Raw genomic sequence first — 55,947 nt, 5'->3', positions numbered from 1 at the left:
AGGCTACCAAATCGGGAATGTCTCTAATTTGCCAACGCCGTTAACCCATTACAGAACTCAGCCACACTCAGATCATTAGGGGGAGCGGGCGTTGCAGCAACAACTGAGCGATAGCTGCCCCTAACGGAGCATGATGCTGCCTCCGATGATGTCGCTCAGGTTTATTTTTGCAATCATGCCTGCTACTACCTTGTTAGTAAAAAACTTAGCCTTATCATCATACGCAACCCCTTATTGCATCCGTAGTTTAGGGTGTTTACTCAGTCGAGTCATATCGATATTCGTCACCCTTCTGACAGCGAATGCTCATGGTGTGGCTCCGGAAGCAGCTTTGTGCCGTGCCACCATGATACCGATTGAAGCCGATGGTGGAAGGACAGAGGGGCGATAATCAGTGCCGGATCAATAAATTAAAACAACTTGGGTGGCAGAAACGACAAGGCCCCGAGGTCGGGGGCCTTGTGATAGGGGCATCACTGGCGAGGCTGAGCAGGGCAATGCCGATCAGGGTAAGTCCAGGGTAAAGCGGGCGCCGCCGAGGGGGGATTCATCGACCCGGATCTGGCCGCCATAGCTGTGGACGATTTCGGTCACCACTGCCAGACCTATGCCCTGACCGGGTGAACTGTCTGCCCGCACGCCGCGCTGGAAGATCTGCTCCGATTTGGCCGGATCGATACCCGGGCCATCATCTTCCACTTCGATACGCAGCCGCTCGAGATGGCGGCGCACCGTCACCTTCACTTCACTGATGGCAAATTTGCAGGCATTGTCGAGCAGGTTACCCATCAGCTCCATCAGGTCGCCCTGTTCGCCGTGGAAGAGGGCGTCATCGTCGAACTTGAAGTGGGTTTGCAGCTTTTTGTGGCGATAGACCTTGGTCAGGCTGGCCAGCAGTTTTTCAATCAGCGGTACCGGCTCGGTGCCCTTGCTGGCAAGGCGCTGGCGGCCGGTCACGGCCCGTCTGAGCTGATACTGGATCATCTGATCCATGGTGAGGATCTGCTCGTTGATGTTGTCGTGGATCTCCCGCCCCAGCTTCACTTCGCGGGTGGTGATCTGGATCAGCGCCAGCCGGGTTTTCAGGCTGTGAGCGAGATCGTTGAGGGCGTGCTGGTAGCGCTGGGTCTGCTGGCGTTCGTTCTCCAGCAGCTGGTTGATGGAGTCGGTCAGCGGGGCCAGCTCTCGCTCAAAATCGCTTGAGAGGTCATCGCGCTTGCCGGCCCGGATATCGTCGATCTGACGGGCGATGGTGCGCAGGGAGCTGAGGCTCCAGAAGGTGGTGAGCAGCAGCAGCCCGGCCAGCAGCATATAGGCGAGCAGTGCCTGTTTGGCGGTCTGGTAGAGGTAGGTGCGGGACTCTTCGTGGTAGCGTTTGGCCGAGTCGATCATCACCACGTAGTAGGCGGTGGTGCCGCTGCCGGGATTGCGGATAAACCGCAGGCTGTAGACGAAGTAGCTCTCGCCGTTCTTGATGGTGTGCTTCTTGAAGAAGTAGTCGAGATCCATCCCCCCCAGATACTTCATCAGATCGCCGCAGATGGTCTGTTTGGCCTTGATCACCTCCGGCATATGGAGGCTCGACCAGACCAGATCGCCATCGGCGCGGCAGATCAGGGTATCGAGGTTGCGATCCCCCGCACCACGGGATATCCGCCCCAGCTCGACGTTCGACCCCTTGTCATCCGGTTCGGTGGAGGAAAACAACTTGGCCAGGTTCTCCTGCATCCGGGCACTGGCCTTCTGGGTCTGCTCCTCGACGTGGCCGAGGTAGAGGGCGTAGACGGCAAACCCCATGATCAGCGCGATGACCAGCAGCGAGCTGAGCAGCAGTTTGATGTGCAGTGAGCTGCGGATCATCTTGATAGGGCGCGGCAGATGAAACTGCATCAGTTACAGGAGAGGTTGAAGATATAACCCTGACGCCGGATGGTGGAGATGGGTTGAATCGTCCCTTCCGGATCCAGCTTCTTGCGCAGGCGGCTCACCATCACTTCGATGGTGTTGGGGTCCCCTTCGCCATCGCCGTAGAGCTGGTCGAGCAGTTGCTGCTTGGAGACTACCTGACGGGCGTTGCGCATCAGGTACTCCAGAATGAGGTATTCAAAGCTGGTGAGCACCGCCACTTCACCGGCGATGGTCAGCTCCTTGCGGGAGAGATCCAGCTCGTAATCACCGGCTTTCACCCTGGGCGAGATAAAACCGGCGCTGCGGCGCACCAGCGCATTGAGTCGGGCCAGCAGCTCATCTTTCTGGAACGGTTTGACCAGATAGTCATCAGCACCCGCTTCCAGTCCTTCGACCTTGTCCTGCCAGTTGCCACGGGCGGTCAGCACAATGATGGGGAAGGGGATCTGCCGTTCGCGCAGTTGCCGGATCAGTTGCAGGCCGTCCATATCGGGCAGACCGAGGTCGATGATGGCCACATCAATGGGATAGTCGGCGGCGTAGTGCAGTGCAATCCCGGCCTGGTCGGTGCTGTAGACCTGATTGTCGGCTTCGGTCAGCAGAGAGGAGAGGTGGTGATTGAGCAGCTTGTCGTCTTCGACCAACAGAATTTTCATGATGTGAGCGGTCATAGGGATCCAGGCTGTCAATTAGAAAGTGTATGTCGCTTCGAGTCAATTCGAATCCTAATGCATCCCGGCTGTATCGGGACTGAATCAGCAGGACTTCAGAGTTCGCGCCAACTGGTCGTTTAACCATGGTCCGGGTTGTCGATGGCATGCTGGTCGGCAGTCATGTTGCGAAAGGTTTGATGTGATGAGAGAGATGGCCGGGAGGCTGCTGGCGCGACTGCAACAGCGTGAGCGCAGCGACCTCCTCTATATTGTCTGGCTCTGCTGGGGGGCAGCCTTGCTGCTCTACGTGCTGGGGTCGCCCTGTTTTCTGTGGCCAGTGGCGCCGATGCCGCTGGTTCTGCTTGTGTGGTTGGTGGAGAGAGTACGGATGTTTGGAAGAAACAAAGGTGGTGCGGCTACTGCGTCGGCGGGGGCCACCGTGATTGCAGCCGGTGCTTGCTTCAAGGGCGAGTTGCAGGTGGAGGGGGATCTGGAGGTGCGAGGTCAGGTCAATGGCACCATCCAGCTCATCGGTGGTGTGCTGCGCATCATGCAGGGCGGTAGCGTTGAGGGGGAGGTGAGTGCGCCCCACGTGATCATCAATGGTCTGCTGGAAGGCACCTGTACCTCCGCCGAGGTGGAGATCCTGGAGAGCGGCAAGATGCAGGGGATCTTCAAGGGGGGCAGTCTCTCCATCTGCAAGGGCGGCAACTTTGTTGGCCAGTCCCAGCCCACCGTGGCCGGCAAGGCCGATCCCGTGTTGCAAGCCTTGTCTGAAAACAGTTCGTCCGGGAGCAAGCAGCCGGAGAACAAGAGCAATGTGAAAAAGCTGCCGCACGAGCCGAAAGGCAAGTCGACCGAGGAGCTGGCCAAGCAGGCGTGATGCCGTTTGCCAGCGGTGCAGATGACGGTTGTTCAGGAAAACAGAGAGGGGGCCACGATGGCCCCCTCTGCGTTTATCTGTCACCCGTTAGCTGCGGCGTGGCGGCAGCATATTGGTGAGGGTGTTGTCTTTGAGAATATGGTGGTGATAGAGGGCCGCCACCGTGTGCAGGCCGATCAGGGCGTAACCGATATTACCCAGCGTCTCGTGCACCTCCTTGATCAGTCCCTTGAGGTCCGGACTGGGGGAGAGCAGGGCAGGCAGCTCAAGCCCGAAGAAGGGGATGGGCTTGCCCGCGGCGCTCAGCAGCAGCCAGCCAAACAGCGGGGTGAGAATCAGAAAACCGTAGAGGGCGAGGTGGGCCAGTTTTGCCAGCTTGTGCATGATCGGGGAGAGCTCGGGCACGATACGGGGTGTCGGGCTCATCCAGCGCAGGGCCAGTCTGACAAAGACCAAGGCGAAGATAAGCAGCCCCAGCATAAAGTGCCACTCCTTCATCAGATCCCGGCCAGGGTCCCCTTTAGGGAAAATATCGCGAAATTCGATCAGGGCGTAGACGGCGATCATGGCCCACAGGGTCAGCCAGTGAAGCCCGATATTCAGGGTGCCATAACGTTGTTCACTGTTCATCAGCATAGGTTTGTTCCTTCGAAGTGTTGTCACATCCGTGTGGCATCCCCGCACTCAAACGTGTCGGAGCGAGGCCAGATCCTTTGGCGGCAACAGCCGGGCTACCATGCTTGCCATACATCGATAGCCTGCTGCTGGCATCAGTCAGAGAGGAGATGCCCTCTGCTGTCTGCATGGTATCACTGGCAACCGGGTGGATAGTCTGATCAATGCCACACAATTTACAGGCTCATTAAGCCCCTTGTGACGTGAAGAAGGCGTGAAATAGCATCAGTGATGTCGGCCCGCCCAGGTTCAGGCGGGCTCGATGGCCAGCACCACGCAATCCGGCTCGCTGATGCAAAAACGGACGTTGCAGTCAAACAGCCGCACCCCGTACTCCTTCTCATCCGGCTTGCCCTTCTTGTAGGCGGGGCGCGGATCTTGCGCCAGCACTTCGCTCACCAGCTGGCGCAGCTCGGGGTGAGCCTTGAGCCAGGGTTGTAGTTGTTGCTCGGCCGCGGCACTGAAGCTCACCGCCAGCGGCGGGGTGGGGGCGTCGGGGGCAAAGCCGCCACGGGCATCCGGCAGGCTGTCGGCATAGGGAATGTAGGGCTTGATATCGACGATGGGGGTGCCATCGAGCAGATCCACCGCCCCCAGCTCCAGCCACAGCTTGCCCCGTTCACGGCCGACCCCGTGCAGCTCGACCACCGAGAGCCCTAGCGGATTTGGGCGGAAGGTGGAGCGAGTGGCAAAGACGCCGACCCGCTCGTTGCCGCCAAGGCGCGGCGGACGCACCGTCGGATGCCAGCCCTGCGCCATGGTCTGGTGAAAGACGAAGCTGAGCCACAGATGGGAGAACTGCTCGATGCCGCGCAGCATATCCGGCTGATCGTAAGGGGGGAGCAGCTCGAGGCGGGCGCGGGCCGATTTGACCAGTCCGGGCTGGCGGGGGATGGCGAACTTCTCCTTGTAGGGAGAGCGGATGATCCCGAGGGTGTCGATTTCGAACTTCATGGCGGATCCTGACTGAAAACCCCGGCAATTTAGCACAGGCGGCCCCAAAACGCAGGTTCGGCCTTATTACGCCCATTTCTGCGGCGCTGCCGTGATCCCTGTCCCATCCCGGCCAGTCGGGGGCTGTGCCCGCACGCCGAGTTGCGTAGGGTGGAGGCATTGGCGTGTCAGGATGAAATATGCGCACATGCGCCGAAGGGGGAGGGAGAGGGATGAAACTGCTGATTATCGGTGGCACCGGCTTTTTGGGGCGCCACCTCACCGCGCTGGCGCTGAATTGGGGCCATGAAGTGACGTTGTTCAACCGTGGCCTGCACCAGCATCCGGACTGGCGCGATCTGGTGCAGCTCACCGGCGACAGGGACAAGAGCCTGATCGCCCTGCAAGGGGCCAGTTTGCAGTGGGATCTCGTCATCGATACCTGCTGCTATCGCCCCGAGCAGGCGGCGAGCCTCTCGGCAGCTTTACTCGGGCGCTGCGCGCGGCTCATCTTTATCTCCACCATCAGCGTCTATCGCGATTTCTCAATGCCCGGGATGGATGAGTCGGCGCCGCTGCATGCTATCCCAGAAGGGGAAATGCCCACTGACTATGGCCCCCTCAAGGTGTTGTGCGAGCAGGAGTATCGCGCCCGCTGGGGCGAGCGGCTCTGCATCCTGCGCCCGGGCGTGCTGTGCGGCCCCCATGATCCTACCGGGCGCATGGCCTGGTGGATTAAGCGGGTGCAGCAGGGCGGGCTCTGGTTGCTGCCGGGCAGTGGCGAGGATCGCTTGCAGTATCTCGATGTGCGCGACTGCGCCGAGTTTGTGTTGCGCGCGGCCGAGCAGCAGTTGGGGGGCACATTCAACTTGCTCAAGCCCGGCATTACCCTCTGCGACTGGCTGGAGCGGCTGAGCGCTCGGTTGCAGCCCGCCCGCCCCATCCAGCCCGAGTGGCTGCCCTGGTCCACCCTGATGGCAGCCGGAATCGAGCCCTGGCAGAGCTATCCCACCCTGCTACCCTGCGCGCAGGCGGAGTTTGCCGGTTACGGCTCTATAAGCGCCGAGGCGGCCATCGTCCACGGGTTGAACTTCCGGCCACTGGAGGAGACCGCCGCCGACCTTGCCCACTGGCTGGCCATCGAGCCTGCCGCAGGGGTAGCGGCGAATGCCATGACTGAGGCACAGGAGACCTCGCTGCGGCAGCAGTTGCTGGAGCCCAGTCTGCAATAAGGGAGGGTGCATCGAGCCGCTGCTGTCGAAAATTGCTGCAATAGCGCGAACATAACGAGAGAGGGCATCCCGCGGGATGCCCTCTCTGTCTATCAAATGCCTGATGACGGCTTAAGATCGGCTGACTCCATTTCCTATCGTAGCGCTGTCGCTCGCCGAGTTAGCGGATGGCGGCCCCCGCGGCTACCAGCAGCTCTTTCAAAATGGTGCGATGGCAGTAGGACTCCTGCTCGCAGTAGCAACCGACCGAGAGGTTGGTGGTGTGGGAGAGGGCAGCCAGCAGCGCCAGATCATGTCTGGCGGCAGGTTGCGCCATCTCGGCCTTGTACTGTTTGCCAAACGCCGCCCACTGGGCGGGTGTCTCGGCTGCCAGCCCCAGCTTCATGGTCTCGCTGCTGGGGGCGAGGTTGGGGAACCAGACATCGTACCAATGCTGGCTGGCAAATTCGCTTTTGGGTATGCCGCGGGGCGGGCGGCGCACCGTGCCGATCCGCAGCCCCTCATCGGGCAGGCGCGGGCTGCCAAGGCGAACGATAGCGAGGGCCATGACAGCGAGTTATTTCTCTTCGGCCACTTTCAGCGCCTGCCCGTAGCAGATCACCTGTTTCAGGCAGCCCGGGGTGTCGCTGAATTCGGCGCATTTGTCGATGGTGACGCCGTTGCCACCCATGTCGGCGGCGCGGCGGCGGGCCAGGGTGCGCGCTTCACCTGCGTTGGGCACCGGCTGGTTGGCGTCGGCCTGGCAGGATTCACCCTCGATGGTGCCGAGGTAGAGGTAGTTGAGGTCAGCCAGCTCACCCTGTTCATAGATGCGCACGCTACCGGGTTTGAAGTATTCGTCGAAGTTCTCTTTATCCAGATTGCTGTTGAAGGCGTAGTTGGCACAGCCGGAGGCAATCAGGGGCATCATCAGGATCAGGCGTTTCATCGTCTCGTATCTTGTGTCGGTGATGAGGACAGTAGAAATGCGCAGGCGCTCCATGTCGGCATCTTGTTGAATAATGAGGGGGACATTATAGGGGCCAGCCGCCTGCGGCGACCAGCCCCGTTTTGCGCCCTGTTGTCGGGGTGTGACCCCCATCAGCCTGATATCAAACCGGAGCCAGTCGCTGATAGAGGCTGCGGTAGTAATCATCCGCCAGCAGCTCGTTGTGAGGGGCGCAGAGGCGGATCTGTCCCTCTTCCATCAGGGCAATCCGGTCCATCTGTTCCATCCCCAGCAGGCGGTGGGAGATAAGCAGCAAGGTGCGATCTGCCCCAAGCTTGAACAGCAGATCCATGATCTCCCGCTCGGTCTGACTGTCGAGCCCTTCGGTCGGCTCATCGAGCAGCCAGAGCGGCGCATCGTGCAGCAGGGCGCGGGCGATGCCGATACGGCGACGCTCACCACCGGAGAGGGGGCGGCCGCCGTCACCGAGCCAGGCGTCGAGGCCCGCCTCATCTTCCAGCAGATTGGCCAGTCCGACCTGGGTCAGCACCTCGACCAGCTGCTCGTCAGTGGCGGTCGGGGCGGCCAGCTTGAGGTTGCCCCGCAGGGTATCGGCAAACAGATGCACCCGCTGGCTCACCACCGAGATGGAGGCGCGCAGCGCCCCTTCGCTGTAGTCGGTCAGCGGCTTGCCACCCAGCAGGATTTTGCCCGCCTGCGGGCTCCACTCCCGGGTCAGCAGCCCCATCAGGGTCGATTTGCCGCAGCCGGTCTGGCCCAGCAGCGCCAGCTTCTCACCGGCGTGCAGCTGCAGGGTGCAGCCACGCAGCACCGGCTGGGGGTTGCCGGGGTAGCCAAAATAGAGGTCATTGATCTGCAGCGCGCCAGCGGTAGCGTGGGTCTGCTCGTCGCCCCACACGGGGGCTTTTGCCTCTTGCAGGATCTCGTTCAGGCGGCGTGCCGAGGTGAGGCTGGTGGAGAGGTGCTGGAAAGCCCCCGCCAGCGGCATCAGAGCCTCGAAGCTTGCCAGGGTGGCAAAGACCATCAGTGCTGTGATGGGGTCGGGCGCCGCACCCGCTACCCCATGACCGGCCAGCCAGAGCATCAGGGTCAGGGTCCAGCCGCTCAGCAGTTGCACCGAGAAGTTGGCCAGCCCGCTCACCTTGGCCATGCGGGCCTGTGCGGCGAGCAGCGCCTGTTCGGCCTGTTGCAGCTCAACCAGCGCCTTGGGAGCCGCGGCAAACATCTGCAGCTCGGCCTGACCATCCAGATAGTCCACCATCCGGGTACGCAGGGTCGATTTTTCGGCAATCAGCGCCTGACCGGGGCGACGGCCGAGGAAGTAGAACACCAGCGGCAGGGCAATCATGCCAAACAGCAGAATGGCACCCAGGGTGAGGGCGAGGCGACTGTCGAAAAACGACAGGAAGAAGACCAGTCCGGCGGTGCTGAGCAGGGCCGCGCCTATGGGGGTGATCAGCCGCAGATAGACGTGGTCCATCGCATCGATGTCGGCCACCAGCCGGTTGAGCAGATCCGCCTGACGGAAACCGGCCAGAGTACCGGTGGAGAGCGGCGAGAGTTTCTGCCAGAACCAGACCCGTAGTCGGGTCAGTACCCTGAAGGTGGCGTCGTGGCTCACTACCCGCTCACCCCAGCGACCGGCTGTGCGGACGATGGAGAAGAAGCGCACCCCGCCCGCGGGGGTCATGTAGTTAAAGGCATGGGTCGTCGCAACTGTCATTCCCGCCACGGCGGCGGCGGAGAGGAACCAGCCGGAGAGGGAGAGCAGCCCCATGCCGGCGGCCAGGGTCACCAGCGCCAGCAGCAAACCAATGGTGAGGCTGAGCCAGTGTTGGCGATAGAGGCGCAGAAACGGCAACAGATCACTCATCGAGAGAACCTCCGGAACGTTGGGAGAGCAGGCGGGCAAAAGGCCCATCCGCCTGACTCAATTGTTGGAAGCTGCCTTGCTCCACCAGCTGGCCGCGGGCCAGCACCATTATCTTGTCCATCTTGGTAAGCTGGTCGAGGCGGTGGGTGATCATCAGCAGGGTCTGGCCAGCCATCGCCTGCTCAAGGGTGGTCATGATGGCGCGTTCGGAGTGGCGATCCAGACTGGCGGTCGGTTCATCGAGCACCATCAGCTGGGTTGATTTGAGCAGGGTGCGCGCCAGGGCGAGGCGCTGGGCCTGACCGACCGAGAGGCCGCCAGCCTGATCGCCGACCGGATAGTCGAGCCCCTTTTCCATGGCAAATTCCCACGCCTGCGCCTGTTTCAGGGCATCTTCCAGCTCGGCATCGCTGGCCGTTGGCTTGGCCAGCAGCAGGTTGTCGCGCAAGGAGGCGTGGAACAGCTGCGGGTTTTGCGAGAGCCAGCCCAGTTGCAGGCGCCATTGGCTCATGTCAAGGGTGGCAAGCTCCTGCCCGTTGACCTTGAGCTCGCCACGATAGGGAGCAAAGCCGAGCAGGGCGTTGACCAGCGAGCTCTTGCCTGCGCCGCTGACGCCGATGAGGGCGGTGCGCGAACCGGCTTCCAAAGTGAAGTCGATGGGGCCGACCAGCACCTTGCCTTCGGCGCTCAGCACTTCAAGGGCTTTGGCTTCTACCTTGACCGGGCTGTCGGCATGGAACGGCGCTGTGCCTGCGGCCGGCTCGCTCACCTCGGCTTCGAGGAATTCAAGCAGCTGCTCGGCAGCGCCGATAGCCTGCGCCTTGGCGTGGTAGTGGGCACCCAGTTCTCGCAGCGGGGCGTAGAACTCGGGGGCGAGAAACAGCACGAACAGGCCGGTAAAGAGGGTGACCTTGACCCCATAGCTACCAAAGTTCAGATGGTCGATATAAGAGAAGCCGAAGTAGACTGCGACCAGCGCTACCGAGATGGCGGCGAAGAACTCCAGCACGGCGGTGCTCAAAAACGCCAGGCGCAGCACTTCCATGGTGCGCTCGCGAAAATCTTCCGAGGCGTCGCGAATGGCGTCACCTTCAGCCTGGGTACGCATAAAGAGTTGCAGGGTGCGCAGCCCCTTCAGCCGATCGAGGAAATGGCCGGAGAGACGGGCCAGCGCCTGAAAGTTGCGGCGGTTGGCATCGGCGGCGCCCACACCCACCAGGATCATAAAGATGGGGATGAGGGGGGCAGTGCCCAGCAGGATCAGGCCCGCCGCCCAGTTGACCGGGAATACAGCCACCAGAATGACCACCGGAATAAAGACGGCGATGGCCATCTGCGGCAGATAGCGGGAGAAGAAATCCTGCATGTTTTCAATCTGTTCCAGCAACAGGCTGGCCCAGCTACCGGCCGGACGGCGCTGGATATAGGCTGGACCGAGGCGACTCAAGCGAGTGAGCACCAGCTGGCGGATGGTCTGGCGCACCGCGCTGCCCGCCTTGAAACTGGCCACTTCGCGGCCATAGGCCAGAGCGGCCTTGCCAAGCGTCACCAGCAGCAGGGTAATAAAGAGCGTGATGGATTGCTCAGGTGTTGAGCCTTCGATGATAAAGCCGTGCAACAGGGTCGCCAGCAGCCAGGCTTGCGCCACCATAAGAATGCCCTGGCCAAGGCCAAAAGCGATGGATATCGTGATCCAGCGGCGACCGTGACTCGATTGCTTGCGCAACCAGCCATAGAGACGTTTTTGCGTTTTTTTATCCATTACCACCATCCTCGCGTCGAGTGGCGCAAGACTATCCTTGCCGTTTGGCCTTGGCAACCTTGTAAATTATCTGTGTTGAAAATGTTTGATTGAAAAAGCAACCGTCTGTTCAATCCTTGTCCGAACAGATTGATTTATTGAAAAAAGTGGCAAAGGCGCCATTGCGCTCGGCGGCAAAATGCATATAGTAGGAGCCCTGACGCGGGTGTAGTTCAATGGTAGAACGGTAGCTTCCCAAGCTGCATACGTGGGTTCGATTCCCATCACCCGCTCCAAATTTCAGATGCCAGGCGGGCATCGTATAATGGCTATTACCTCAGCCTTCCAAGCTGATGATGCGGGTTCGATTCCCGCTGCCCGCTCCAGCTTCAAAACAAAAAGCCCACTCCTGCGAGTGGGCTTTTTGTTTTTCATCTGTCTTGTGCGCCGTTCGACGTCACGCTCACCATTTCTAAGCTTTAAGGCAAGCCGCAGAGACAGAAAAGGCGCCTGAGGCGCCTTTTCAGATCAACAGCATAGCGGGAGCTTATTCCTGCTCCAGCTCACCACAGAAACGGTAGCCTTCGCCGTGGATGGTGGCGATGATCTCCGGAGTATCGTTAACGCTTTCGAAGTGCTTGCGAATGCGACGGATGGTCACATCGACGGTACGGTCGTGGGGCTTGAGCTCACGGCCGGTCATCTTCTTCAGCAGCTCGGCACGGGTCTGGATCTGGCCCGGGTTTTCGCAGAAGTGCAGCATGGCGCGGAACTCGGAGCGCGGCAGCTTGAACATGTCGCCAGTCGGGCTGACCAGTGCGCGGCTGTTGATATCCAGCGCCCAGCCGTTGAACAGGTAGCGCTCAACCAGTTTCTTCTCTTCGCCACCGGCTGCCACGTTCATGGTGCGGCTCAGCAGGTTGCGGGCACGGATGGTCAGTTCGCGCGGGTTGAACGGCTTGGTGATGTAATCATCGGCGCCGATCTCCAGACCCAGGATCTTGTCCACTTCGTTGTCACGACCGGTCAGGAACATCAGAGCGATGTTGTCGTTCTCACGCAGTTCACGGGCCAGCAGCAGGCCGTTCTTGCCCGGCAGGTTGATGTCCATGATCACCAGATTGATGGTGTGGGAAGTGAGGGCTTGATGCATTTCGTCGCCGTTGTTGGCTTCGAGCACGATGTAGCCTTCGGCTTCAAAAATGCTTTTCAGGGTATTGCGTGTGACCAGCTCGTCTTCGACGATCAGAATGTGTGGTGTTTGCATGAGTATTCCCAGATTCTTATCAGTTAATTATCTTAAATTTAACACTCTTTGGCGTTTCAAACCGATTTCCTGACTGATCCTGAAAATTTATTACGTCATCCTGGGTATGAGAGTCAGGTCGGAATATCGCGAATTAGGCATCAGTACCGGCAAGTATCCCTGTGCCACTTATAGGTTCCCGACAAGTCTGGTCGAGCAGAGCCTGGAAAGGTCGTCCATTACGAAAGTGGCCGCATTTTATCAGTTAACAGGAGCATAACAACACTCTTTGCCGTCAGATAGCAACTTTTTAACTCTGATTTGATATAGGTCAAACCCTGGTACAGCTGCATCATACTTGGCCTGAACCGTGTTTTCGCCCCTACAAAATGTAATGGAATGTAACATGTGATTGACATGAATTTGTGGGAAAACTACAAGAAAATTTGCTTTATCGCGCCATTTGAGCCACCAGACAGGTCTGCCTTTGCCATCATCACAGCCTGGAATCCGGCCAGCCAGTGGGTCACAGAACGACGCAATATGCGGCGGGAACGGGCGCTGTGGCGCCATCTGACCGTGGATTTGCACGTGCCCGTGGTGGGGCCATTTTGGGGATCTGACCCGGACGAACGCTGGCAGGAGTCATCGCTGGCGGTGGCGCTATCCCTGCCACAAGCCCGTCAGCTGGCTGCGCGTTTTGGCCAGAACGCCATCTACTGGGTGGAGGATCGCCAGCTCTGGCTGGTGCCAGTATTGACGGATAAATCAGCAGTTTGTCTGGGCAATATTGAATCCTTCTGGATTGCCAGAAACCTTGCCTGATGAAAGAATGAACACCTTCATGTATCTGAAAGGAATCAAATCATGCTGGATCTCCTGCCCGACCTCTGCGATCAACATGGCGACTTGCTGCAAGTGGCCGACCCGGTGTTTCAGGATTTTGGCGGCAAGGCCATCTTCTATGGTCGCGCCGTAACGCTCTCCTGTTATGAAGACAACAGTCTGGTGCGGGATCTGGTGACCCGCCCCGGTCACGGCAAGGTGATGGTGATCGATGGCGGCGGCTCGCTGCGCCGTGCGCTGCTGGGCGATCAACTGGCGGTCAAGGCGGTGGAGCAGGGGTGGGAGGGGATCCTGATCCACGGCGCGGCGCGGGATGTGGGCACTCTGGCGACACTGGCGCTCGGGGTCAAGGCGCTGGCAGCCTGTCCGGTCAAGACCGAGAAGCGAGGATTGGGAGAGCTGGGGGCCGTGGTCAGCTTTGCCGGTGTGACCATCCACGAAGGGGATTACGTCTATGCGGATCGCAACGGCGTGGTGGTGAGTGCCACGCCGCTGATCTGATTCAGAAGTTGAAACCGACCCCCAGACTCAGTGCCTGATCGGCAGTGATGGCGCTGACGCCGTAGTTGGCGGTGAGGGAGAGTCTGGGGGTCAGCAGCAGGCTGGAGTTAAGCTCCAGCAGGGTGCTGGCCTTGTTGAGATCGAGATGCTTGATCTGGCTGCCGATATTGAATGCCGGAGAGAGCTGGTAGCGTACCCCCGAACTCATATTGAAACCGGATGTGCGATTCTGATCCGCCACCGCCGGGCCCGCTTCCATAAAGAGGGTCACATCATCCACCACCGGATATTGATAGCCGCTATTGACCAGCCAGAGATCAAAACTGTCGCTGTGATGGCTATGGCCATTGAGCAGCACACCCGAGTAACTTTTGACATAGAGAGACGGGTTGGATTGCGGCTGAACCACTGCCCAGTCGGCGGCCTGTACAGCCATGCTGGCGCAGGTTGCAAGCAGTGTGATGATGAGCGATTTGACCATTCGTTTCCCCTCCCTGGGTCCGGAACTGAGCCTAAGCATGGCACATGCCAGCTGGTAGTAAAGTGAAGGGAGATCACAATAAAATCCTTTGGCATGGGCGCCAGCCATGATAAACAGGCTGCCGTATTGATGGCTCTAATCATTAAGAGGTGAATCCATGAACAAGAAACTGACTCTGCTGGCCGCGCTGGCACTGGGAGGCTGCGCAATGGCAACAGGTTCCAGCATGGCTCAACTGCAAGCATCCAGCTGGCAGTTGCAAGGCGCTACCGGCGATACCTTTACCCTGCAAGTGGTCGACGGCAAGGTGGCGGGCAAGGGCGGCTGCAACCGCTATTTTGGCGGTATCACCAAACAGGGTGACGGTGTCTTGACGCTGGGCGCCATGGGCTCCACTCGCATGATGTGCATCGGTGACGCCATGAACAAAGAGACCGAGTTCCTGCAAAAGCTGGAGAAGGTGGCAACCTACTCCATCAACGGCAACCAGCTGACTCTGAGCGATGCCAACAAGGCGGCCCTGCTCACCTTTAACGCGGTGCCTGCTGCCAAATAAGGCACGCGTTTGTCTGATTGCCCCGACAGCTCTGACTGTCTGATACACGCCCTCCTTCTGGAGGGCGTCTGTTTATCTGCGATGAACCCTGTGTGGTCATCCGCGATTGTTGTTCACTCGTCGATTCTCCAGTCAGCCCGCTTTGATGCCAGAACCTCGTATCTTTGCTTCGGTACGTATCTTGATCATTTCAATAATTCTTGTATAGTTGAAATGAAAGGTCACACCAAGGGGAATGAAGATGAACAAAGAGATGGCCACCAAGGTCTTTGAATCGCTGGCATCCGGCATCCGGCTCGATGTATGGCGGCTGCTGGTCAAGGGCGGGTTGGAGGGGCGGGTCGCGGGCGAACTGGCCAGCGAACTCGATATTGCCCCCAACACCCTCTCGTTTCACCTCAAGGCGATGCTCAACACCGGTCTGCTGTCGGTGGAGCAGGAGGGGCGCTTTCTGCGCTACCGCGCCAATATTCCCCTGATGCTGGATGTGATCGCCTATCTCACCGAGGAGTGCTGCGCCGGTCATCCCGAAGCGTGCGGCGTGATGCGCGCCGAGTCAGCCTGCTCCCCCCATGTTCTGCCTGCGCAGCCCTGCTGCACCAAGGAGTAATGCCATGTCCTTCATTCAGATTTTTGATCCCGCCCTCTGCTGCTCCAGCGGTGTTTGTGGCACCGAGGTTGATCAGGCACTGGTCACCTTCGCAGCCGACCTAGCCTGGGCCAAGGCGCAGGGGGTGGCCATCGAGCGTTTCAATCTGGCCCAGCAGCCGATGCAGTTTGCCGAGACACCTGCCGTCAGCGCTTTTCTGACCCACGCCGGGGAGGAGGGGTTGCCGCTGGTGCTGGTGGAGGGACAGGTGGTGTTGACCGGCCGTTATCCGAGCCGCAGCGAGTTGGCTCGTTATGCCGGGCTGCCTGCGCCGCAAGCGGCCATCAAGGGGATCGTCAAGGGCGGCTGCTGCTCTGGCAGCGGTTGCTGCTGAGTCGTGACGCACCATTCGGGAGAGGCTATGTACCATTTTCTGACCAATCCACCGCCGTTTCTCTTTTTCACCGGCAAGGGCGGGGTGGGCAAGACCTCGCTGGCTTGCGCCAGTGCGGTAGCGCTGTGTGATATTGGCAAGCGGGTGCTGCTGGTGAGCACAGATCCTGCCTCCAACGTGGGGCAGGTGTTTGCCACCGAGATCGGCAATCGCGTCACCACCATCGCCGCTGTGTCCGGTTTGTCGGCGCTGGAGATAGATCCCCCCGCGGCGGCCAAAGCTTATCGGGAGCGGATCGTCGGGCCGGTGCGCGGCAAGTTGCCCGAGAGCGTGGTACGCAGCATCGAGGAGCAGCTCTCCGGCGCCTGCACCACCGAGATCGCCGCCTTTGACGAATTCACCGCCCTGCTGACTGACCAAACGCTGCTGGCCGAGTATGACCACATCGTCTTTGATACGGCTCCAACCGGTCACACCATCCGGCTGCTGCAACTGCCGGGCGCCTGGAGCGAATTTCTGGAGCAAGGCAAGGGGGATGCCTCCTGCCTGGGCCCGCTGGCGGGGTTGGAGAAACAGCGCAGCCAGTATGCAGAGGCGGTCGCCGCGCTGGCTGATGCTGCTCGCACCCGCTTGGTGCTGGTGGCGCGCGCCCAGCAGTCCACCCTGCGGGAAGTGGCCCGCACCCATGAGGAGCTGGCGGCCATCGGCCTGGCAAACCAGCAGTTGGTGATCAATGGCCTCTTCCCCGAAGGCGCCATTGCCGGAGATCCGCTGGCAATGGCGCTCTGGCAGCGTGAGCAACAGGCTCTTGTACAGATGCCGCAGGGGATAAAGGGGCTGGCGCAGGATCATATCCCGCTGCTGGCCACCAATCTGGTGGGGGTCGACAGTTTGCGGCTGTTGCTGCAATCAGAGGGAACAACCGCCCAATCTCCGACAGTACAGTCTACAGCCAAGCAAGCCCAGCCCGAGTTGAGTTCGCTGGTGGACGAGCTGGCCGCCGACGGTCACGGCCTCATCATGCTGATGGGCAAGGGCGGGGTGGGCAAAACCACGCTGGCGGCCGCCGTGGCGGTGGAGCTGGCGAGCCGCGGCCTGCCGGTGCACCTCACCACCTCGGATCCCGCCGCGCACCTGAGCGAGACGCTGGCAGGTAGCTTGCCCCATCTGGAGGTGAGCCGCATCGACCCCCACGCCGAGACCGAGCGTTACCGCGCCCAGGTGCTGGCCACCAAGGGAGCAGCCCTGGACGAGCAGGGGCGGGCGTTGCTGGAGGAGGACTTGCGCTCCCCCTGTACCGAGGAGATCGCCGTGTTCCAGGCCTTCTCGCGCATCATTCGCGAGGCGGGCAAGCGCTTCGTGGTGATGGATACAGCCCCTACCGGCCACACCCTGCTGCTGCTCGACGCCACCGGCGCCTACCACAGGGAGATCGCTCGCCAGATGGGAAACAAGGGGCTGCACTTCACCACCCCCATGATGCAGTTGCAGGATCCCAAACAGACCAAGGTGTTGATTGTGACCCTACCCGAGCCCACGCCAGTGCAGGAGGCGGCCAATCTGCAATCCGATCTGCGCCGCGCGGGCATCGAGCCCTGGGGCTGGCTCATCAACTACAGCTTGCAGCAAGCCGCGGTCAGCTCGCCGCTGCTGCAACTGCGGGCCGAGTGCCAGTTGCCCCATATTGAGGCGGTCGAGCAGCAACACGCCAGCCGCTACGCCGTGGTGCCGCTGCTCGCCGAGGAGCCGGTGGGGCCCGATGCCCTAGGCCGCCTCTGCCAGCACCATTGAGTCGCCGCCCCGGCCAGCAGCCGGGGCGGCTTGAATATGCCGTTACTTGTTATAAACCCGTGTTTTGAACCAATAGAAGATGCGGAATTGCGCCGCATCGGGAGCTGTGATGTCTGCAACATGTGATGCCAAGGCCGTGCCTGCCATCGGCTTTTTTGAACGTTATCTGACCGCCTGGGTCGCCCTCTGCATTCTGGTGGGGATCGGGCTCGGGCAGGGGTTGCCGGATCTCTTCAAGGCGATCGGCGCCATGGAGGTGGCCAAGGTCAACCTGCCGGTGGGGCTGCTGATCTGGGTGATGATCATTCCCATGCTGCTCAAGATCGACTTTGGCGCCCTGCATCAGGTGAAGGGGCATCTCAAGGGGATTGGGGTCACCCTCTTTATCAACTGGCTGGTCAAACCCTTCTCCATGGCCTTCCTCGGCTGGCTCTTTATCCGCGTGCTGTTTGCCGACTGGCTGCCAGCGGATCAACTCGACAGTTACGTCGCGGGGCTGATCCTGCTGGCGGCGGCCCCCTGCACCGCCATGGTGTTTGTCTGGAGTCGCCTCACCAACGGCGATCCCTACTTCACCCTGTCGCAGGTGGCGGTGAACGACCTTATCATGGTGTTTGCCTTCGCCCCGCTGGTGGCGCTGCTGCTCGGGGTCTCCAGCATCATAGTGCCGTGGGATACCCTGCTTACCTCTGTGGTGCTCTATATCGTCATCCCGGTCATCATCGCCCAACTGCTGCGCAAGGCCTTGCTGAAAAAGGGAGAGGCCCATTTTGACGGCGTCATGACCCGCATCCAGCCCTGGTCGGTGGCAGCCCTGCTGCTCACTCTGGTGCTGCTGTTCGCCTTTCAGGGCAACGCCATCATTGAGCAGCCGCTGGTTATCGCCCTGTTGGCGGTGCCCATCCTGATCCAGGTGCTGTTCAACTCAGGGCTCGCCTACTGGCTCAACCGCAAGGTGGGGGAGAAGCACTCGGTTGCCTGTCCTTCCGCCCTGATCGGCGCCTCCAACTTCTTCGAGCTGGCGGTGGCCGCCGCCATCAGCCTGTTCGGCTTTCACTCCGGCGCGGCGCTCGCCACTGTGGTCGGGGTGCTGATCGAGGTGCCGGTCATGCTGCTGGTGGTGCGGGTGGTTAACGCCAGCAAACCCTGGTACGAAGCGGGGCTGGGCCGTTAACTGATGGCCGCTAACAGATGGCCGCGAACTGATGCTATCCATTTTCTATTCACTTGATTAATGAGAGACACGCAAATGAGTGCAATCACCATCTATCACAACCCGGAATGTGGTACCTCCCGTAACACCCTGGAGCTGATCCGCAACAGCGGCGTCGAGCCCACAGTCATCCACTATCTGGAGACGCCCCCCTCCCGCGACCAGCTGGTGGCGCTGATCGCCGCCATGGACATGCCGGTGCGGGATCTGCTGCGCAAGAACGTGCCACCCTACGAGGCGCTCGGGTTGGCGGAGGATCGTTTCAGCGATGATGCGCTGATCGATGCCATGCTGGCTCACCCCATCCTCATCAACCGTCCCATCGTGGTCACGCCGCTTGGCACCAAACTGTGCCGTCCGTCGGAAGTGGTGCTCGATATTCTGCCCGATCAGCAAAAAGGGGCCTTCGCCAAGGAGGATGGCGAGCAGGTGGTGGATGCGAGCGGCAAGCGCCTCAAGTAATCATCTGAGTACTCAAGTACGGATTGAAACAGGGACAGCTTCACGCTGGCCCTGTTTCGTTGTGTGAACAAGTTGAAAAAGTTACTCCGGCCAATCGTTTTACCGCTTTTTCTGTGACGATGATCACTGTACCATCGCCGCCCGACCTGCCACCCGCCGCATCTCCCCCTGCGACGGCGTTGGCGTCACCCGATACATGCTGTCACCCGGAACGTGAATGACCCCAGGATGGGACCCGCCACTAACCTGTAGGTTTGTGGTCTGCGTGTCGCGTGGGTCGGCACTTCTCCCGCCGGATCGCCCGCGACGCCTGTCTGCAGACTTGCCATATGAAACTCCTCTCTTCATAGGTGCAAGATGACACTGTTATTGAGTCTGGTCGGTATGCTGGCCCTGATGTTTATCGCTTGGCTGGCGAGTGAAAACCGCCGAGCCATCCGCTGGCGAACCGTGCTGGGGGCGCTCGCCCTGCAAACCGGTTTTGCTGCTCTGGTGCTCTACTTCCCCCCCGGACAAATCATGCTCGGTGCCATGAGTAATGGCGTCTCCGCCCTGCTCGGCTTTGCCGACAGCGGTATCCGTTTCGTGTTTGGCGATCTCGCCAGCAACGGCTTTATCTTCGCCGTGCGGGTGCTGCCGCTGGTGATCTTTATCAGCGCGCTGATCGCCGTGCTTTACCACTTCGGCATCATGCAGTGGGTGATCCGGGTACTGGGCGGTGCTATTCATCGCCTGCTCGGCACCAGCCGCGCCGAATCCCTGGTGGCCACCGGCAACATCTTCCTGTCGCAAGGGGAGTCGCCGCTGCTTATTCGTCCCTTCCTCGCCGGTATGACCCGCTCCGAACTCTTTGCGGTGATGACCTGCGGCATGGCTTCGGTAGCGGGCTCGGTGCTGGGCGGTTACGCCGGTCTGGGTGTGGATCTGAAATACCTCATTGCCGCCTCCTTTATGGCGGCGCCGGGTGGCCTGCTGATGGCCAAACTGCTGGTGCCGGAGCAGCAGCAGGTGAGCGATCAGACCGAGATCACCCTCGACAAGAGCGACTACAGCAACGCCATCGACGCACTGGCGGGCGGCGCCATGGGCGGCATGAAGATCGCCGTGGCCATCGGTACTATCCTGCTGGCCTTTGTCAGCGTCATCACCATGATCAACGCCGGTCTCACCACCGTCGGCGAGTGGTTCGGCTGGGCCGATCTCTCCTTGCAGCAGCTGCTTGGCTATCTGTTTGCCCCGGTGGCCTGGCTGATTGGTGTGCCCGCCAGCGAGATGATGGCGGCAGGATCCCTGATTGGTCAGAAGGTGATCATGAACGAGTTCGTCGCCTATCTGGACTTTGCCAATATCAAGGCAGATCTGAGCGCACACACCCAGATCATCATCACCTTCGCCCTCTGTGGTTTTGCCAATCTGGGCTCCATTGCGGTGCAGCTTGGCTCCATCGGCACCATGGCGCCGGAGCGCCGCCACGATGTGGCCAATATGGGCTTCAAGGCGGTGCTGGCGGCGACCCTGGCCAACCTGATGAGCGCCACCCTGGCCGGGATCTTTGTCTCCCTCTGATGAGATAAAACGAGGCTGCGCCAGTAAAAAAGCGCCCGCCCCATCTGGGGCGGGCGCTTTGTTTTATGGGCAGGGTGCTAGCGAGTGTTCGCTTCCCCCAGCCGTGGGTTGAGGGAGAGGATCCGGGTCTTGCTGACCCGGTGACGATAGATCTCCCGCAGATAGAGCAGCGCCTTTTTCACCGATTCGCGGCTGAGGCGAATATCGTTGATGGAGACGAACTTCTCCTTCTCGCGGATAAGCTCCCGATATTTCTTCTCATACATGGGCTTGATGGCGTACCAGTTGGTATCGAGGATCTTGGCCGGGTTCTCGAACTCGTTGAGCATGCTGTCGAGCAGCGCATCGTTCCACTCCTCATTGCAGATCATCTCGATCACCGCCTTGTCCAGATGCTCATCGAAGCGATAGTGATCCTTGGCAAAGCAGCGCTTGATAAAGGCCACGATCAGGGTCAGGAAGTCATCGCTCAGGCAGGGGCTCTTGACGATCAGGGTGGTGAGAGAGATGTTGGCCGACGCTCCAATGACCAGCGCATAGCGCTTGAGGGTGGTATTGGGGAAGAGTCCGTTGAGGTGAGACTTGAGCCGGTTGAGATCCATATAGGAGAGCTTGTACTCCTTGGGCAGGGAGATGATCGACACCACCGATGAGCAGTTCTTGAAGAAGTGCAGCTCGTTGAGGTGGGCCGGGTCATGGCCACTTTTCACATAGTCGTCCAGATACTCCCGATAGTTGCCCGCCTCGATGGGCAGCAGACTGATCCCCTCGATGGCCTGGGTCATCTTGTTGAAGTGGGGCAGCTCGATGGAACGGGTGAAGAGATCGTCCACATTGAGCCCGTCCTCCTTGTCAAACAGGCCGCTGGGGGGCGAGATGGACTCGGCATACGCCACCGCCACCGGCCCCGCCAGACTCATAAAGAGGTCGTTGGCATCGAGCCGAATGGTCTCGCTGATGTCGATGCCCGCCCGGCGAAAGTAGTTCTCGTCGTAGTCGGTGGTGACGGCCTGAGCGGTAAGAATGTTGAAGATCTGCTGGGAGATGTACTGGTTGGCGTACTTCTCCATGGTGTTGACATCAACATGCTGGATCTCGCCATCGTCGCTCTCTTCGGCGTAGCGCATGATGTCGTTGGAGATCAGCATCATGGCATTCCAGGGCCTGATCCGCTTGAGCATGCTGGCATCGCACGCCTGCTCGTTGTCGAAGTGATAGGAGAAGTCCCACTCCTCGGCCAGATACTTGCACAGCAAACGCCCCGCGTTGATGTGCAGCGCTTCCGAGATCTCGATACCCCGATCACAGATATTGGGCAGGATGCAGATGCCGCTGGTGAAGATGGGATCGAACATGAAGTGCTCCCCGAGGGAGAGATGCTCCTCCTCTTCTGACGGGGGTGAAAAGGTCTTGCTCATGTAGGAGTACTGTTGGGCCAGCCCGAACTCGGAGGCCATGCCGGAGCCGGTGCCGCCCCCGGCACTGAAGATGTAGAAATAGAGGCGGGACTGGTTGGCCTTGATGCCGCAGGAGTCCACCAGATAGGTATGAATGGCCTGCCACTCGGAGTTGGCGAAGTAGTGGGGGCTTTTGTTGAGGATGATCTTGGCCAGATACTGGCCAAGGATGGGGGCGTTACCCGCGCCTCCCGCATGGATCTCCGACAAGTCCATCACCCGCATCTTGGCGTAGTCACGCAAGGAGCCACCTTCGCCGCTGCGATTGGAGTGGCGGATGCGGCCATCGATGTCCTTGTCCAGATCCCCCAGCATCACCATGGGCTCGATCAGAAAGACCGGTCGAGCCCCGTTGTTTGGCAGCCGCAGATTGCGCCGGATCCAGCTTACCGGACCAAACTCCTTCTCCCGCTTGCGTTGTTCTTCACTGTTGAATTCATTGAGATAAAAGCTGCGGGCGTTGTAGACCAGCGAGGCCACATCCTGCGCGATGTTGGAGCCGCAGCGTCCCAGCCCCACCAGACAGACGGACGGAAAGTTGTGGGGCACGGCGGCGCCCGTTTCACTCTCTCCGATGGCGGCCGGAAACACCGCGTGGCGCAGCTGTTCCAGATTGGCAAGAATGCGGGCCAGATCCCCTTCGGTGTAGTAGAGGTAACGGTTACCTGCGTCCTGCTCATCATCCGTGCTGATAGGTAGCAGATCGATATGCTCGGTCATGAAAAAAGATCCCTCTTGGCGGCGAATGTATATAAATCAGCAGCTTTGCACTGCCCGCTAACTCTAGATGATAAAAAGCGGGGGCGCGGTGAGCGGAGGGTGAGAGTTGTTACTGTGTGATCATGGGCACAACAACACCCCGGAAATCAGCCGGTACTCCTCAACGGACGGATTGGGTGACGGTGCCCCATTTTCCTGAAAAGGGGGACGAACAGACTCAACAACGTGTTGACCCCGTGCCGGATCATCCCGCTCTGAGCGGACTGTTTCCCTTGCACTGGCGTGGTGGCGCATACATGAAAAAGAATTCTTAGATTGGTTTTAGCACTTCCAATCGATTATTTGATTGGGCAGTAACGGCATTAGCGGTGTCAGATTAGGGGAGCAGGTTGGCCAACGCGCCGTCAGCCAGTCTTTACGCGGTCACACAAGGAGACACTCTGATGGAAACACTTGACCAGAAAATCGACACCATGCGAGAAGCATTTATGCAGCAGGAGCGCAAACAGGCCCACGACAAGTGGCAAGCCAGGATCGAGGAGCTGCTACAGATACGGGGTGAGGAGAGACAACCGGAGGAGCAGGAAGAGTAGTGCTCGCTCCCGGGTGAAAGTTGAGGTAGCGAACGCTTCGTATCGGCTACCCGTTATCTACCACCGATAAAAAACCACCGACCTTTTGCAGGTCGGTGGTTTTTTTTTATGGATTGCGGCCGATTGGCTGCCCTCACTTTCGGACCGAGCAATCGGATCAAATCCAGGGCGTAGGGACGCGACTACTTCGAATGGGTGACGGGCTTTTCGGAGAGCAACTCGTTAACGAGTCCTGCAGCCAGATGAATATTCGACTCCATCTTGTCGCCATCCACCGCATTCTCTTTCCACGATTCGGGGGCTTCGGGGTGTGGCCCGGAAACGGCCACCTTGCCTTTGCCGTATGAGCTGATCAGCGCGGCAATCTGATGGTTTTGAAAATGGGCGATGACCTTGAGCTGCTCGGGGTTTGGCACCGGCATAAATTGCGGGCCGGCCTGGTAATACATCTGGCGCTCTTCACCAAGCCAGTTGATCGGGAAGATCCTGGCGCTAAAGTCGCCGTCATAATCATCGGATGTGGCAGGGACAAGGCCCAGCGCTGGCACAAAGCCCTCTTCTTCAGACCAGCCGGTGGATGCCACAAAGGCACCCCCACAGATCCCGAGGTAGCGGCCACCGCTTAGCAAATAGGTTTTTAACGCCGAACGAGCGTCCGCGGTGAAGGCGTTGAGGAGCGGCTCAACATCGTCCTCAGTGCCGCCAACGATAAACACCCTGGCATTATCGAGCTCTGCTGGCAGCTCCCCGATATTGGAGAGATACCTGACTGGCAAGCCCACCTGCTTGACCACATCCGCAATCGCCTTGGTGCTATCCCCATCAGAAACCGGCCCGTTATAGATCAGCGCGTATGGCTCTTGCTGCGGCAGCGCAGAGGCGGCCTCTGCCATGCACCCTGTCATTAACCAAAGGCTGATAACGCTCGCAATCCGCATGACGCTTTTTGGTACATTCATCGCTGCCACTGTCCCTGTGATGTGAACCGAAGAGACTACTTATCACGATCCCGTTCTGCATGTCAGCCGCTGTTAAATGAACATTTCAAGTTAACGCGCCAACGCTGATTGGGCCTGCGTTCGACACACAACGAACGAGCCAATGCAGAAGGGACAAACGACAGAAGCTCGGCCCCGGCTTAGGGGGCGTGCAACAGCCGTTTCATCACTTCCTGAGAGACGCCTCTTATGGCTGATGGCTAAGAATTCGAGGGGGATACCCAACAACAAAAGAAAGTGCACTTCACCTTCACTTCACCGAACGGGGGTAGGGTAGGCTCACGTTTTCAGTTGGAGCTTTACTCTATGCCCACCATCGTCACCCACGCCGCCGTCCCTCTCTGCCTTGGACTCGGGCTTGGCAGCCGCATTATCCCGCCGCGCCTGCTGCTGGCGGGGGTCGCCATCGCCATGCTGCCCGATGCCGATGTGCTCGCCTTTAAACTGGGGGTCGCCTACGGCCATGTCTTTGGCCACCGTGGCTTTACCCACTCACTGCTGTTCGCCTTTGCCCTGCCCACGCTGGCCATGCTGTTTCACCGCCAATTTCGGGCAGGCGCCGCCACCGTCTGGTCGTTTCTGCTGGTCTCTCTGCTCTCCCATAGCCTGCTCGATTCCCTCACCACCGGCGGCAAGGGGGTGGGCTGGCTTTGGCCGTGGCGTGACGAGCGCTTCTTTGCCCCCTGGCAGGTGATCCGGGTTGCCCCCTTCAAGCTGGAGGCCTATCTCACCGCCCGAGGTGAGGCGGTGATCCTCTCCGAGCTCTACTGGGTCTGGCTGCCGGGGGTTGTATTGATGTTGGTGTTGATGGGATGGCGGGTGTGGGGCAGAGGGAGGCAGAGGGAGATAGTTGTGGAAGTGGAAAGGGTTGTTGGATAAATCGTGGTTGAGTAAAAAATAAAAACTGGACACCCTTCTATTCTGGCTGTGCAACGTTTTTCCCAGAAAGATGAGTGTCCTGATTTTTACTTTGTTAGCCGTAATGCCGCTTCCTGTGGCAATTTGGACAAAGTGCAACAGCATTTTTAACTGTATCTTCACCCCCATCCTTCAGCATTTTGATGTGGTGCACTTCCAAATAAGGAAGACCTGTTGTTTTTGATATAAAAGGCCCCTTATATTTACAATCGTAACATATGCCATTTGCTTTCTTTAAAATATAAGCGACAACTTTGGGGTCTCTCTCATATTGAAATGACCTGACTTCTTTTTGAGATGGCGTTTTATTGCCTTTTACATGGTCTAGCTCTGAGTTGAGCGCTTTTTTTACTTCGTCATCAAATGATGAGTCAGTTTCCAACTCATCTGGTATATAGACGCTTTTCCCGTTAATTAGGCTTTTTATAGTCTTAAACTTATTCTTGCTAGTTTCTGTCTTTAATCCAGATGTAATCTTATTAAGAATTCTTGTTGTGGCAGTACTGTCAGGCTTGAACGTAGGTCCTCTTACCCAAGTACCGTTGCTGCCCAAAACAATACCTCTAGCATCAGGTATTGGCTCATCTATAAGAAGTGATAAGGTTTCAGGGCATGTGTAGTGCCAAACCAAATTAAGTTCCTTAATTTTTCCAGCCCCGATTCGAGGTGTTTCACCTGCATATTTACATCCGCCCTGAATTCCCACTATAAAATCGCCACCCTCTTTAGCTGTCTTTGCAGTAATGGTTATTAATGTGAACGGTTCACCATCACGCATAGACGCCAGATGTTTAGGTGGCAGGTAACCTCGAATAACTCCATTTTCACTTTTAAAATTAATAGCTTCATGAAACCCGTTCATCGGCGAAGAATCGTGAATGCTTTTATATTCTTCGATTGTTGGGTGCTCCGTATACGGGAGCGAACCTCTGGTATCTGGATTTAATCTTACTACAAATACATTCATTGCGCTTCCCTGTATTATAGCTAACGCTTCAAGCGGTAGTACGTAGTGCCCGACATCATTAAAACAACTGTATATCTATAAACTATATCGTTTAAAAATCAGCGTAAAATCGATCGGTTTCTTTAGCTCATCTTTTAGCTCTTTTTTTTAGCTTAAAAGATCTTTGAACATAATGGTATGTGTTAATCATATCTACAAAATTATTATTAGGCGGCAAAAAATGATTCATTTCCCTAGCAAATCCATCATATGTTCTTATTTCTATGAAGGGGTTGTTTGTTTTTTGTTGGCTCCACCTATCCTTTCTGCGAGCATTATTTATTTCTGATTGTCTACCATAAATTAATAGTGCACGAACATTATAAAGCCATACAGATTCATCGAACATTTCCCTCAGAGGCTCGAATAAATCCCTTATGTACGGGTGGTTAATAGAGCACCATTGAAGCCAGTCTTGAACCTGTTGAAGGGCCTGCTTAAATTCCTGAGTAAATTCATCATTTTTTGTGAATATTGACTTCCCTGGTTTTTCAATCTCGATAAGATGTAGGAATGTATAGCCTGATTGAGGATTTATATAAGCAAAGTCAGTAATGTAATTATTGCCAAGGGGTAATTTTGAAATAATACCATTCCCCATTACATATTTTGCACCGCAAATTGCTGATGGGTTGTCTTCAAGATACTCTTGTACAGTTTGCTCTAGAGGTTCTTGATCAACAAGCTTTATTAATTCGTTCAATGAGTCACTCCCATTTAGGTTTACATTGTACTTAGGGTTAACATTTTTGCAGCCGAATAAAAAGCACTCTATATTATTTTGAGTGCGATGAATAAAACCATACATATTTATAGTGCTGTTGACACATATAGTTGTGTATCTGTGTACATAATACTTAGTCAGGTATTTTAATTGATAAAGGGAGTCAACGTTATTGTTAATATGCTCTTATTTCGTATGTTGGGTTAAAACTGTAAGTTGGTACAGAATGGCGTGAATCCCAATGTTTACCGCAAAATATATCGGTAATTCCGTTTTACGGATCTGCCACATCCTTGTTTACTCTGTTCTGGTTGGCGCAATAATGCTCGCCTGTTGGGCTTCGCTACACGCTGCGTCAACCTACAAAAAACCACGCTACCGCCCCTGAGTGACAGCTCCCAGTTTGCTGCTTTTAACCTGCGAGAAAGCAACAATCGCTGTCATGGTGCTCTCCCTAGAGATGGATTGTTGATTGCCATTTTAAGGGGCCGGATTGAGACATGGAAAGAGGAAGTTGATAGAAACCTGAGCTGGTTCAACCAATTAGTGAGCAACTGCTGTTTTAAGTGGGCTGTTGGGTGAGCAGAAGTGCGACCCCCCCCCCTCATCCCAACCCTCTCCCAAAGGGAGAGGGTGCATGTCTGTGGTTAGGCGGAGCTCTGGGCGGGCACGGTGTTGCTCCCCCTTCAAGCCACCGAGTCGAGCTCAATGGGTCAGGATCGCCGTCAGGGATGACGGCGCAGCCCAGTTGGTACAGGTATGTACCATCTGCAGCGTTCCACCTGACCCAGAGAGTGAGGCGAGGAAACCCGCCGAAGGCGGGCGAAACCTTGTCGAGGGCGAAGCACTCGCGTCTTGCGCGGTGAAGCCGCGCCATCACATTCAATCCGCGAACGTCCGAATACGCTTCGCTATTCGAACCTACGATTCGATAACTCCGGGGGATTATGGGTTCCCTCACCCTAACCCTCTCCCAAGGGGAGAGGGGACAAAGACGCTGGGAGCGGCAACAAGCAGGAAATAGAAAGGGAGCCGGTCAGGCTCCCTTTCTGCACTCACGGTCAATGGCGTTTGACTAATGCCGCCCCTTATCTATTGGTTGCAGCCTTCATCCCTTCCACAAACTCTTTCAGACGAGTCAGCATATGTTCCGGGTTCTGGTGGTGGGTTTCGATGATCTTCACCACGGCGGAGCCGGAGATGGCACCGGCGGCGCCAGCGGCGATCGCTTCACGCACCTGAGCCGGTTCGCTGATGCCAAAGCCGAGCAGGGCGGGGGGGGCGTTGAACTCGCGCAGGGTATTGATCAGCCCCTCCACCGGCATGCCTGCCTTGGTCTCGGCACCGGTGACACCAGCACGGCTCACCAGATAGGTGTAGCCATTGCCGAGCTCCGCCACCTGTTTCAGGGTCTCGGCGTCGCCATTGGGTGGGGCGATAAAGATGCTGTCGATACCGAACTTGTCGGCGGCTGCCTTGTAGGGGGCGCACATCTGTACCGGCACATCGGCCACCAGCACTGAATCCACGCCTGCCTGCTGGCACTTCTCGTAGAAGCCATCAATCTTGCGCACATAGACCAGGTTGGCGTAGACCAGCAGGCCAATGGGCAGCTGCGGGTACTTGGCGCGGATGCGGCCAAGCAGCTCGAAGCAGTCGTCCGGGGTGGTGTGGCTGGCAAAGGCGCGCAGAGCGGCGCCCTGAATGGTGGGGCCGTCCGCTACCGGATCGGAGAAGGGAATGCCGAGTTCGAGGGCATCGGCGCCCCCTGCGACCAGCGCATCGACGATGGCTAGCGACAATTCGGGGGTGGGGTCACCCAGCATCACGAACGGCACAAAAGCGCCCTGATTGGCCGCGTCCAGACGGGAGAAGAGTTGTGCGTAACGGTTCATGACAAGGTTCCTTCTTTCTCGAAAATGTCGGCAACGGTGAAGATATCTTTGTCGCCACGGCCGGAGAGGTTGACGATAAGCACCTGCTCTTTTTCCGGTTCACTGCGGGCCATTTTGAGGGCGTGGGCCAGCGCGTGGGAGGACTCCAGCGCCGGTATGATGCCTTCGGATTTGGCCAGCTCCTGGAAGGCGTCCAGCGCCTCCTTGTCGGTCACCGAGGGGTACTCGGCGCGGCCGATGGCGGCCAGGTGGGCGTGCTGCGGGCCGACGGAGGGGAAATCCAGCCCTGCCGAGACAGAGTAGGACTCCTGAATCTGGCCCTGATTGTCCTGCATCAGGTAGGAGTGCATGCCAAAGAAGACCCCCTTGCTGCCGTGACCCAGTGGCGCACCGTGCTCGCCACTCTCGATACCGTGACCACCCGGCTCGACGCCGATGAGGCGCACCGACGGCTCATCGATAAAGTCGGCAAACATGCCGATGGCGTTCGACCCGCCGCCGACGCAGGCGATCACCGCATCGGGCAGCCGCTCTTCCTTCTCGAAGCACTGGGCCTTGGCCTCTTCGCCGATCATCTTCTGGAACTCCCGCACGATAGTGGGGAAGGGGTGGGGGCCGGCCGCGGTGCCGAGCAGGTAGTGGGCCGACTCGTAGTTGGCGGCCCAGTCGCGCAGCGCCTCGTTGCAGGCATCTTTCAGGGTGCTGGAGCCGGAGTGCACCGGGATAACGGTGGCGCCCATCAGCTTCATGCGAAATACGTTGGGCTTCTGGCGCTCGCAATCCTTGGCACCCATATAGACCCGGCACTTGAGGCCGAGCAGAGCGCAGGCCAGCGCAGTGGCGACGCCGTGCTGACCGGCGCCGGTCTCGGCGATGATCTCGTTCTTGCCCATCCGCTTGGCCAGCAGCGCCTGACCCAGCACCTGGTTGGTCTTGTGGGCACCGCCGTGCAGCAGGTCTTCACGCTTCAGATAGAGGCGGGTCTTGGTGCCCTTGGTCAGGTTGCGGGTCAGGGTGAGCGGAGTAGGGCGACCGGCATACTCGGTCAGCAGGGTCTGAAACTCGGCGATAAAGGCCGGGTCATCCTTGGCATCGACGAAGGCTTTCTCCAGCTGGAGCAGGGCCGGGATAAGGATTTGGGGTACATACATACCGCCAAATTCACCGAAAAACGGGTTGAGCAGGGTCATGGCTTCTTCCTTGTATTAGCTAAATCGAAACATCAAAAAGGGTTGCGTTACAGGTTGCGCAGTGCGCCGAAGGCGGCTGCTATCTTGTGCGTATCCTTCTGACCCGGGGCACTCTCCACCCCGGAGTTGAAATCAAGGCCGAGGCAGCCCACTTGTGCCGCTTGCAGGGCGTTGTCGGGATTAAGGCCGCCCGCCAGCATCAGTTTGGCTTTATCGAGATCTGCCAACAGGGCCCAGTCGAACGCCTGACCGGTGCCACCGCTCTGACTGCCTACTTTCGTATCCAGCAGCAGGCGATCGGCCGGGTAGTCGAGGGCGGGCAGGGGCTCGCCGCTTGTGATGCCAATTGCTTTCCAGATCTGGCAGTCAGCGGGCAGCAGCGGCCGCAGTTCCTCGATATAGGCAGCATCCTCATCCCCGTGCAGCTGTACCGCGGCGAGCCCCAGCGCATCCACTGTCTTGGCAATGGTGGCGGGCTGGGCGTTGCGAAATACCCCAACGTAAGAGAGCGGCGCACCCGCCATCACGGCGCGGGCGGCGGGGATGTCCACATAGCGCGGGCTTTTCGCCACAAAGATAAGACCCCCGAATACCGCACCCGCCTGATGGGCAGCGGCGGCATCCTCGGCGCGGGTCAGGCCGCACACCTTGTTCTGGCCCAGTACCAGCTTGCGCACCGCAGCTTCCAGATCCGGCTCGGCCATCAGGGATGAGCCCACCAGAAAGCCCTTGGCATAGTGGCGCAGATCCGCCACCTGGGCGCGATGGTTGATGCCGGACTCGCTGATCACCACCCGATCACTTGGAATATCTTTAGCCAGCTGTTTGGTGCGGTTCAGATCCACGCTCAAATCCCGCAGATCCCGGTTGTTGATGCCAATGACCGGCGCACCCAGCGCGATGGCGCGGGTCAGCTCCTCCTCGTTGCTTACCTCGGTGAGCACGCCCAGACCCAACTCTTTGGCCACCGCAAACAGGGCGCGATAGCCCTCGTCGGTGAGCACCGAGAGCATCAAGAGGATGGCGTCCGCCTGATAGTGACGGGCCAGATAGACCTGATAGGGGTCAATCATGAAATCCTTGCAGAGTACCGGCTGGCTGACGCGGCTGCGCACCCGCGGCAAAAAGGTGAAATCCCCCTGAAAGAACTTCTCGTCGGTCAGCACCGAGATGGCGGTGGCGTATTTGCCATAGATGTCGGCGATGGCCTCCGGGCTGAAATCGTCGCGGATCAACCCCTTGGAGGGGGAGGCCTTCTTGCACTCCAGAATAAAGCGGGTGGAGCCCGCCTTGAGCGCACCGACGAAATCCCGATCGCTTGGGGTCAGTGCGCTCTGGAAGCTCTCCAGCGGTTGGGCCAGCTTGCGGGCGGCGACCCACTCCTGCTTGGCCGCCACGATCTTGCCGAGAATGGTCTGGCTGATGGAGGCCATGTTCAGAAAAGCATGGGGGGCAATAAGGTCTGACATCTCGTTATCCTTGCGAAACTGGCTCTTGCCCTGTGGGCGTTCTGAATGACTGCTGTGCAATGTGGTGGCTGACATCATGCCTCCTGATGGCCCGCTTCCTGATGGCTTAAAGTGGCGAGCCGGGCGGCGAGCTCCGCTGCCTTGCCGCTCGCCAGCACCGCCAGCACCTCTGCCGCCGCGCTCTTGAGATCGGTCGCCTTGCCCGCCATCAGCAGCAGCGGCGCCACATTGGCGGCAATGGCGGCGTTGTGGGCCGGGGTGCCACGCCCTTCCAGAATGGCGGCGGTGATGGCGCGGTTCTCTTCAGGCTCCCCACCCTGAATGGCGCTGACCGGATAGGTCTCGAGGCCAAAGTCAGCCGGGGTGAGCAGAAACTCGCGGATCTCGCCATCACGGATCTGGGCCACCTGGGTCGGGCCGTGAATGGCAATCTCGTCGAGCCCGGCGCCGTGAACCACCATACCGGTTTTCAGCCCCAGTGCCAGCAGGGTTTCTGCGATGGGGCGCACCAGCTCGGGGGCATAGACCCCCATCAGCTGATAGGTGGGGCGAGCGGGGTTGATGAGCGGCCCCAGCACGTTGAACAGGGTGCGGGTCTTGAGGGCCTGACGCACCGGCATGGCGTGGCGCACCCCGGCGTGATACTGGGGGGCGAACAGGAAGCAGATGCCGAGCTCATCGAGGCAGCGGCGCGCCTGCGCCGGGCTCATGTCGAGCTTGATGCCCATTTTGTCCAGCAGATCGCTTGAGCCAGACTTGCTTGAGACCGAGCGGTTGCCGTGCTTGGCCACTTTCAGGCCGCAGGCGGCGGCGACCAGCGCCGAAGTGGTGGAGACGTTGATGGTGTTGAGGCCATCGCCACCGGTGCCGACGATGTCGCAGAACTCGTAATCCGGACGCGGGAAGTCGCGCGCTTCTGCCAAGAGGGCCTCGGCGGCGCCGGCGATCTCCTCCGGGGTCTCCCCCTTGATCTTGAGGGCGGTCAAGAGACTTGCGAGCACGATGGGATCCACTTCGCCACGTACCACCTGACCGAAGGCGTCGCGGGTACTTTCACGGCTCAGAGACTGACCCTGATAGAGGGTGTTGAGATGTTGATGCATGTTGGTCTCCTTACCGCACACTGCTTTCTGGACGGGTGATATGGGCGAGCGCCTGGGTCAGCAGACGGGCCCCTTCCGAGGTCATGATGGATTCGGGATGGAACTGGAAGCCCAGCACCCGCTCATCCTGCTGCTCGATGGCCATGGGCATGCCCTGATAGTGGGCAATCACCGTCAGCTCTTCCGGTACATAGGTGGCGACCAGCGAGTGGTAGCGGGCCACCGGCAGCGGGCTCGGCAGACCAGCGAAGGCACCGTGGCCGTTGTGCTCAATCAGGGAGCGCTTGCCGTGGACAATTTCGCCTGCCGCGCCGACGGTGCCGCCGTAGGCTTCGCACAGAGCCTGATGGCCGAGACAGATGCCCAGGATGGGCACCTGACCGCGGGCCAGTTTGATCAGATCAATCAGGCAACCCGCTTCGTGGGGGGCACCCGGGCCCGGCGAGAGCACCAGCACGGCGTCCCCTTCGCAGGCGGCGATCTCGCTCATGATGCGGCTCGCCGGCAGGCTGTTGCGGTAGATCCGCACCGGATAACCGAGGGAGCGGAACTGATCGACGAGGTTGTAGGTAAATGAATCGAAGTTGTCGAGCAGGAAGATATTAGTCATGGCTCACGTCCTTATGTTGCTCCTGCTGGGCGCTCAGGGCTTGCAGGGAGGTGCCATGGCTGGCTGCGATGGCGGCCAGTACGGCGGCCGCCTTGGCGCGGGTTTCGTCCGCTTCGGCCTGGGGCTTGGAGTCATAGACCACCCCTGCACCGGCCTGTACGTGGGCCACGCCATCTTTCACGAAAGCGGAGCGGATGACGATGCAGGTATCCATCTCGCCTGCGCCGTTGATGTAGCCAACCGCGCCGCCGTAGCTGCCGCGGCGCTTGCCTTCCACCATGCGAATAAGCTCGCTGGCGCGGATCTTGGGGGCGCCGGTGAGGGTGCCCATGTTCATGCAGGCCTGATAGGCGTGCAGGGCGTCAAGGTCAGAGCGCAAGGTGCCGACCACCTTGGAGACCAGGTGCATCACGTGGCTGTAGCGATCCACTTTCAGCAGCTCCTTGACGTAGCGGGTGCCGGGTTCGGAGATGCGGGCGATGTCGTTGCGGCCCAGATCCACCAGCATCAGGTGCTCGGCCACCTCTTTCTCATCCTGACGCAGCTCCAGCTCGATACGGCCATCGAGATCCCGGTTGATGCTGCCATCCGGGTTGAAGCCGCGGCGGCGGGTACCGGCGATGGGGTACATCTCCACATCGCGGCTGGCGGCGCAGAATTTCACCGCGCTCTCCGGCGAGGCGCCAAACAGGGTGAAGCCCTCATCCTGCACGTAGAACATGTAGGGGCTGGGGTTGGTCTGTTTGAGGCGGCGATAGGCGGCCAGGGGGCTTGGGCAGGGCAGGGAGAAGCAGCGGGACGGCACCACCTGAAAGATGTCGCCACGGCGTATAAAGCCCTTGAGCTTCTCCACCTCGGCGCAGAACTGCTTGTCGCTCTTGTCCACGCTCATGCCACCGGTCAGGGGCTTGGTGGTCAGCTCGGCGCAGAGGGGTTGCTGGCAAATCTGTTTGAAGTCGGTGAGTCGCTCGGTCAGGCGGGTGTATCTGTCTTCAACCTGGCTTTCGTCGCTGTCGCCGCCAAAGATGCAGGCCAGCAGTTGAGTGGTGCGTTCGATATGGTCGATGGTGATCAGGGTTTCGGCCACATAGAAGCAGTAGTCGGGGCAGTCGTTGCTCCCCTGTGGCACTTCGGGCAGATCTTCAAAAGAGGCGATCAGGTCATAGGCGAAGCTGCCCGCCATAAAGAGAGCTTCTTTACCCAATTGGCAATCGAGCTCCCGCTGCAGGGTGCGCAGCACGTCCAGCACGCTGCTCCCCTTGAGGCGGGAATCTTCGTCCAGCTCCCGATCGGAGGCCGGGAAGTCGAGCTGCAGCTCGCCATCTACCAGCGAGCGGGCCACCACCGCAGGCAGCCGCTCGGCCAGCAGGCTCTGCAACTGGGCGCCGTTGTCGTTCAGGCTGCGTACCCGCACGGTGCGACCACGGCACTCGATGCGCAGGCAGGCATCCACCAGCAGCAGGCTCTGTTTGCCTGCCTTGGAGTCGATCTCCACCGATTCCAGCAGCAGGTTGTTGGGGCGGCCCTGACAGAGGCGGGTATAGAGTGCCAGCGGGTCGGCCACATAGGGGGCGTTGAGTTTGAGGGTATCGAATTCACCCAGAGGAAGGCGATGTGTGGCTGTCATAGTGCGTTCCCTTGCGTGTGATGCGTGTTACCGATGTTCATGACGTTGAATTCCTTAGAAATTTAATTGGTCCGGGGTGGCTGGTTTAGGGGCGCCATCGCCAGGTCAGCTTGCTTGTCTGAATTCTCGGTTTCATCACAGGTCCATTTGCCGGATAATAAAAAAGCCCGCTGGGGTCAGCGGGCTTTTTCTTTGGGTTCTTAATTTGCTGTCAGATTACAGGTACAGCAACGACCACACGCCCGCATGTCAGGGAGTGTGCCACCACCAGATGGTCAGGATGGAAGTCGTTTGCATGATAAAGTCCTGTAAAAAGATGTTTGCAATGAAGTGCCTACAGAAAACGATAAAGCCGCGGCCAAGTCAAGTCGCTTTTTAGCCTTCTTTCACCGATTTGCCATGAATGGTGACCTGACCACGAGAGCGGAATAACCTGATGAGATTCGATCTTCACTGCCATACCACTGCCTCCGACGGGGTGCTGAGCCCAGCCGAACTGGTGCGCCGCGCCGCCGAAAAACAGGTCGAGGTGTTAGCAGTTACTGACCACGACACCCTTGCCGGGCTTGATGAAGTACGCCGTACCATAGAAGCTGAGCAACTGCCGCTGCGACTGGTGAGCGGGGTCGAGATCTCCACCGGCTGGGAGCACCATGAGATCCATATCGTGGCGCTGGGGGTGGATGAAAAAAATCCGCAGCTGTTGGATTTTCTGGCCGGTCAGCTGGCACGCCGTGAGGCGCGCGCGCTGGAAATCGGGCGTCGTCTGGAGAAGTGCCTCATCCCCGGCACCTATGAAGAGGCCAAACAGCTCGCCGGTGATGCTGCCGTGACCCGCGCCCACTTTGCCCGGGTGCTGGTGGCACGCGGGGTGGCCGACAACATGCAGAAGGTATTCAAAAAGTACCTGAGCCGTGGCAATAAAGGGTATGCCCCGGCCGAGTGGCCCGAGATGAGCGAAGCCATCGCTGCCATTCACGCCGCTGGTGGGCTGGCGGTGCTGGCACACCCCAGCCGTTACGATCTCACCGCTAAGTGGATCAAGCGGCTGCTGGTGGCCTTCAAGGCGGCCGGTGGCGATGCCATGGAGGTGTCGCTGCCCCAACAGAGCCCGCAGGAGCGGGCCAATCTGGGCCAGTGGGCCAAGGATCACGACCTCTATATCTCGGTGGGATCGGATTTTCACTTCCCCTCCAACTGGACCGAGCTGGGCCGCCACCTCTGGCTGCCCAAAGAGGGGATGCCCGTCTGGTTGGCCTATCCCGGTCACTTCGGGCTCACCACCGAACAGCATGCCGAGCTGCTGGCGAGCCGCTAACGGCGCCAGCGAAGTGGTCACAAACAGGTTAAGGTAGTGTCATGGGTCTTTGACCCGTGACCATACGAGCGGGCAGGTATTGCTGCCCCCATTGCGAGAACAAGCTATGAGTCAGCATTTTTACGTACATCCGGAAAACCCCCAGGCCCGACTGATCGGTCAGGCGGTACAGATCATCCAGAACGGCGGCGTGATCGTCTATCCGACCGACTCCGGTTATGCGCTGGGTTGCCAGATGGGTGACAAGGGCGCGCTGGAGCGCATCTGCCGCATCCGTCGCCTCGACGCCAACCACGACTTCACCCTGGTGTGTCGCGATCTCTCCGAGATCTCCACCTACGCCAAGGTCGACAACAGCGCGTTTCGCCTGATCAAGAACAACACCCCGGGCGCCTACACCTTCATCTTCAAGGCGACCAAAGAGGTGCCGCGCCGCCTGATGAACGAGAAGAAGAAGAGCATCGGCATCCGGGTGCCGGACAACAAGATTGCCCAGGCGCTCTTGGAAGCCCTCGGCGAGCCGCTGCTCTCTACCACATTGATCCTGCCGGACTCCGAGATGGCCGAGTTCGACCCGGAAGAGATCTTCGACAAGCTGGGCAAGCAGATCGATCTGGTGGTCAACGGCGGTTATCTGGGCGAGCAGCCCACCACAGTGGTCGATTTCTCTGACGACGAGCCGGTATTGCGTCGTCGCGGCGCCGGAGATCCGACCCCGTTTGAGTGATGTTGCTGAACCGGTGACAGTCCCTTCCGCCGAGACGGGGGCTGGCTCCGCGCTACCCATCGCGAAAGTCCTGGGGCAGCCCTATCACGAGCTGCCCCAGGACTTGTTCATCCCGCCCGATGCGCTGGAGGTGTTCCTCGATACCTTCGAGGGGCCGCTGGATCTGCTGCTCTATCTCATCAGGCGCCAGCAGCTCGATATCCTCAACCTGCCAATCCTGCAGATCACTGCCCAGTACATGGAGTACGTGGAGCTGATGCAGGGGCTCAACCTTGAGCTGGCGGCTGAATATTTGCTGATGGCGGCCTGGCTTGCGGAGATCAAATCCCGCCTGCTGTTGCCCAAGGCACCGGAGCTGGAGGATGAAGATGAGGGAGAAGACCCGCGGGTGACCCTTATTCGCCGCCTGCAGGAGTACGAGCGTTACAAGGTAGGTGCAGAGAGGGTCAATGAGCTGCCACGGGTGGAGCGGGAGATTTATATCGCCGCTGCCTTGCCCCCCGATTTTGGCGCTCTCAAGCCGCTGGCGCCCGATGTTTCGCTGGTTGAGCTCGCCCTTTACATGCAAAGTGTGGTAAAACGCGCGACTCATTTTGAACATCACCAGATCCGCCGCGAACAGATCCCGACCCGGGTGCGCATGGCGGAGATCCTCGCCATGCTCACGCTGGGGCAGACCCTGCGTCTTGAGCAGGTGCTGCGCGCCGAAGAGGGGCGCATGGGAGTACTGGTGACGTTTCTGGCCCTGCTGGAGCTGTGCAAGGAGCAACTGATCTGGATCCTGCAGGCAGAACCGCTCGGCCCAATCCATTTTGCATTGGCCGAGCAGAGCGAGGAGGGCAACCGTGGCGCTGCCCACTGAACGACTCAAGACCCTGATCGAAGCGGCGCTGTTTGTGGCCGGTCGTCCGCTCAATGTCAGCGAGCTGAAAAGTAGCGTGCTGGCCGATTATCCGGTGACCAGTCGCTATGTTCAGCTGCTGTTGGCCGAGATCAGGCAAGATTACAGCTCGCGAGGCGTCGAGCTCAAAGAGGTCGCCTCCGGCTGGCGCTTTCAGGCGCGTCAGGAGTATGCCGAGGAGCTCTCGCGGCTCTGGAGCGAGCGGGCTCCGCGTTATTCCCGCGCCGTGATGGAGACGCTGACCCTGATCGCCTATCGCCAACCCATCACTCGGGCCGAGATCGAAGCGATCCGCGGGGTGGCGGTGTCGAGCCAGATAGTGAATACCCTGAAAGAGCGTGGCTGGGTGCGCAGCATCGGCCACAAAGAGGTGGCGGGTCGCCCCGAACTGCTCGCCACCACCAGAGAGTTTCTGGATTACTTTAATCTGCAGAGTTTGGAGCAGCTCCCCGAGCTGGATCCGGAGCTGCAACCCCTGTTGCCCTCTGCGGTGGACGGGGAGAGCGATGCCCGGTGAATGGCGCCCAAGCGTGCCGATTTCACCGAGATATACATTTTTCAACTGTGGCGAGTGCTCCAAACGGCGTTTGTTACAGTTAACCCCGTTGCCCCTATTACCTGTGGGCAGCGATCAACAATCAGGTAACCCCGATGAGTGAAAAACTGCAAAAAGTGTTGGCCCGCGCGGGTCACGGCTCCCGTCGTGAGATGGAGGCCCTGATCACCGCAGGTCGGGTCAGTGTGGATGGCAAGGTCGCCACACTGGGGGATCGCGTCGAAGTGAACGCCGTGATCCGGGTGGATGGTCACCAGGTCAAGACCCGTGCCGCAGAGGAAGTGATCTGCCGCGTACTGGCTTACCACAAGCCGGAAGGGGAGATGTGTACCCGTCACGATCCGGAAGGTCGTCCCACCGTGTTTGATCGTCTGCCCAAGATGGAAGGTGCCCGCTGGATCGCGGTCGGCCGCCTCGACGTCAACACCTCCGGTCTGCTGCTGTTCACCACCGACGGTGAGCTGGCCAACCGTCTGATGCACCCGAGCCACGAAGTGGAGCGGGAATACGCGGTACGTGTCTTTGGCGAAATCACCGAAGCCATGCTGCAGCGTCTGCGCAAGGGCGTGCAGCTGGAAGATGGCACCGCCAAGTTCAACAAGATCAAACCGGCTGGCGGTGAGGGTCTGAACCAGTGGTTCAACGTCACCCTGACTGAAGGTCGCAACCGTGAAGTGCGCCGCCTGTGGGAATCCCAGGAAGTGCAGGTGAGCCGCCTGATGCGTATCCGCTACGGCGACGTCAAGCTGGACCGCGGCATCCCGCGCGGCGGCTGGCAAGAGCTGAAACTGCCGGAAGTGAACTACCTGCGCGGTCTGGTCAACCTGCCGCCGGAGACCGAATCCAAGGTCGATCTGCAGCAGGATGGCAAAACCAGCCGTCACAAGCAGGCCGCCCAGATCCGTCGCGCCGTGCAGCGTCACAAAGAGATGCAGGGCAAAGAGCCGCGCGCTCGCGCCACCACCGCCCGTCGCAAGCCGCAAGCCTCTACCCGCAACTCCGGTACCGGCAGCAAGTAAGCCGACAACCCGTTGCGAACTGCGCGCCCGTCAAATAGCGCACAGTCGGCCAAGCAAAGGCCCGCACCAACAGGTGCGGGCCTTTTCATCTCTAGCGGGGGACCTCCAGCTGCCGGCTGGCTCCGGTCATATGGCAATGATTGCTCTCACACTCCTCAGTTGGCCGGTGTCATCCACTCTTTGTTGAAGTCGCGGATAAACATCTCTCCCTCTTCATTGCGGGCGGTGACCAGATAGAAGGTGACGTTCTGGCGAAACAACGAGAGGCGGTAGAGGGCGGCGTTGTCCTCCTCCGAGAGGTTCTTTTTCGAGGTGTCGTTGATGGGCACCAGATCGACTTTGCCCTTTTTCAGCAGTTCGACACACTGGTTGAGGCGGTTGGTGGTTCTGACGATCAGCTTCTGCTCGATGGTTACCCGCTCGATAGCATCGGAGAACCACCCCTTGGGCACGCAGGCGGTTTTCTGCTGCCAGGGCGGGGATTCCAGTCCCTTCTTGTCGGGCGTGGTGTACCAGGACTGGATATCGAAGGCGATGGGGGTACTGAACAGCAGGGTGTTGCTGCGCTCGTTGGTCCAGGTAAAGGGGAAGGCGGCGATAGCGTTGCCCAGCTCGATGTTTTTAAGTCCTCTCGGCCAGGGCTGGTAGGAGACCCTCAGATCCGGGTGGCCTGCCGCTTTGAGAGTGGTGAGCACCTTGCTTGCCAGCTCGCCGCCATTGGCCAGCGTCGCTGAAGAGTAGGGGGGCAATTCGCCGGTGATAATTACCGCGCTCTGCACCGTGGCGGCCGGGAGCAGCGAGAGAGCAAACAGGGTGGCAAGAAAGCGAAGGGACGAGCGGGGGCGATAAGTGGCAGAGGGCGTGACCGGATAACGGATGTGCATGGCGGGTGATCTCACCTCTATCGATTGCTGACAGCGTAGCGGTTTCGGCAGGGAAAAAACAGACTCGATAAATGCTGCTGGTCGCGGTGTATGGCCCCTGGCGTTCCCTTTGGTGGGCTGAAGGGGTTGTGGCGGTTGCTCTGCTCCGGTGAGCTTGTTAGCCTGTGCGGCTCTGATAGAGGAGTGAACGATGAGCAAGGTACTTGATGAGCTGCTGGCGTTGCTGGCGCTGGAAAAAATCGAGGAGGGCCTGTTTCGGGGCCAGAGCCAGGATCTCGGTCTGCGGGCCGTGTTTGGCGGACAGGTAATGGGGCAGGCCTTGTCAGCCGCCAAGCAGACGGTCGAGACCGGCCGTCAGGTTCACAGTTTTCACTCCTACTTCCTGCGTCCGGGGGATGTGACCCGTCCCATCGTCTATGACGTGGAGAATATCCGCGACGGCCAGACCGTCTCCACCCGCCGGGTCAAGGCGATTCAGGGCGGCAAGCCCATCTTCTATCTCAACGCCTCGTTTCAGGTGCCGGCCGATGGCTTCGAGCATCAGGCGCAGATGCCCACCGGCATCACCCCGCCGGAGGAGCTCAAGAGCGAGCTGGAGCTGGTGCGCCCCTACGAGAACCTGATCCCGGCCTCCCTGCGGGACAAGATCCTCTGCGAGCAGCCCATCGAGATGCGCCCGGTGACCCTGGTCGATCCTATTCGGCCGACGGTGCAGGATCCGGTGCGCCACGTCTGGTTCAAGGCCAACGGTCAGATGCCGGACGATCTGCGGGTGCACAAATACCTGCTGGCCTACGCCTCCGACTTCAACTTCCTGCTCACCTCGCTGCAGCCCCACGGGGTGTCCTACTGGGAGCCGGATATGCAGGTGGCCACCATCGATCACTCCATGTGGTTCCACCGGGATTTCCGCTTCGACGACTGGTTGCTCTACGTGGTAGACAGCCCGAGCGCCAGCAGCGGTCGCGGTCTGGTACGCGGTCAGTTCTTCACCCGCGATGGAGTGCTGGTGGCGAGCACCATGCAGGAGGGGGTGATCCGCCGTCGCGGCAGTTAAGGCGCAAAGCGGATAGCAAAACGGGGTGGCTTGGGCCACCCCGTTTTCGTTGCTGCCATTCGCGCTGGGCCAGCGGGATCAGCCGCCGCGCTGGTACTTGAAGCGCTTCTTGCGCCGGTAGGGATAGACATCCTCGAACACCCCCACCTTGATGTTGCTCTGAAGCATCTTCCAGTAGTTGGCGTCGAACATCTCCTTGTGCAGCTGCAACATGATCTCGCGCACCTGCGGCTTTTGCAGCAGGAAGGTGGCGAACTCCTCGGGGAAGATGTCGTTGGGGGCCACCGAATACCAGGGCTCGGCGCTCCACTCATCCTCGGGGTAGCGGGGCGGCGGGATCTGGCGGAAGTTGCACTCCGTCATGTAGCAGATCTCGTCGTAGTCGTAGAAGACCACCCGGCCGTGGCGGGTGACGCCGAAGTTCTTGAACAGCATGTCCCCCGGGAAGATGTTGGCCGCCGCCAGCTGCTTGATGGCGTTGCCGTACTCCTCCAGCGCGAGGCGGGTCTGCTGCTCGTCCGCCTTGTCCAGATAGAGGTTGAGGGGGATCATCTTGCGCTCGGTATAGAGGTGCTTGATCACCAGCTTGTCGTCGCTGATGGTGAGTGCCGAGGGCGCCACCGTCTTGAGTTCGGCAAGGAGCTCCGGCGAGATGCGATCCAGCGGAAACTCGAAGTTGGTGAACTCCTGGGTATCGGCCATCCGGCCAACCCGGTCGTGCTGTTTTACCAGCCGGTATTTTGCCTTCACCTGCTCGTGGCTCACATCCTTCGGGGGAGTGAACTCGTCTTTTATCACCTTGAACACCACATCGTAGGAGGGAAGGGTAAACACGCTCATCACCATCCCCTTGATGCCCGGCGCGATGATGAACTGATCCCGACTCTGGGCCAGATGGTGGCGGTAGTGGCGATAGAGCTCGGTCTTGCCGTGCTTCTGGCAGCCGATGGCGTTGTAGATCTCGTAATCGGGCTTGTGGGGCATGATCTGGCGCAGGAAGGCGACAAACAGCGCCGGTTCGCGGGCATAGACCATAAAGTAGGCGCGGGCAAAGCCAAACACGATGGAGGCGAGATCCGGCTCGAAGATCACCGTGTCCACATAGATGCTGTGGCCGGTGCTGAGCAGGGGCAGGATAAAGGGGAAGACCTGATCTTTTACCCGGATCAGCCCTACCAGATAGGCCCCCTTGTTGCGGTAGAACACCTCTTTCAATAGCTCGATGGCAAAGGGCTCATCATGGAGGATTTGCGGGCCGTTCTCGGCAAGATGGCGGTGGATGTCGACAATATCCCGCTGCTTGTCCTCGTAGGGGAGGGTGAAGCTGTAATCCCCCAAAAGCTGGCTCAACGTCTGTGGCAAGTGGGCGAGATCGGTGCGATAGATGCGCAGCAGGGCGCTCAGATCGGGTTTTTCGCCACGGCTGACAAAGGGGTGGATATAGAGGTTCTCGTCGCGGATATTGCGATGGCGAAAGATCCGGCGATAAACGGAGTTGAAGAAGGACTCCGCCACCTCGAAGTTGTCACAACGGGGCAGCAGATCGCTGAAGGCGCTCTTGACCCGCTTGAGCAGCTCCTGGGTGGCGTGGTGCTCCCCCATCATCTGGCGGATAGAGCTGGCGGTGGCCCCCACATGGTGGTCATAGAGGCGAATACGCTCGCGCCCGGCGAGCTGCACCCCCAGCCAGTCACTGTTCTCGAAGCGGCTCTTGCTGCCCTGGGTTATCTCGAGAAACCGGCTGTAAAACGACTCGAAGCGTTGCAGGATAGTCTCGGCGACGGCCTGTTCCAATGGCTGCTGCATCTCTCTCTTCCTTGTGATCTGTCGGGCCGATAGCGCGAAGGATTGGGTGTAATTTGTTCACACGTCAGGCCACTATCGCAACATTCAAACGTCTGTTCAAGTGGCAATTTTCGGGGATAAACGGTAGATTGCGCCCCTGTTTTGCTGATGGTTTAGCGACTGTTTGCTGTCTGTTTGAGAGGCCGTCCGGCCTGTGAGGAAACCCGATGAAGCTCTATTTTGTCCTGGTGGCACCTGCCCGCCCCGCCAACGTCGGCGCCGCCGCCCGCGCTATGAAAACCATGGGATTCGATGCCATGCGACTGGTGGCGAGCCGGGTACACGAAGAGGAGGAGGCGAGCTGGGTGGCCCACGGCGCCCAGGAGATCCTGACTCAGGCCGAGGCGTTCGATACCCTGCCCGAGGCGCTGGCTGACATGGATCTGGTGATCGCCACCACTGCCCGTGAGCGCGGTCGTTACCAGCACTACCTCACGCCGGGGGAGATCCGCGAGCAGATCCGCAGCAAGCCTTCACTCAACAAGGTCGCCATCGTCTTTGGCTGCGAGGAGTCGGGGCTCTCCAACGAGCAGCTGGCCGAGGTCGACCTCATCAGCTATCTGCCCCTCAAGGTGAGCTACCCCTCCCTCAATCTGGGGCAGGCGATCATGCTCTACGCCTACGAGATGAGTCAGCTGATGGATGAGCTGAACGCCGACGGCGCCGCTGCGGTAGCAGAAAATTTTGATAACGCCGGGCAGGTTCGGGTGCTGAAAAGCAAAACAGCAGAATTGCTTGGTGAACTTGGAGTTTTGCAGGATGAAAAACTGCATCAATGGGTGATGGACCGGGTGCCCATGCTGCCGCAGCGGGATTTGAACATGCTCCACCTGCTCTGCAAAGACCTTGCGCGCAAACTTGGCAAAGAGGTTTAAGTTGACAGCCCATCGCCCGCCGCGGTATTGCTAAAAGCCAGCTTCGTCAACGAGTGTTCGTCATGCAGTTATTCACCAACGTCATCACCACCACCATTATTACCGGTACCACCACAGGTGGCACTGGGGCCGGTTGATGCGCTGACGAACAAGCACAGAAATCAAAAAAGGCCCGTACCCACCCAGTACGGGCCTTTTTGTTGGATTGGTTTTTAGATTGAATTTCATAGATTTACAGGGAGAGAAAGCGATGAGAGTGTTGAAATTTGGCGGGTCTTCACTGGCCGATGCAGAGCGTTTTTTACGGGTGGCCGATATCGCGGTCAACACCCACGGCCAATCTCAGGTAGCCCTGGTGCTCTCTGCACCTGCCAAGGTGACCAATCATCTGGTGGCGCTGGTGGAGCAGACCAGTCGCGGCATGGATGCCAGTTCCACCCTGTTTGAAGTCAACGGCATCTTCTCCCGCCTGCTGGCCGGGTTGAAGGCGGCCTATCCGGCGCTCGATAACAAGGCGCTGCTGGCCCGCCTCACCGCCGAGCTGGATCAGGTGGAGCGCCTGATGCAAGGCATTCGTCTGCTGGGCCTCTGCCCGGACAACGTGCAGGCGCGCATTCTGAGCCGTGGCGAGAACCTCTCCATCGCCTTTATGCACGAACTGCTGCGGGTGCGCGGTCTGGAGCTGGAGCTGATCGTACCGGAAGAGCTGCTGGTCACCGACGGCGGCTACCTCGAAGCCCATGTCGATATCGAAGCCTCCCGCCTGCGTTTTGCCGCCAAGGGGCTGCGTAGCGACTGTCTTTACCTGATGCCGGGCTTTACCGGTGGCAGCGACAAGGGCGAGACCGTGCTGCTGGGTCGCAACGGCTCCGACTACTCCGCCGCCGTGTTGGCTGCCTGTGTCGATGCCGAGTGCTGCGAGATCTGGACTGATGTCGAGGGCTGCTACAGCTGCGACCCGCGTCTGGTGCCGGATGCCTATCTGCTGAAAACTCTCTCCTACAAGGAGGCGATGGAGCTCTCCTACTTCGGCGCCAAGGTGTTGCACCCGAAAACCATCGCGCCGGTGGCCCAGTTCCATATTCCCTGCCTTATCAAGAACAGCTTCAACCCGCAAGGGCCGGGCACCCTGATCGGCCCCGAGAGCGGCGACGATGACCTGAAAGTGAAGGCCATCTCGGATCTCTCCGGCATGTGCATGTTCAACGTATCCGGCCCCGGCATGAAGGGGATGGTCGGCATGGCCGGTCGCATCTTCTCCGCCGTCTCCCGTGCCGGGGTCAGTATCGTGCTGATCACCCAGTCATCTTCCGAGTACAGCGTCAGCTTCTGTATCCACAGCTACGACAGTGAGAAGACTCGCAAGGTGCTGGAGCGCGAGTTCGAGCTGGAATTCAAAAACCAGCTGCTGGAGCCGCTGGATATCATCAGCGATCTGGCGATCATCTCCCTCATCGGTGACGGCATGCGCACCAGCAAGGGAATGGCGGCCCGCTTCTTCATCTCGCTGGCGCAAGCCTCCATCAATATCGTCGCCATTGCGCAGGGCTCCAGCGAGCGCTCCATCTCGGCGGTGGTGCGGGATCGCAAGGTGGCGGAAGCCATCAAGGCGTGTCACCAGAACTTCTTTGGCAGCCAGCAGTTTATCGATCTCTTTGTGGTCGGTGTCGGCGGCGTCGGTGCCGCGCTGGTGGATCAGATTGCCCGCCAGCAGCCGGTACTGGCCGAGCAGGGCACTGGCCTTCGCGTGGTCGGCATCGCTAACAGCCGCCAGATGGCGGTCAACAAGGATGGCCTGAACCTCGCCAACTGGCGCGAACAGCTGGCGGAAGCCCGCGACAGCTTCTCGCTGGAAGGGGTGAAAAAGCTGGTGGAAGATAGCCACATCATCAACCCGGTGATCGTCGACTGCACCTCCTCCGAGGCGGTGGCCGTCCAGTATGCCGACTTCCTCGCCGCCGGTTTCCATGTGGTGACTCCGAACAAGAAGGCCAACACCGGCTCGCTCGATTACTACAAGGCGCTGCGCCGCACCGCCCGCCAGACTCGCCGCAAGTTCCTGTACGAGACCAACGTCGGCGCCGGTCTGCCGGTTATCGAGAACCTGCAGAACCTCATCAAGGCCGGTGACAAGCTGCGCGCCTTCGACGGCATTCTCTCCGGCTCCCTCTCCTTTATCTTCGGCAAGCTGGACGAGGGGATGGCCTTCTCCGAGGCGACCCAAATCGCTCGCAGCAACGGCTTTACCGAGCCGGATCCCCGCGACGATCTCAACGGCATGGATGTGGCGCGCAAGCTGCTCATTCTGGCTCGTGAGGCCGGCATGGCGCTTGAGCTCTCCGATGTCGAAGTCGAGCAGGCGCTGCCGCCCGGCTTTGATGTGAGCGGCGACGTGGAAGCCTTTATGGCCCGCCTGCCTGAAGCTGACGGCTGGTTCCGCGAGCAGTTCGCCGCGGCCCAGCGTGAAGGCAAGGTGCTGCGCTATGTAGGCTCCATTGAAGGTGGCAAGTGCAAGGTCGCCATCAAGGCGGTCGGTGGCGACGAGCCGCTGTTCAAGGTCAAAGACGGGGAGAACGCGCTCGCCTTCTTCTCAACCTACTACCAGCCGATCCCGCTGGTGCTGCGCGGCTATGGCGCCGGTACCGAAGTGACTGCGGCGGGCGTCTTTGCCGACGTGCTGCGCACCCAGAACTGGAAGCAGGAGCTATAAGCATGAGTTCAGACATGTACCCCTCTTATATGACTGAAGGTGGCAGCGTAGTCGCCTATGCGCCCGCCTCCAGCGCCAACCTGAGCGTGGGATTCGATGTACTGGGGGCGGCGCTCGCCCCCGTGGATGGCTCTTTGCTCGGCGATCGGGTGCAGGTAAAAGCGGCTGACGTGCCTTTTGCGCTCTCATCCGTGGGCCGCTACGCCCACAAGCTGCCGGACGATCCGAAAAAGAATATTCTCCATGACTGCTGGGTCGCCTATGGCGAGGCGCTGGAGAAGCGGGGCCTGAAACTCAAGCCCCTCGAAATGGTGCTGGAAAAGAACTTGCCGGTGGGTTCTGGTCTGGGGTCGAGCGCCTGCAGCGTGGTGGCGGCCCTTGAGGGGCTCAACGCCTTCCACGGCGAGCCGCTCAACGAGCACGACATGCTGCTGCTGATGGGGGAGATGGAGGGCAAGATCTCCGGCTCCGTTCACTACGACAACGTGGCCCCCTGTTATCTCGGCGGCATGCAGCTGGTGCTGGAAGAGCACGGCGTTATCAGTCAGGGCATTCCGGTGTTCGATCAGTGGTACTGGGTAGTCTGCTACCCGGGGACCGTGGTTTCGACCGCTGCCGCTCGCGCCATTTTGCCGGCCCAATATCGCCGTCAGGATTGCCTCACCTATGGCCGCCGCCTGGCTGCCTTTGTTCACGCCAGCTACACCGGGCAGGAGGGGCTGGCGGCGAGCGTCTTGAAAGACGTGATTGCCGAGCCCTACCGCGCGGCGCTGATTGAAGGCTTTGCCGAGGTGCGGGCGCAGGCGGCCCAGAACGGGGCGCTGGCTACCGGCATCTCCGGCTCAGGCCCCACCGTATTTGTGGTGATGAAGGATCTGGCGCAGGCCGAGCGGATGAAGGATTGGATGGAAGCACATTTTGTGCAGAACGAAGATGGATTTGCCCGGGTCTGCAAATTGGACATGGCCGGGGCACGGGTAACAGGAAGCGAGCTATGAATCTCTACAACATCAAGGACAACAGCGAACAGGTGAGCTTCGCGCAGGCGGTGCGTCAGGGCTTGGGTCGCGAACAGGGGCTCTTCTTCCCCGAACAACTCGAACCGCTCGCCGATGTGGATGCCCTGCTCGATCTGCCGCTGGCTGAACGATCTGCCCGCATCCTGAGCCACCTGCTGGGGGACGAGGTGCCCGCTGCCAAGGTCAGCGAGCTTGTCAACGCAGCCTTCACCTTCCCGGCTCCGCTGGTGAAACTCAAGGATGGCACCTATGCCCTTGAGCTGTTCCACGGCCCGACCCTGGCATTCAAGGATTTCGGCGGCCGCTTTATGGCCCAGTGTCTCGCGGCCTTTAGAACCGTGTCTGCCGAAAAGAATGACAAGATCACCATTCTCACCGCCACCTCCGGCGACACCGGCGCCGCCGTGGCCCACGCCTTCTACGGGCTGGAGGGGATTGAAGTGGTTATCCTCTATCCCAAGGGCAAGATCAGCCCCTTGCAGGAGAAGCTCTTCTGCACCCTCGGCGGCAATATCCGCACCATCGCCATCGATGGCGACTTCGATGCCTGTCAGGCGCTGGTAAAACAGGCCTTTGACGACGAGGCGCTGAAAAAGGCCATTGGCCTCAACTCCGCCAACTCCATCAATATCAGCCGTCTGCTGGCGCAGGTTTGCTACTACTTCGAAGCGGTGGCCCAGCTGCCGAAAGCCGACCGCGCCAAGGCGGTGATCAGCGTGCCGTCCGGCAACTTTGGCAACCTCACCGCAGGCCTTATCGCCAAGGCGCTGGGGCTGCCGGTGAAGCGCTTTATCGCCGCCACCAACGCCAACGACACCGTGCCGCGCTATCTGAAAACCGGTCAGTGGGAGCCGCACCAGACAGTGGCAACCCTGTCGAACGCCATGGATGTCAGCCGCCCCAACAACTGGCCACGGGTAGAAGAGCTCTGCCGCCGCAAAGGCTGGGCGCTGGAGACTCTGGGGTCAGGCATGCGTGACGACGCCCAGACCCGTGATGCGCTGAAACGGCTGCACCAGCTGGATTACCTGTGCGAACCCCATGGCGCCATCGCCTGGGATCTGCTGGGGGAACAGTTGGCCGAGGACGAAGTCGGGGTGTTCCTCTGCACCGCCCATCCCGCCAAGTTCAAGGAGTCGGTGGACGAGATCCTTAATCTCGATGTACCGCTACCCGGCCCGCTGGCCAGACACGCCGAGTTGCCGCTGCTCTCCGTTAATTTGCCTGCGGAGTTTGCCCGGTTAAGGGCGTTTTTGGTGGGATAAGCCGCCGAGCTGAGATAACCGATAGAAATAAAAATCCCCCAGTAATGGGGGATTTTTGTGGGTGAAAGTCGGTATCTAAAGGCAACTTGCAATATCACGAAATATTTGTATCGCGAGCGTCCGATTACGCCTCGCTAATTGAACCAACGTGCTGGTTGGAGGGGGGGGGTAACTAAAATGGTATATAAAAGTAGGAGGAGGATTTGAGCCCATCATTTATATTTTTAGGTAGAGTGGCCTTTACATCACAACAAAAGTAAAATAATTTCATTTTCTTATAGGTGAGGGGAATAGTGCCCGGGATGATTAGACTACATACATTATATGTGTAAATATATTTAACTCTTGTTTTTATAGCCCCTCCGCAATGCGAGGGGGCTTAAGGCATGGGGGCTTAGATTGAGATATCCTTCAAACCAGCAAATTCTAAGTAGGCATCTGTTGAGTTACCTATTCCTAGCTTCCATCTCTGGTCCATAAATTTAACTAAAGTTATAGTTCTCTCTATTATCTGTGCTGGGGTCCAGTCATCACATTTAGCAACCTCATTCTCGGAGTAACAACCAAATGCATAACCTTCACTTGCTTTATGGTGGAAAGGTTTATTGGATAATGATGAATTTTTTGATTTTGATAATGGTACCAAATTACCTATACAATGCCGCAATTTTTTTCTGATAGGTGCCGACAGATGATTAAATCTGTCTATCCAATAGGCGTGTTTAGGGTGTTGTGGATAAATGTGTTCCACAGAAACATATTCAGTCCATGGTTCGGTAGCACTTTCATCTGTCCATGTTAACTTTGTTCTGTCTGATTTATATTTTTTCAAAAGACTCATTTCATATTCATACAGGGTGTAACGTATACCCATCCAGTTATAAAAATCGGAGCTTTTTGAAAACTCTTTAGTCCAAATCTGACGTTGCTGCTTGAGAGACTCATCAACCTTTGTTGTAATTGATGATATCAGATTTTCAGGTGTTGTTTTATGCAGGTTTATATCTTTCGCTAGTTTTACAAAGTCGCTCTTTGTAAATAAACTATATCGACTATATATGTAGTTTTCTATATATAGCCCTCTTTCCAAAACCTGTAAAAATCGTAACCTTTCATCACTAGAACTTGTGATTCTAAATACGGATAAGATAAGAGGAGCTGCATCAACCCAACGTCTTATTTTGTGTATTTTATTTAATGTTTTTGATACGTCACAGCCAAGTTTATTGTCTGATGGGTTAAAAATGTCATACCAGTGCTCTACCGAGTCCTTTAAGTTTGAAACATATTTATTTATATAATCAATGTTAATCTGAACATCGCTGTCATCGCTTAAAGACTTTTGGGAAAATATATCATCTAACAATAGAGTCTTATATTCCTTTCGGAGTTGACGTGGTGAGCGGTAATTAAAGTCAAACGAGTCAATCTGATTGTCAAAATATAATGTAAAATGGCTATATAAAAATTCATCGTCATCTAAAGGGTTATCTTTACTTTTTCCAAGATAATGATAAATAGATTTCCAACATTCATTTATAGAGTGACGTAAATCATCTTTTTCATATTGCTCCTCTTTTAACTTGGTCGTAAGATAAATAAGTCTGTTTTTCAGTAGTTCTAAGTGAGATAATGGCTTTCCTCTATTGTTCATAGTTTCAAAAGCAACGTAGGTATCAATTTCTTTATCTAAAGAGTATATGTTAAATAAGAAATGTTGAGTAACCTTACTATACACATTTTCAATGGTTTCGCAGTCTAGTTCTCTGAGTTTATCTAAAAATATGTTTTTAGCATTTTCTAAGTTTGAAGTGTAAATTGTTTCTTCTATTGGTCCATGATTAGCAGATTTCTCTAAAAATATACGGGTTTTCAAAAATTCATAGCTAGGGTTATCTTTTTCATATCCAAAAATATATGACCTGGTGGCTCCCTTATCTTTTGATATAAAAATAAATTTGTCTTTTATTTCTTTAATTGGAGTAAAATTCTAAAGAATATCTGCTTCATCGGGCTGCTTTTCTTGATATACCTCAATGATAGATTGAATCAGGACTATAGTTGTTGTTAAACGTTGTTGGCCATCAACAACATAAAAGGGGGAATAGCCCCTTTTTTTTATTACCCAATGGTCTTCACTCCATTTGTCTACAGTATCACTTGGAACATCTTCTAATGTTAGTACTCCGACATAATGGCTTTTATTCTGTTCAACTTGGGCAAGATCTGACCAGTAGTCAAGAACCTCCTTGGTTCCCCACGCATAACCTCGCTGATAATCAGGTATTCTAAGCAAGCGTTCGGTAAAGATTTTTGAAATGGATTGTAAATTATTTTCCATTGATAATTCTCAAATTTACTTGAAAGAAGAAATATTTGAATTTGGCTTAGATTACAAATCTACAGTACTTGAATTGCAGTTTCTAAGATGTTCCATCGGCCAGCAGTGTGGTGCCAAGATATGCTATAAGTGCCGAATGACCCATCATATGCTTCCGCTATGTCTATAAACCAGTCAAAATTTGACGTAACTATCGAGAAAATCTGTATTTTATGCGCCAGCTCAAAAAATGACAGAGACAGATAGCGGGATTCCCATGGCCCTTGATTTTATTGGGGTTGGCGGATGTGGTGGGAAAGTTGGGGGCTGGCTTGCCGCTGAGGAAGGGTTGGCCGGGGACAATCCCGCTTAGCCAATCGGCGCTATAGTGCGGGCGATGGTTGCCCTCTGCTCCGTGGCCCAAGCTGGCGAGGCGGGGGATCTGCGACAACAATCAGCTGTTGCAATCACAGCCATTGGCAACACATCGTCATGCAAATATGACCATGCAAACACATCACCAGATAGAGAGGAGATCTCCCATGAAGCGTACCATTCTGTTCGGCCTGCTCTGCGGCAGCGTGCTGCTGGCCAATCCGGTCTTTGCCAACGACACAGCCCAGTTGCAGTGCGAGGCGCAGGCCGCGGCCAAAAAGCTTAACGGCGCCGCCAAGACCAGCTTTGTCGGCAAGTGTGTGAAAGATGCCGCTGGCGCCGCGACCGGCGAGTGCGAGAAGGCGGCCGCCGACAAGAAGTTGGCCGGTGCGGCCAAGAACAGCTTTATCCAGAAGTGCGTGAAGACGGGCGCGGCGGTGGATCCGGCGGCCAAGTGCGAGAAGGCGGCGGCCGACAAGAAGCTGGCTGGCGCGGCCAAGAACAGCTTTGTCCAGAAATGCGTGAAGGATAGCGCCGCCAAGTAAGGCATTTTCTCATCCGGTGTGTTTGCGGGGGGCCATCAGGCCCCCCGTGCTTTTTGGGGCGCACTGATGGTGCAACGCACAAGCCTTGTATCGGGGCGGCAATAGCGACACTATTGACTCCTTTTTTGGTTCCGCAGAGGCGCAGCCATGACCTGCCGTTACCGGACGAGGCGTTGGCGAGCCCCATTTTTGCGGGATTACGCGCGATAAGGGAGCAAAGCAGGATGATGGAAGGGACGCAATGGCGCTGGCTCAATGAGCCTGCCGAGTGGCACCAGACCAACGATGGTTTGCAGGTGGTAACGGATCAGCAGACCGATTTTTGGCGCAGCACCTGGTATGGCTTCGAGCGCCACAGCGGGCATCTTTATGGCTGCGAGGTGGCGGGGGAGTTTACCTTTCAGATCTGCGTCGAGGGGGAGTTCACCACCCTCTACGATCAGGCGGGGCTGATGCTGCTGCAAGACGAGGCGCACTGGCTGAAAGCGGGGATCGAGTACAACGATGCCCAGCCGATGATCGGCAGCGTGCTGACCAATCCGCGCTCTGACTGGGCCACCGGTATTTTCCCCGGCAATCCGCGCCGCTTCTGGCTGCGGCTGACCCGGCTGGCCGATTGTCTGCGCCTGCAATACTCCACCGATGGCAAGGTGTGGCCGCTGCTGCGCCTCGCCCCGTTCCCGCCAAGCGAGCGCTGTTTTATCGGGGTGATGTGCTGCACGCCGGAGCGGCAGGGGCTGGCGGTGCGCTTCTCTGACCTGCGCCTCACGCCGCCTCTTGGCAAGGCGCTCCATGATTTGAGCTAGGCCAGCGGTTTTGCCTGCGATATTGAGCCAATAAAAAAGCGCCCGCAGGCGCTTTTTTATTGGCTGGTAGAGCCTCAATTAGCTGATCAGGCTGGCCCACAGGTCATATTCGTCGGATTCGTCGATCCGTACCTTGACCATGTCCCCCGGCTTGAGGCCGGTTTCGCCGTTGAGGTAGACCAGACCATCGATCTCCGGTGCATCGGCGAAGGATCGGCCAGTGGCACCCTCTTCATCCACTTCGTCGATGATAACGGTCATCTCCTGACCCACTTTACGAGCCAGTTTGCGGATGGAGACCTGCTGTTGCAGCTCCATAAAACGTTGGAAGCGCTCTTCCTGTACCTCTTCCGGTACCGGATCCGGCAGCTCGTTGGCCAGCGCCCCTTCGACCGGGCTGTATTTGAAGCAGCCGACGCGATCCAGCTCTGCCTTATCGATAAAGTCCAGCAGCATCTGGAAATCTTCCTCGGTCTCGCCCGGGAAGCCGACGATAAAGGTGGAGCGCAGGGTGATCTGCGGGCAGATCTCGCGCCACTTCTGGATCCGCTCTAGGGTGCGCTCGACGGTACCCGGGCGCTTCATCAGTTTCAGGATGCGCGGGCTGGCGTGCTGCAGCGGGATGTCGAGGTAGGGCAGTACCTTGCCATCGCGCATCAGCGGGATGACGTCATCTACGTGCGGGTAGGGGTAGACGTAGTGCAGACGTACCCAGATGTCGAGCTTGGCCAGCTCTTCGCACAGGGCCACCATGCTGGTCTTGACCGGCATGCCGTCGTAGAAACCGGTGCGGTGTTTCACATCGACGCCGTAGGCGGAGGTGTCCTGGGAGATCACCAGCAGCTCCTTCACGCCCGCCTCTTTCAGGCGCTTGGCTTCCGCCAGCACGTCGCCGATGGGTCGGCTCACCAGATCCCCGCGCATGGAGGGGATGATGCAGAAGGTGCAGCGGTGGTTGCAGCCCTCGGAAATCTTCAGATAGGCGTAGTGGCGCGGGGTCAGCTTGACACCGTGTGCCGGAACCAGACTGGTGAAGGGGTTGTGCTGCGGCTTCTCCACATATTTGTGGACGTGACCCAGCACCTCTTCATAGGCGTGGGGGCCGGTGATCTCGAGCACCTTGGGGTGGATCTCGCGGATCTGATTCTCTTTGGCGCCGAGGCAACCGGTGACGATCACCTTGCCGTTCTCAGCCAGCGCTTCGCCGATCGCTTCCAGCGACTCTTGCACCGCGCTGTCGATAAAGCCGCAGGTGTTGACGACGACCAGCTCGGCATCGTCATAGCTGGGCACCACATCGTACCCTTCGGTACGCAGCTGGGTCAGGATGCGTTCTGAATCGACCAGGTTTTTGGGGCAACCCAAGGAGACGAATCCTACTTTGGGGGCCTGTTTTGTGTTGGACATCGCTCAATCACTCTTAGGTGGCTCTTCTTTAAGGGCGCGGATTTTACCGGAATGGTTAACCAAAAACTATACAGCCAGCATGGCAGAACCGAACAATATCTCCGACCAGGCAAGATTGGGCTGCACGAGCAGCCGGTGATGGCGCGCCCTTGGTAGGGCTATTGCCTCTGCCATGCAGGCTTGTTGTGGGGACGCTGCTTTGTTGATTTTTCTGTCAATTTTGCTGCTGTGGCGGGGAGAGCGTCAAAGGGAGTCACTATACTTCCATCACGGGGTCCCGTTGGAGAAGGCGATGGAAAGTTCATTTGGCGAAAAAATGCAGAGCGTACATGCCACGCTCAGGCAGCGCTTTGACAAGCTGAGTCGGGTGGCCATCGCGATTTACGATCCCCATACCGATCAGCTCAAGACCTTTGCCCACAGCACCGAGGGGCCTTCGCCGCTGGTGCAGTATGAGGTGAAGCTGAGCGATGTCCCCTCCCTGAGTTATCTGGCGGAGCACAAGCAGCCCCGGGTGCTCGGCAATCTGGATGCCCTGCGTGGCTCGGCGTCGGAGCACAGCCGCAAGGTACTGGAGGCGGGTTATGCCTCCAGCTATACCGAGCCGCTGCTGTTCAACAGCAAACTGTTTGGCTTTCTGTTTTGTGATGCCATGGAGCCGGGATACTTCGAGGAGCCGATCCGCAGCGAGCTGTCGGCCTATGCCCAGGTGCTCTCGGCCATCATTGCGGTGGAGTTTTTCTCCATCCAGACCCTTGGCGGCGCGCTGACCACGGCGCGGGAGTTCAGCCGCTATCGGGATGAGGAGACCGCCAACCATCTGCACCGGATGTCGGCTTACTCCCGGCTGATTGCCAAGACACTGGCCCCGACTTGCGGGCTGAGCGATGAGGAGGTGGAGTTTATCTACCTCTTCTCCGAGCTGCACGACATCGGCAAGATCGCGGTGCCGGATGCCATTTTGCTCAAGCCGGGCAAGCTGACGCCGGAAGAGTTCGAGATCATGAAGATCCACCCCGGCAAGGGGCGGGAGATGATCAGCCTGATGATCAACGAGTTTGGTCTCGATGGCATTCATCACACCGATATGCTGACCAATATCATCGCCAGCCATCACGAACGCTTTGACGGCACCGGCTATCCGCTGGGGCTGGCGGGGGAGGCGATCCCGCTGGCGGCGCGCATCGTGACGGTGGCCGATGTGTTTGATGCCCTTACCAGCGAGCGCCCCTACAAGAAGGCATGGCCGTTCGAGACGGCGTTTGCCTATCTGGAGGAGCATGCCGGCAGCCAGTTTGATCCCGCCTGTGTCGCCGCGGCCCTGCACAACAAGGCCGAGTTTTATGCCATCTATCAGCAGTATCAGGATCCGGCCTGCTCTGAGAACGTGGCGGCCAGCGGCGCCGAGCCGGGTTGAGCGTGTGTGATGAGCTTAAGGGGCAATGCGGCGGATCAAACATGACGAGGAATAAATATAGAGAGGGGGGCACCAGCAGGTGCCCCCTCTCTTTTATGC

At 58.4% G+C, this 55,947-nt stretch carries 51 protein-coding genes and 2 tRNA genes; 28 read left to right on the top strand and 25 right to left on the bottom strand.

What is annotated here, in order from left to right:
• Window positions 1-504: 504 nt before the first annotated feature.
• Both AB5Z05_RS13430 and AB5Z05_RS13425 read right to left on the bottom strand, forming a co-directional pair.
• Window positions 505-1,890 carry an ATP-binding protein gene (locus AB5Z05_RS13430; protein ID WP_005338217.1) on the bottom strand — a complete coding sequence of 462 codons (1,386 nt, stop codon included), beginning with the start codon at window positions 1,888-1,890 and terminating at the stop codon, window positions 505-507.
• Window positions 1,890-2,564: a response regulator transcription factor gene (locus tag AB5Z05_RS13425; protein WP_041201856.1), complete on the bottom strand. Its 675-nt coding sequence runs from the start codon at window positions 2,562-2,564 to the stop codon at window positions 1,890-1,892. The genes AB5Z05_RS13430 and AB5Z05_RS13425 overlap by 1 nt, the downstream gene beginning before the upstream one ends.
• A gap of 199 nt (window positions 2,565-2,763) precedes the next feature.
• On the opposite strand from AB5Z05_RS13425, the gene AB5Z05_RS13420 reads away from it, so the two are divergent.
• Entirely contained in the window at window positions 2,764-3,444 is a 681-nt protein-coding gene (locus AB5Z05_RS13420; RefSeq protein WP_368151861.1) for a polymer-forming cytoskeletal protein, read from the top strand.
• 87 nt (window positions 3,445-3,531) lie between these two features.
• On the opposite strand, the gene AB5Z05_RS13415 is transcribed toward AB5Z05_RS13420, so the two are convergent.
• Entirely contained in the window at window positions 3,532-4,080 is a 549-nt protein-coding gene (locus AB5Z05_RS13415) for a cytochrome b (protein WP_005350133.1), read from the bottom strand.
• A gap of 288 nt (window positions 4,081-4,368) precedes the next feature.
• Window positions 4,369-5,073 (bottom strand): tRNA (N6-threonylcarbamoyladenosine(37)-N6)-methyltransferase TrmO, encoded by a 705-nt coding sequence (gene tsaA, locus AB5Z05_RS13410; protein ID WP_368151859.1) that lies wholly within the window; start codon window positions 5,071-5,073, stop codon window positions 4,369-4,371.
• Window positions 5,074-5,285: 212 nt separating this feature from the next.
• Between tsaA and AB5Z05_RS13405 the strand changes: the two genes are divergently transcribed.
• Window positions 5,286-6,284 (top strand): NAD-dependent epimerase/dehydratase family protein, encoded by a 999-nt coding sequence (locus tag AB5Z05_RS13405; protein ID WP_368151857.1) that lies wholly within the window; start codon window positions 5,286-5,288, stop codon window positions 6,282-6,284.
• 160 nt (window positions 6,285-6,444) lie between these two features.
• On the opposite strand, the gene AB5Z05_RS13400 is transcribed toward AB5Z05_RS13405, so the two are convergent.
• The 4 genes from AB5Z05_RS13400 to cydD form a co-directional block, all read right to left on the bottom strand.
• Complete coding sequence (locus AB5Z05_RS13400; protein WP_368151855.1) at window positions 6,445-6,831, bottom strand: DUF488 domain-containing protein; 387 nt, start codon at window positions 6,829-6,831, stop codon at window positions 6,445-6,447.
• A 9-nt stretch (window positions 6,832-6,840) separates the two neighbouring features.
• Window positions 6,841-7,212, bottom strand: coding sequence for an Rcs stress response system protein RcsF (gene rcsF, locus AB5Z05_RS13395; protein ID WP_368151853.1), 372 nt, complete (start codon window positions 7,210-7,212; stop codon window positions 6,841-6,843).
• A 163-nt stretch (window positions 7,213-7,375) separates the two neighbouring features.
• Window positions 7,376-9,106 (bottom strand): cysteine/glutathione ABC transporter ATP-binding protein/permease CydC, encoded by a 1,731-nt coding sequence (cydC, locus tag AB5Z05_RS13390; RefSeq protein WP_110302745.1) that lies wholly within the window; start codon window positions 9,104-9,106, stop codon window positions 7,376-7,378.
• Window positions 9,099-10,868 (bottom strand): cysteine/glutathione ABC transporter permease/ATP-binding protein CydD, encoded by a 1,770-nt coding sequence (gene cydD, locus AB5Z05_RS13385; RefSeq protein WP_368151851.1) that lies wholly within the window; start codon window positions 10,866-10,868, stop codon window positions 9,099-9,101. Before cydD ends, cydC begins: the two co-directional genes overlap by 8 nt.
• Window positions 10,869-11,069: 201 nt before the next feature.
• Between cydD and AB5Z05_RS13380 the strand changes: the two genes are divergently transcribed.
• A tRNA-Gly gene (locus AB5Z05_RS13380) sits at window positions 11,070-11,143 on the top strand.
• 15 nt (window positions 11,144-11,158) lie between these two features.
• Window positions 11,159-11,233 (top strand) — tRNA-Gly (locus AB5Z05_RS13375).
• A 161-nt stretch (window positions 11,234-11,394) separates the two neighbouring features.
• Here AB5Z05_RS13375 and arcA read toward each other — a convergent pair.
• Window positions 11,395-12,114: a two-component system response regulator ArcA gene (gene arcA / locus AB5Z05_RS13370; RefSeq protein ID WP_005338193.1), complete on the bottom strand. Its 720-nt coding sequence runs from the start codon at window positions 12,112-12,114 to the stop codon at window positions 11,395-11,397.
• Between the two features lie 396 nt (window positions 12,115-12,510).
• On the opposite strand from arcA, the gene AB5Z05_RS13365 reads away from it, so the two are divergent.
• The gene (locus AB5Z05_RS13365; RefSeq protein WP_181269019.1) at window positions 12,511-12,918 is read left to right on the top strand and encodes a DUF3293 domain-containing protein; all 408 of its coding nucleotides are present in this window, start codon (window positions 12,511-12,513) and stop codon (window positions 12,916-12,918) included.
• Between the two features lie 42 nt (window positions 12,919-12,960).
• Window positions 12,961-13,440 carry a putative 4-hydroxy-4-methyl-2-oxoglutarate aldolase gene (locus tag AB5Z05_RS13360; RefSeq protein WP_043818759.1) on the top strand — a complete coding sequence of 160 codons (480 nt, stop codon included), beginning with the start codon at window positions 12,961-12,963 and terminating at the stop codon, window positions 13,438-13,440.
• Between the two features lies 1 nt (window position 13,441).
• Here AB5Z05_RS13360 and AB5Z05_RS13355 read toward each other — a convergent pair whose 3' ends face one another.
• Window positions 13,442-13,921 carry a hypothetical protein gene (locus AB5Z05_RS13355; RefSeq protein ID WP_005350173.1) on the bottom strand — a complete coding sequence of 160 codons (480 nt, stop codon included), beginning with the start codon at window positions 13,919-13,921 and terminating at the stop codon, window positions 13,442-13,444.
• 157 nt (window positions 13,922-14,078) lie between these two features.
• Between AB5Z05_RS13355 and AB5Z05_RS13350 the strand changes: the two genes are divergently transcribed.
• The 7 genes from AB5Z05_RS13350 to AB5Z05_RS13320 all read left to right on the top strand — a co-directional run bounded on the left by AB5Z05_RS13350 (window position 14,079) and on the right by AB5Z05_RS13320 (window position 20,492).
• Window positions 14,079-14,477 (top strand): META domain-containing protein, encoded by a 399-nt coding sequence (locus AB5Z05_RS13350; RefSeq protein ID WP_005359119.1) that lies wholly within the window; start codon window positions 14,079-14,081, stop codon window positions 14,475-14,477.
• Between the two features lie 241 nt (window positions 14,478-14,718).
• Complete coding sequence (locus AB5Z05_RS13345) at window positions 14,719-15,087, top strand: ArsR/SmtB family transcription factor (RefSeq protein WP_368151848.1); 369 nt, start codon at window positions 14,719-14,721, stop codon at window positions 15,085-15,087.
• 4 nt (window positions 15,088-15,091) lie between these two features.
• Window positions 15,092-15,460 carry an arsenite efflux transporter metallochaperone ArsD gene (arsD, locus tag AB5Z05_RS13340; protein ID WP_368151846.1) on the top strand — a complete coding sequence of 123 codons (369 nt, stop codon included), beginning with the start codon at window positions 15,092-15,094 and terminating at the stop codon, window positions 15,458-15,460.
• 27 nt (window positions 15,461-15,487) lie between these two features.
• A complete protein-coding gene (gene arsA / locus AB5Z05_RS13335) occupies window positions 15,488-17,251 on the top strand; it encodes an arsenical pump-driving ATPase (protein ID WP_368151845.1) in 1,764 nt (587 codons plus the stop codon).
• 109 nt (window positions 17,252-17,360) lie between these two features.
• On the top strand, window positions 17,361-18,425 hold the full coding sequence (gene arsB / locus AB5Z05_RS13330) for an ACR3 family arsenite efflux transporter (RefSeq protein WP_064341225.1): 1,065 nt from the start codon (window positions 17,361-17,363) through the stop codon (window positions 18,423-18,425).
• A 75-nt stretch (window positions 18,426-18,500) separates the two neighbouring features.
• The gene (arsC, locus tag AB5Z05_RS13325) at window positions 18,501-18,926 is read left to right on the top strand and encodes a glutaredoxin-dependent arsenate reductase (RefSeq protein WP_139493548.1); all 426 of its coding nucleotides are present in this window, start codon (window positions 18,501-18,503) and stop codon (window positions 18,924-18,926) included.
• Between the two features lie 357 nt (window positions 18,927-19,283).
• Window positions 19,284-20,492: a NupC/NupG family nucleoside CNT transporter gene (locus tag AB5Z05_RS13320; protein WP_021230483.1), complete on the top strand. Its 1,209-nt coding sequence runs from the start codon at window positions 19,284-19,286 to the stop codon at window positions 20,490-20,492.
• 77 nt (window positions 20,493-20,569) lie between these two features.
• On the opposite strand, the gene AB5Z05_RS13315 is transcribed toward AB5Z05_RS13320, so the two are convergent.
• Window positions 20,570-22,669 (bottom strand): hypothetical protein, encoded by a 2,100-nt coding sequence (locus AB5Z05_RS13315; protein WP_368151843.1) that lies wholly within the window; start codon window positions 22,667-22,669, stop codon window positions 20,570-20,572.
• Window positions 22,670-23,112: 443 nt separating this feature from the next.
• On the opposite strand from AB5Z05_RS13315, the gene AB5Z05_RS13310 reads away from it, so the two are divergent.
• Window positions 23,113-23,262 (top strand): hypothetical protein, encoded by a 150-nt coding sequence (locus tag AB5Z05_RS13310; protein WP_368151841.1) that lies wholly within the window; start codon window positions 23,113-23,115, stop codon window positions 23,260-23,262.
• A 182-nt stretch (window positions 23,263-23,444) separates the two neighbouring features.
• Here AB5Z05_RS13310 and AB5Z05_RS13305 read toward each other — a convergent pair whose 3' ends face one another.
• Window positions 23,445-24,221: a BPL-N domain-containing protein gene (locus AB5Z05_RS13305; RefSeq protein WP_368151840.1), complete on the bottom strand. Its 777-nt coding sequence runs from the start codon at window positions 24,219-24,221 to the stop codon at window positions 23,445-23,447.
• A 345-nt stretch (window positions 24,222-24,566) separates the two neighbouring features.
• Between AB5Z05_RS13305 and AB5Z05_RS13300 the strand changes: the two genes are divergently transcribed.
• On the top strand, window positions 24,567-25,139 hold the full coding sequence (locus tag AB5Z05_RS13300) for a metal-dependent hydrolase (RefSeq protein WP_368151838.1): 573 nt from the start codon (window positions 24,567-24,569) through the stop codon (window positions 25,137-25,139).
• A gap of 94 nt (window positions 25,140-25,233) precedes the next feature.
• On the opposite strand, the gene AB5Z05_RS13295 is transcribed toward AB5Z05_RS13300, so the two are convergent.
• The 8 genes from AB5Z05_RS13295 to AB5Z05_RS13260 all read right to left on the bottom strand — a co-directional run bounded on the left by AB5Z05_RS13295 (window position 25,234) and on the right by AB5Z05_RS13260 (window position 34,802).
• A complete protein-coding gene (locus AB5Z05_RS13295; protein WP_368151836.1) occupies window positions 25,234-26,145 on the bottom strand; it encodes an HNH endonuclease in 912 nt (303 codons plus the stop codon).
• 127 nt (window positions 26,146-26,272) lie between these two features.
• The gene (locus AB5Z05_RS13290; protein ID WP_368151834.1) at window positions 26,273-26,887 is read right to left on the bottom strand and encodes a Shedu anti-phage system protein SduA domain-containing protein; all 615 of its coding nucleotides are present in this window, start codon (window positions 26,885-26,887) and stop codon (window positions 26,273-26,275) included.
• Between the two features lie 1,109 nt (window positions 26,888-27,996).
• A complete protein-coding gene (gene trpA / locus AB5Z05_RS13285; protein WP_042032437.1) occupies window positions 27,997-28,803 on the bottom strand; it encodes a tryptophan synthase subunit alpha in 807 nt (268 codons plus the stop codon).
• Window positions 28,800-29,993: a tryptophan synthase subunit beta gene (gene trpB / locus AB5Z05_RS13280; RefSeq protein ID WP_019445646.1), complete on the bottom strand. Its 1,194-nt coding sequence runs from the start codon at window positions 29,991-29,993 to the stop codon at window positions 28,800-28,802. Before trpB ends, trpA begins: the two co-directional genes overlap by 4 nt.
• Before the next feature lie 47 nt (window positions 29,994-30,040).
• Window positions 30,041-31,537, bottom strand: coding sequence for a bifunctional indole-3-glycerol-phosphate synthase TrpC/phosphoribosylanthranilate isomerase TrpF (gene trpCF, locus AB5Z05_RS13275; RefSeq protein WP_368151831.1), 1,497 nt, complete (start codon window positions 31,535-31,537; stop codon window positions 30,041-30,043).
• Window positions 31,537-32,565, bottom strand: coding sequence for an anthranilate phosphoribosyltransferase (trpD, locus tag AB5Z05_RS13270; protein ID WP_159158454.1), 1,029 nt, complete (start codon window positions 32,563-32,565; stop codon window positions 31,537-31,539). Before trpD ends, trpCF begins: the two co-directional genes overlap by 1 nt.
• Before the next feature lie 10 nt (window positions 32,566-32,575).
• A complete protein-coding gene (locus AB5Z05_RS13265) occupies window positions 32,576-33,175 on the bottom strand; it encodes an aminodeoxychorismate/anthranilate synthase component II (protein WP_005359135.1) in 600 nt (199 codons plus the stop codon).
• Window positions 33,168-34,802 (bottom strand): anthranilate synthase component 1, encoded by a 1,635-nt coding sequence (locus AB5Z05_RS13260; RefSeq protein WP_368151829.1) that lies wholly within the window; start codon window positions 34,800-34,802, stop codon window positions 33,168-33,170. The genes AB5Z05_RS13265 and AB5Z05_RS13260 overlap by 8 nt, the downstream gene beginning before the upstream one ends.
• Window positions 34,803-35,238: 436 nt before the next feature.
• Between AB5Z05_RS13260 and AB5Z05_RS13255 the strand changes: the two genes are divergently transcribed.
• From AB5Z05_RS13255 to rluB, 5 genes are all read left to right on the top strand, one after another.
• The gene (locus AB5Z05_RS13255) at window positions 35,239-36,120 is read left to right on the top strand and encodes a PHP domain-containing protein (RefSeq protein WP_005338130.1); all 882 of its coding nucleotides are present in this window, start codon (window positions 35,239-35,241) and stop codon (window positions 36,118-36,120) included.
• A 106-nt stretch (window positions 36,121-36,226) separates the two neighbouring features.
• Window positions 36,227-36,847: an L-threonylcarbamoyladenylate synthase gene (locus AB5Z05_RS13250; protein ID WP_005338129.1), complete on the top strand. Its 621-nt coding sequence runs from the start codon at window positions 36,227-36,229 to the stop codon at window positions 36,845-36,847.
• Window positions 36,840-37,709 carry a ScpA family protein gene (locus AB5Z05_RS13245; RefSeq protein ID WP_244776674.1) on the top strand — a complete coding sequence of 290 codons (870 nt, stop codon included), beginning with the start codon at window positions 36,840-36,842 and terminating at the stop codon, window positions 37,707-37,709. The genes AB5Z05_RS13250 and AB5Z05_RS13245 overlap by 8 nt, the downstream gene beginning before the upstream one ends.
• Window positions 37,693-38,265: an SMC-Scp complex subunit ScpB gene (gene scpB, locus AB5Z05_RS13240; protein ID WP_005350230.1), complete on the top strand. Its 573-nt coding sequence runs from the start codon at window positions 37,693-37,695 to the stop codon at window positions 38,263-38,265. Before AB5Z05_RS13245 ends, scpB begins: the two co-directional genes overlap by 17 nt.
• Before the next feature lie 134 nt (window positions 38,266-38,399).
• Window positions 38,400-39,323 (top strand): 23S rRNA pseudouridine(2605) synthase RluB, encoded by a 924-nt coding sequence (rluB, locus tag AB5Z05_RS13235; RefSeq protein WP_005347347.1) that lies wholly within the window; start codon window positions 38,400-38,402, stop codon window positions 39,321-39,323.
• Window positions 39,324-39,478: 155 nt separating this feature from the next.
• Here rluB and AB5Z05_RS13230 read toward each other — a convergent pair whose 3' ends face one another.
• The gene (locus tag AB5Z05_RS13230; RefSeq protein ID WP_368151827.1) at window positions 39,479-40,207 is read right to left on the bottom strand and encodes a transporter substrate-binding domain-containing protein; all 729 of its coding nucleotides are present in this window, start codon (window positions 40,205-40,207) and stop codon (window positions 39,479-39,481) included.
• Between the two features lie 190 nt (window positions 40,208-40,397).
• On the opposite strand from AB5Z05_RS13230, the gene tesB reads away from it, so the two are divergent.
• Entirely contained in the window at window positions 40,398-41,264 is an 867-nt protein-coding gene (tesB, locus tag AB5Z05_RS13225; protein WP_005338122.1) for an acyl-CoA thioesterase II, read from the top strand.
• A gap of 78 nt (window positions 41,265-41,342) precedes the next feature.
• On the opposite strand, the gene aceK is transcribed toward tesB, so the two are convergent.
• Entirely contained in the window at window positions 41,343-43,070 is a 1,728-nt protein-coding gene (gene aceK / locus AB5Z05_RS13220) for a bifunctional isocitrate dehydrogenase kinase/phosphatase (RefSeq protein WP_101531469.1), read from the bottom strand.
• A 206-nt stretch (window positions 43,071-43,276) separates the two neighbouring features.
• Between aceK and AB5Z05_RS13215 the strand changes: the two genes are divergently transcribed.
• The 4 genes from AB5Z05_RS13215 (at window position 43,277) to thrC (ending at window position 48,978) form a co-directional block, all read left to right on the top strand.
• Window positions 43,277-43,984 carry a tRNA/rRNA methyltransferase gene (locus AB5Z05_RS13215; protein ID WP_368151825.1) on the top strand — a complete coding sequence of 236 codons (708 nt, stop codon included), beginning with the start codon at window positions 43,277-43,279 and terminating at the stop codon, window positions 43,982-43,984.
• 250 nt (window positions 43,985-44,234) lie between these two features.
• Window positions 44,235-46,694: a bifunctional aspartate kinase/homoserine dehydrogenase I gene (thrA, locus tag AB5Z05_RS13210; RefSeq protein ID WP_368151823.1), complete on the top strand. Its 2,460-nt coding sequence runs from the start codon at window positions 44,235-44,237 to the stop codon at window positions 46,692-46,694.
• Window positions 46,695-46,696: 2 nt separating this feature from the next.
• Window positions 46,697-47,692, top strand: a complete 996-nt coding sequence (gene thrB, locus AB5Z05_RS13205) for a homoserine kinase (RefSeq protein WP_031227825.1) — start codon at window positions 46,697-46,699, stop codon at window positions 47,690-47,692.
• Window positions 47,689-48,978: a threonine synthase gene (gene thrC / locus AB5Z05_RS13200; RefSeq protein WP_368151821.1), complete on the top strand. Its 1,290-nt coding sequence runs from the start codon at window positions 47,689-47,691 to the stop codon at window positions 48,976-48,978. The genes thrB and thrC overlap by 4 nt, the downstream gene beginning before the upstream one ends.
• 394 nt (window positions 48,979-49,372) lie before the next feature.
• Here the strand turns inward: thrC and AB5Z05_RS13195 are convergent, their stop codons facing one another.
• Together AB5Z05_RS13195 and AB5Z05_RS13190 are read right to left on the bottom strand one after the other, a co-directional pair.
• A complete protein-coding gene (locus AB5Z05_RS13195) occupies window positions 49,373-50,854 on the bottom strand; it encodes a DUF1524 domain-containing protein (protein WP_368151819.1) in 1,482 nt (493 codons plus the stop codon).
• Window positions 50,855-50,968: 114 nt separating this feature from the next.
• A complete protein-coding gene (locus tag AB5Z05_RS13190; RefSeq protein WP_368151817.1) occupies window positions 50,969-51,319 on the bottom strand; it encodes a DUF262 domain-containing protein in 351 nt (116 codons plus the stop codon).
• Between the two features lie 521 nt (window positions 51,320-51,840).
• On the opposite strand from AB5Z05_RS13190, the gene AB5Z05_RS13185 reads away from it, so the two are divergent.
• Together AB5Z05_RS13185 and AB5Z05_RS13180 are read left to right on the top strand one after the other, a co-directional pair.
• The gene (locus AB5Z05_RS13185) at window positions 51,841-52,218 is read left to right on the top strand and encodes a hypothetical protein (protein ID WP_033115842.1); all 378 of its coding nucleotides are present in this window, start codon (window positions 51,841-51,843) and stop codon (window positions 52,216-52,218) included.
• Window positions 52,219-52,442: 224 nt separating this feature from the next.
• A complete protein-coding gene (locus tag AB5Z05_RS13180; RefSeq protein WP_368151814.1) occupies window positions 52,443-53,024 on the top strand; it encodes a DUF1349 domain-containing protein in 582 nt (193 codons plus the stop codon).
• Between the two features lie 78 nt (window positions 53,025-53,102).
• On the opposite strand, the gene rimO is transcribed toward AB5Z05_RS13180, so the two are convergent.
• Window positions 53,103-54,431 carry a 30S ribosomal protein S12 methylthiotransferase RimO gene (rimO, locus tag AB5Z05_RS13175; protein ID WP_005338111.1) on the bottom strand — a complete coding sequence of 443 codons (1,329 nt, stop codon included), beginning with the start codon at window positions 54,429-54,431 and terminating at the stop codon, window positions 53,103-53,105.
• A gap of 292 nt (window positions 54,432-54,723) precedes the next feature.
• Here rimO and AB5Z05_RS13170 point away from each other — a divergent pair, with 292 nt between their 5' ends.
• Complete coding sequence (locus AB5Z05_RS13170) at window positions 54,724-55,848, top strand: HD domain-containing phosphohydrolase (RefSeq protein WP_368151812.1); 1,125 nt, start codon at window positions 54,724-54,726, stop codon at window positions 55,846-55,848.
• Window positions 55,849-55,947 lie beyond the last annotated feature (99 nt).

The sequence above is a fragment of the Aeromonas sp. R2-4 genome (genome assembly GCF_040908365.1).
Lineage (GTDB): Bacteria > Pseudomonadota > Gammaproteobacteria > Enterobacterales > Aeromonadaceae > Aeromonas > Aeromonas veronii.
Note: the sequence above shows the minus strand (reverse complement) of the source record. Positions and strands in the feature narration are given on the sequence as shown.

Bases quoted from the DNA above. Each gene is read 5' to 3' on its own strand.
- AB5Z05_RS13430 (WP_005338217.1), bottom strand. From the start codon at position 1,890: ATGCAGTTTCATCTGCCGCGCCCTATCAAGATGATCCGCAGCTCACTG.
- AB5Z05_RS13425 (WP_041201856.1), bottom strand. From the start codon at position 2,564: ATGAAAATTCTGTTGGTCGAAGACGACAAGCTGCTCAATCACCACCTC.
- AB5Z05_RS13420 (WP_368151861.1), top strand. From the start codon at position 2,764: ATGAGAGAGATGGCCGGGAGGCTGCTGGCGCGACTGCAACAGCGTGAG.
- AB5Z05_RS13415 (WP_005350133.1), bottom strand. From the start codon at position 4,080: ATGCTGATGAACAGTGAACAACGTTATGGCACCCTGAATATCGGGCTT.
- tsaA (WP_368151859.1), bottom strand. From the start codon at position 5,073: ATGAAGTTCGAAATCGACACCCTCGGGATCATCCGCTCTCCCTACAAG.
- AB5Z05_RS13405 (WP_368151857.1), top strand. From the start codon at position 5,286: ATGAAACTGCTGATTATCGGTGGCACCGGCTTTTTGGGGCGCCACCTC.
- AB5Z05_RS13400 (WP_368151855.1), bottom strand. From the start codon at position 6,831: ATGGCCCTCGCTATCGTTCGCCTTGGCAGCCCGCGCCTGCCCGATGAG.
- rcsF (WP_368151853.1), bottom strand. From the start codon at position 7,212: ATGAAACGCCTGATCCTGATGATGCCCCTGATTGCCTCCGGCTGTGCC.
- cydC (WP_110302745.1), bottom strand. From the start codon at position 9,106: ATGAGTGATCTGTTGCCGTTTCTGCGCCTCTATCGCCAACACTGGCTC.
- cydD (WP_368151851.1), bottom strand. From the start codon at position 10,868: ATGGATAAAAAAACGCAAAAACGTCTCTATGGCTGGTTGCGCAAGCAA.
- arcA (WP_005338193.1), bottom strand. From the start codon at position 12,114: ATGCAAACACCACACATTCTGATCGTCGAAGACGAGCTGGTCACACGC.
- AB5Z05_RS13365 (WP_181269019.1), top strand. From the start codon at position 12,511: ATGAATTTGTGGGAAAACTACAAGAAAATTTGCTTTATCGCGCCATTT.
- AB5Z05_RS13360 (WP_043818759.1), top strand. From the start codon at position 12,961: ATGCTGGATCTCCTGCCCGACCTCTGCGATCAACATGGCGACTTGCTG.
- AB5Z05_RS13355 (WP_005350173.1), bottom strand. From the start codon at position 13,921: ATGGTCAAATCGCTCATCATCACACTGCTTGCAACCTGCGCCAGCATG.
- AB5Z05_RS13350 (WP_005359119.1), top strand. From the start codon at position 14,079: ATGAACAAGAAACTGACTCTGCTGGCCGCGCTGGCACTGGGAGGCTGC.
- AB5Z05_RS13345 (WP_368151848.1), top strand. From the start codon at position 14,719: ATGAACAAAGAGATGGCCACCAAGGTCTTTGAATCGCTGGCATCCGGC.
- arsD (WP_368151846.1), top strand. From the start codon at position 15,092: ATGTCCTTCATTCAGATTTTTGATCCCGCCCTCTGCTGCTCCAGCGGT.
- arsA (WP_368151845.1), top strand. From the start codon at position 15,488: ATGTACCATTTTCTGACCAATCCACCGCCGTTTCTCTTTTTCACCGGC.
- arsB (WP_064341225.1), top strand. From the start codon at position 17,361: ATGTCTGCAACATGTGATGCCAAGGCCGTGCCTGCCATCGGCTTTTTT.
- arsC (WP_139493548.1), top strand. From the start codon at position 18,501: ATGAGTGCAATCACCATCTATCACAACCCGGAATGTGGTACCTCCCGT.
- AB5Z05_RS13320 (WP_021230483.1), top strand. From the start codon at position 19,284: ATGACACTGTTATTGAGTCTGGTCGGTATGCTGGCCCTGATGTTTATC.
- AB5Z05_RS13315 (WP_368151843.1), bottom strand. From the start codon at position 22,669: ATGACCGAGCATATCGATCTGCTACCTATCAGCACGGATGATGAGCAG.
- AB5Z05_RS13310 (WP_368151841.1), top strand. From the start codon at position 23,113: ATGGAAACACTTGACCAGAAAATCGACACCATGCGAGAAGCATTTATG.
- AB5Z05_RS13305 (WP_368151840.1), bottom strand. From the start codon at position 24,221: ATGAATGTACCAAAAAGCGTCATGCGGATTGCGAGCGTTATCAGCCTT.
- AB5Z05_RS13300 (WP_368151838.1), top strand. From the start codon at position 24,567: ATGCCCACCATCGTCACCCACGCCGCCGTCCCTCTCTGCCTTGGACTC.
- AB5Z05_RS13295 (WP_368151836.1), bottom strand. From the start codon at position 26,145: ATGAATGTATTTGTAGTAAGATTAAATCCAGATACCAGAGGTTCGCTC.
- trpA (WP_042032437.1), bottom strand. From the start codon at position 28,803: ATGAACCGTTACGCACAACTCTTCTCCCGTCTGGACGCGGCCAATCAG.
- trpB (WP_019445646.1), bottom strand. From the start codon at position 29,993: ATGACCCTGCTCAACCCGTTTTTCGGTGAATTTGGCGGTATGTATGTA.
- trpCF (WP_368151831.1), bottom strand. From the start codon at position 31,537: ATGTCAGCCACCACATTGCACAGCAGTCATTCAGAACGCCCACAGGGC.
- trpD (WP_159158454.1), bottom strand. From the start codon at position 32,565: ATGCATCAACATCTCAACACCCTCTATCAGGGTCAGTCTCTGAGCCGT.
- AB5Z05_RS13265 (WP_005359135.1), bottom strand. From the start codon at position 33,175: ATGACTAATATCTTCCTGCTCGACAACTTCGATTCATTTACCTACAAC.
- AB5Z05_RS13260 (WP_368151829.1), bottom strand. From the start codon at position 34,802: ATGACAGCCACACATCGCCTTCCTCTGGGTGAATTCGATACCCTCAAA.
- AB5Z05_RS13255 (WP_005338130.1), top strand. From the start codon at position 35,239: ATGAGATTCGATCTTCACTGCCATACCACTGCCTCCGACGGGGTGCTG.
- AB5Z05_RS13250 (WP_005338129.1), top strand. From the start codon at position 36,227: ATGAGTCAGCATTTTTACGTACATCCGGAAAACCCCCAGGCCCGACTG.
- rluB (WP_005347347.1), top strand. From the start codon at position 38,400: ATGAGTGAAAAACTGCAAAAAGTGTTGGCCCGCGCGGGTCACGGCTCC.
- AB5Z05_RS13230 (WP_368151827.1), bottom strand. From the start codon at position 40,207: ATGCACATCCGTTATCCGGTCACGCCCTCTGCCACTTATCGCCCCCGC.
- tesB (WP_005338122.1), top strand. From the start codon at position 40,398: ATGAGCAAGGTACTTGATGAGCTGCTGGCGTTGCTGGCGCTGGAAAAA.
- aceK (WP_101531469.1), bottom strand. From the start codon at position 43,070: ATGCAGCAGCCATTGGAACAGGCCGTCGCCGAGACTATCCTGCAACGC.
- AB5Z05_RS13215 (WP_368151825.1), top strand. From the start codon at position 43,277: ATGAAGCTCTATTTTGTCCTGGTGGCACCTGCCCGCCCCGCCAACGTC.
- thrA (WP_368151823.1), top strand. From the start codon at position 44,235: ATGAGAGTGTTGAAATTTGGCGGGTCTTCACTGGCCGATGCAGAGCGT.
- thrB (WP_031227825.1), top strand. From the start codon at position 46,697: ATGAGTTCAGACATGTACCCCTCTTATATGACTGAAGGTGGCAGCGTA.
- thrC (WP_368151821.1), top strand. From the start codon at position 47,689: ATGAATCTCTACAACATCAAGGACAACAGCGAACAGGTGAGCTTCGCG.
- AB5Z05_RS13190 (WP_368151817.1), bottom strand. From the start codon at position 51,319: ATGGAAAATAATTTACAATCCATTTCAAAAATCTTTACCGAACGCTTG.
- AB5Z05_RS13185 (WP_033115842.1), top strand. From the start codon at position 51,841: ATGAAGCGTACCATTCTGTTCGGCCTGCTCTGCGGCAGCGTGCTGCTG.
- AB5Z05_RS13180 (WP_368151814.1), top strand. From the start codon at position 52,443: ATGATGGAAGGGACGCAATGGCGCTGGCTCAATGAGCCTGCCGAGTGG.
- rimO (WP_005338111.1), bottom strand. From the start codon at position 54,431: ATGTCCAACACAAAACAGGCCCCCAAAGTAGGATTCGTCTCCTTGGGT.
- AB5Z05_RS13170 (WP_368151812.1), top strand. From the start codon at position 54,724: ATGGAAAGTTCATTTGGCGAAAAAATGCAGAGCGTACATGCCACGCTC.